A 57108-nucleotide genomic window follows, 5' to 3' on the forward strand; every position below is an offset into this window, starting at 1 on the left:
ATCAGCGCGCCGAGGTCGGTCCCGAGGAAGGTGACCACCGGGATCAGCGAATTGCGCAGCAGGTGACGGGTGATGACGGTCCGCCGGGGCAGGCCCTTGGCGACCGCGGTGCGCATGTAGTCCGCCCGCAGGTTCTCCCCGATCGACGTCCGGGTGAGCCGGGCGACGTACGCGAGGGAGAGTGAACCCAGCACGATCGCGGGCAGGATCAGCTGGGAGAGGTCCGTGGAGTCCTGCACGGTCGGGGTGACCCAGCCCAGGTTGGTCGCGAAGATCGTCTGGGCGATGTACGCGAGCACGAACACCGGGATCGAGATCACCACCAGGGTCAGGACCAGCACGAGCGTGTCCTGGACGCTGCCGCGCTTGAGGCCGGAGACCAGACCGAGCGTCAGCCCGACGACCAGCTCGAAGGCGAAGGCCATCAGCGCCAGCCGGATGGTGACCGGGAAGGCGTCCGCCATGATGTCGGTGACCGAGCGGCCGGTGAAACTCGTCCCGAAGTCACCCTGGAAGAGGTTCCCCATGTAGTGCAGGTACTGCTTCCAGAGCGGCTGGTCGAGGTAGTACTTGTGCTTCAGGTTGGCCACCACCGCCGGGTCGGCGGCCTTGTCCCCGAACAGCGCCGCGACCGGGTCGCCCGGCAGCGTGTAGACCATCAGGAAGATCAGGAATGTGGAGCCGAAGAACACCGGGATCATCTGCAGCACCCGCCGCAGCACATAACTTCCCATCCGAGCCTCCTTCCTAGGTGACTGGTCGGCCCGTGACCGGGGTGCGGAGGGCCGGTTGGGGGCGAGTGCCCGGGCCCCGCCCTCCGTGCGGGGAGGGCGGGGCCGGCGCGAGGGGCCGGCTCAGCCCTTGACCTCGACCTGGGTCCAGGCCGGGTTGCCGAAGGAGTCGAACGCGACGTTCTGGACGTTGCTGGAGTAGCCCGAGTTGGTGCGGTAGTACCAGAGCGGGATGGCCGGCATGTCGGTCGCCAGCACCGTCTCCGCCTGCTGGTAGCCGGTCACCGTGTCGCTCACGCTGGCGGCCCGGTCGGCCTGGTCGGCCAGCTGGTCGAACTGCGGGCTGCTGTAGCCGAAGTCGTTGGACGCCGCCCCGGTGCGGTAGACGTCGGCCATGAAGTTGGCGTTCAGCGGGTAGTCCTGCACCCAGCCGGTCCGGAAGGCGCCGTTGATCTGGTGCCCGGTGATCGCCGCGCGGGCGGTCTTGAAGTCGGGCTTCGGGTCACCCACGCAGTCCACGCCGGTGCTCTGCCGGATCGAGTTGCAGACCGCGTCGACCCACTCCTTGTGGCCGCCGTCCGCGTTGTAGGTGATCGTCAGCTTGTTGCCGGGGACGCCGCCGCCCTCGGTGATCAGCTGCTTGGCCTGGGTCGGGTTGAAGTTGCAGAAGTCCCCGCACTGGCCGGCCTTGTAGCCCTCGACGCCGTCGGCGACCCAGGCGGAGGCGGGCGCGCGCGAGCCCTGGAGGACCGTCTTGGTGATGGTCGGGCGGTCGATCGCCATCGACAGGCCCTGCCGGACCTTGGCCTTCTCCGGGCCGGCCCACTCCGGTTGGTAGAGCGTGAAGCCGATGTTCTGGATCGCGCCCTGCGGCGAGTCGATCGCCCGGTCCCCGAGGTCGGCCTTGTACGTGGCCAGCGCGGACGGCGGCACCTGGTCCATCACGTCGAGGTTGTTGGACTGCAGGTCCGCGTAGGCGGCCTCGGCCGTGTTGTACATCTTGAAGACGATGCCGCCGTTCTTCGGCTTGTCCACGCCCTGGTAGTTCGGGTAGGCCTTGGTCACCACCTGCTGGTTGTGGTCCCAGCTGACGAACTGGTAGGCGCCGTTGCCGACCGGCTTCTGCCCGTACCCGGCCGGGTCGTTGAAGAAGGCGGTGGGCAGCGGGGAGAAGGCGATGTAGCCCAGCTTGTACTCGAAGTACGAGACCTTGTTCCGCAGCTTGATGGTGAAGTGCGTGTCGTCCGTGACGGTCAGGCCGGACATCTTGGTCGTGGTCGGCTGGCCGCTGACCGGGTGGACGTCCTGGTAGCCCTCGATGTCGGAGAACCAGGAGCTGTTGATCTGGTTGTTGCTGGTGGTCGCGCCCCAGTTCCAGGCGTCGACGAAGTTCTGCGAGGTGACCGGGGTGCCGTCGTGGAACGTCCAGCCGCTCTTCAGGGTGACGTTGAAGGTCTGCGAGTCGCTGGTGTCGATCGAGTCCGCGACCTGCATCCGGATCTTGGCGTTGCTGGGGTCGTAGTCGACCAGCCCCTTGAAGAGGTTCTGCAGGATGCGACCGCCACCGGTCTCGTTCGCGTTCGCCGGTTGGAGCGGGTTCTGCGGCTCACTGCTCTGGTAGCTGAAGGTCTTGCTGCTGTCCGACGAACTGCTGCCTCCGCCGCTACTGCTGCACCCGCTGGCCACCAGGGCCACAGATGTCGCAGCGGCGAGGACCCATCGAGCACGGGCGGCTGCGGGCATGGAGGTCCCTCCTCAAGGTGTGTGTCGCATCACACCCCATGAGAAGCGCGACCGCTCGGCGGCGCGAGTCGGGTACCCCCGGATGGGTGCAGCGGGCCCCGACGGAAGTTGACGGAACGCCGGAAGGGCCCGCGGCTTCGAGCCGCGGGCCCTTCCGGGAAACGCCTCGGGATCAGACGGCGGCGGCCGTCTCCCGGACCTCGGCGAAGTGGCAGGCCGACTCGTGGGCGGCCGCGCCGCTCAGCGTGGTGGGCACCGCCAGCAGCGGGACCTCGGTGGAGCAGCGCTCCTCCGCCTTCCAGCAGCGGGTGCGGAACCGGCAGCCGGACGGCGGGTTGGCCGGCGAGGGGATGTCGCCGGTCAGGATGATCCGGTCGCGGGACTCGCGCGCGGTCGGGTCCGGCACCGGCACCGCGGAGAGCAGCGCCTGGGTGTACGGGTGCGTGGCGTTCTCGTAGATCGACTCGTCCGAGCCGATCTCGACCATCTTGCCCAGGTACATCACGCCGACGCGGTCGGAGATGTGCCGGACGATCGAGAGGTCGTGCGCGATGAACATGTACGACAGCTCGAAGTCGCTCTGCAGCTGCTCCAGCAGGTTGATCACCTGCGCCTGGACGGAGACGTCCAGGGCCGAGACCGGCTCGTCGCAGATGATGATCTCGGGCTTGAGCGCGAGGCCGCGGGCGATGCCGATGCGCTGGCGCTGGCCGCCGGAGAACTGGTGCGGGTACCGGTTGATGTACTCCGGGTTCAGGCCGACGACGTCCAGGAGGTCCTGGACGGCCTTGCGGCGGTCGCCCTTGGGAGCCACCTCGGGGTGGATCTCGAAGGGCTCGCCGATGATGTCGCCGACCGTCATGCGCGGGTTGAGCGAGGTGTACGGGTCCTGGAACACCATCTGGATGTTGCGGCGGACCGCCTTGAGGGCGGCGCCGGACAGCTTGGAGATGTCCTCGCCCTTGAACAGCACCTGGCCGGAGGTGGCCCGCTCCAGGTTCATCAGCACCTTGGCCAGCGTGGACTTGCCACAGCCGGACTCGCCGACGATGCCGAGCGTCTCGCCCTTCATCAGGTCGAAGGAGATGCCGTCGACCGCCTTGACCGCGCCGACCTGCTTCTTGAAGAGGATGCCCTGGGTCAGCGGGTAGTGCTTGACCAGGTCCTTGACCTCCAGGATGGGCTCAGCCATGGAGGGTCTCCTTCCAGAGGTGGCACGCGCTGCGGCGGCCGGTGAGCTCCGTGCCGTCCTTGTCGGTCACCTGGTGCAGCTTCGGGGTCTCCGAGCGGCACAGGTCGGTGGCGACGTCACAGCGGGGGTTGAACGCGCAGCCGGCCGGGACCTTCAGCAGGTTCGGGGGCAGGCCCTTGATCGCGTACAGCTCCTGGCCCTTCTGGTCCAGGCGCGGGATGGAGCGGAGCAGGCCCTTGGTGTACGGGTGCGCGGGGTTGGCGTACAGGTCGTGCACCGGGGCGGTCTCGACGATCCGGCCCGCGTACATCACGGCGATCTTGTCCGCGACGTCGGCGACCACGCCGAGGTCGTGGGTGATCAGGATCAGGCCCATGTTGTACTCGGCCTGCAGCTCCGCCAGCAGGTCCATCACCTGGGCCTGGACGGTGACGTCCAGGGCGGTGGTGGGCTCGTCGGCGATGATCAGGTCGGGCTCCATGGAGAGCGCCATGGCGATCATGATGCGCTGGCGCATGCCGCCGGAGAACTGGTGCGGGTAGTCGCCCACGCGCTGCTTGGCGGCGGGGATGCGCACGCGGTCCATCAGCTCGATGGCCTTGGCCCGGGCGTCCTTCTTGGACAGGCCCCGGTGCACCCGGAACATCTCGCCGAGCTGGGCACCGACGGTCATCACCGGGTTCAGCGAGGAGAGCGCGTCCTGGAAGATCATCGCGATCTTCTGGCCGCGGATCAGCCGGCGCTGCTCCTCCTTCATGGCGAGCATGTCCTCGCCGCGGAAGAGGATCTGCCCCTGGCTGATCTTGCCGGGCGGCATGTCCAGGATGCCCATGATGGTCTGGGCGGTCACCGACTTGCCGGAGCCGGACTCGCCGAGCACCGCCAGGGTCTCACCGGCGGCGACGGAGTAGTTGACGCCGTTCACGGCCTTGGCCACGCCGTCCCGGGTGTGGAACTCCACGTGGAGGTCGCGGACCTCCAGCAGCGGGGTGCCAACCTCAAGGCGGCCGCTCTTGCTGTTCTTCTCGATCACGGTGGTCATCGGGTCGTCACCTCTTCTCTCAGCGGAGCTTCGGGTCGAGGGCGTCGCGCACCGCGTCGCCGAGCATGATGAACGCGAGCACCGTGACGCTCAGCACCGCGGACGGGAAGAGCAGCACGTGCGGGGCGTTCAGGAAGCGGGGCTGGGCGTCGCTGATCATCAGGCCCCAGGAGATCTCCGGGGACTGGACACCGATGCCCAGGTAGGACAGGGCCGCCTCGGCGCCGATGTACACGCCCAGGCTGATCGCGGAGATCACGATCACCGGTGCGATGGCGTTCGGCAGGATGTGGCGGAAGGTGATCCGGAAGCTGCCGGCGCCGAGCGCCTTGGCCGCCATCACGTAGTCGTTGTGCTTGTTGGAGATCACCGACGCGCGCATGATGCGGAAGATCTGCGGCCAGCCGAGGACCGCCATGACCAGCGAGACGGTGTAGGCGTTGCCCTTGCCGAGCATCGACATGATCAGCATGCCGCCGAGCAGCAGCGGGATCGAGAAGAAGATCTCGGTGAAGCGCGACAGGATCGAGTCGGTGATCCCGCCCTTCCAGCCGGCCAGCAGGCCGAGGAGCGAGCCGACCACGGTGACGATCAGCGTGGTCAGCACACCGACGATGATCGAGTTGCGGGCGCCCCACACCGTACGGGTGTAGACGTCGCAGCCCTGCACGTCGAAGCCGAACCAGTGCTCGGCGCTCGGGCGCTTCAGGGAGTCGGCCAGGTCGCAGGCGCCGTTCGCGGTCGGACTGCCGTCCGTGAACAGCTGCGGCACGGCCGCGATGACCAGCAGGAACAGCACCAGAGCGGCACCGATGATGAAGACCGGGTTGCGGCGCAGGTCGCGCAGCGCGTCCGTCCAGAGGCTGGCCACCCGCTCCGGCTTCTGCTTCTTCTCCGGGGCGGTCTTCGGGCTGTTGTCCTCGGACGGGGCCTCGCTGCCCACGGTGATGGTGTCACTCATAGCGGATCCTCGGGTCGAGCACGGCGTAGAGCAGGTCCACGAGCAGGGTGGTGATGAGGTAGATCATCACCAGCAGGGTGACCATGCCGACGATCACCGTGCCCTGCTTCTGGTACACGGACTGGGCGAGCAGGCCGCCGATGCCGTGCATGTTGAAGATCTTCTCGGTGATGACCGCGCCGCCCATCAGGCCGCCCAGGTCGGCACCGAGGAAGGTGACGATCGGGATCAGCGCGTTGCGCAGGGCGTGACGGCCGATCACCCGACGGCGCTTCAGACCCTTGGCGACCGCGGTGCGGACGTAGTCCGCGCGCATGGTCTCCATCAGGCTGGTGCGGGTCAGTCGGGCGACGTACGCGAGCGAGGTGGACGCCAGCACGAAGGCCGGCAGCAGGTACGCCCGCAGTCCGTCCTCCTCGTTGAAGGAGACCGGGAAGAAGTCGAAGCCGTAGTCGTTCTTGAGCTTCACACCGAGCACCAGCTGGAGCACGAAGCCGGTGACGAAGACCGGGATCGAGATCACGAACAGCGTGCTGATGAGGACGAGCTGGTCGATGAACTTGCCCTTGCGAAGGGCCGCCAGGACACCCGCCAGCACACCCATGACCGCTTCGATGATGAAGGCGACCAGGGCGAGGTTCAGGGTGTACGGGAACGCCTCACTGATCATTTCGGTCACGGAGCGACCGGTCAGGCTTTCACCGAGGTTCCCCTGGAAGACCCCCGAGATGTAGTTCCAGTACTGGAGCAGGAAGGGGTCGTTCAGGTGGTACTTCTGGCGGATCATGTCCGCCACGATCGGGTCGGCTCGCTTTTCGCCGGCCAGTGCCTGCACCGGGTCACCGGGCAGGTAGTGAACCAGCCCGTAGATCAGCAGCGTCGCACCGAGCAGGACAGGGATCGCCTGTATCAGTCGGCGGATGACATAGCGGCCCATCAGACCTCCATACTTTCGGACAAGGAAGGGAGGCGGGAGGAACCGGACTGTAGTCCGGTCCACCCGCCCCCGTTCGTCTGATTACCGGATCAGCCGGCGAGCTCGACCTGGGCCAGGTTCATGCGACCCTGGGCGTCGGTGTCGAAGTTCTTGATCTTCTTGGTGTAGGCCGCGGAGGACATGTAGGTGTACACCGGGATGTACGGCAGGTCCTGGACGAGGATGTCGTCGGCCTGCTGGTACAGCTTGATGGCCTCGTCGTCCGTCTTGGCCTGGTCGGCCTGGTCCAGCAGGGTCTCGAACTTGTCGTTGACGTAACCGCCGTAGTTCGAGCCGTTCTCGATCGCGACCTTGGAGAAGATCGGGCGCAGGTAGTCCTCGATCGACGGGTAGTCCATCGACCAGGCCATCCGGAAGGCGCCGGAGTACTGCTTGGCCTGCAGGTCGTCCAGGATCTTGCCGAACTTCTCGAACGGCTTGAAGGTGACCTCGACGCCCAGGTTCTTCTTCAGCTGGTTGCCGACGGCCTCGATCCACTCCTTGTGACCACCATCGGCGTTGTAGCCGAGCTCGATGGTGTTGCCGGGGATGCCACCGGCCTGGTCGTAGAGCGCCTTGGCCTTGGTCGGGTCGTACTTGGCCGCGTCGCCCATGGCGCCCTTGCGGTAACCCGGGATGAGCGGGTTGACGAAGTCGTCGGCCGGGACGCGGGTGCCCGAGAAGATGGTCTTGGTGATCGCCTCGCGGTCGATCGCCATCGAGATCGCCTTGCGGATCTCCGGCTTGCCGTACGCGGCCGGGTTGGTGGCGATCGGGAGGCCGATGTAACCGACGCCCGACTCCGGCTTGTAGATGTAGCGGTCGCCGAACTCGCTCTTGACGGTCGACATGGCCGAGATCGGCAGCTTGTCGGTGGCCTGGATGTTGTCGGCGCGCAGGTCGTTGTACGCGGTGTCCAGGTTGTCGTAGATCTTGAAGGTGACGCCCTGGAGCTTCGCCTTGCCGTCCGAGGCCGGGAAGTTCTCGTAGCGCTTGACCTTGATCTGCTTGTTGTGCTCCCAGCTGCCGTCCATCTCGAACGGGCCGTTGCCGATCGGCTTGTCGCCGAAGGCCTTCGGGTCGGCGTAGAACGCCTCCGGCAGCGGGTAGAACGGGTTGTACCCGAGCATCGTCTTGAACTGCGAGAACGGCGCCGACAGGGTGACGGTGAAGGTCTTGTCGTCGACGACCTTCAGGCCCTTGAGCTCCGTGGCGGTGGGCTTCTTGTCCTTGCCCGGAGCCAGCTCCTCGGAGCCCTCGATCTTCGCGTAGAAGGGCAGGCCCTCGGCGGCGTTGTCCTGGTTGGCGCCCCAGTTCCACGCCTTGACGAAGGACTTGGCGGTGACCTTCTCGCCGTTGTGGAAGGTGTAGCCGTCCTTCAGCTTGATCGTCCAGACCTTGCTGTCGGGGGACTCGATCGACTCGGCCACGCGCAGGTTCGGGGCGTTGGTCTTGAAGTCGTAGTCGACCAGGCCGGCGAAGAGGGCGTTCTCGACCTCGGTGCCCTCGGACTCCGCGGTGTTCTGCGGAACCAGACCGTGCTGCGGCTCACCGAGCTGGACGGCGATGCTGCCGCCACCGGAAGAGGCCTTGTCACTGCTCTTCGAGCTGGTGCTGCAAGCGGTCGCCGCGAGGGCGATAGCGGTCGCCGCGACGATCCACTTGGTCTGGGTTGCACCGCGCATGGGGGATGCCTCCTGAAATCGACTTTCCAACGAGGAGAGCACCACGGGCGACTGACGCCGCTTCCGTTGTGCCGTCCGCGCTCGTGGTTTCGGCGCGCACCCCTGCGCGTTAACCCTTGACCCGAGCCTGACTGCACCCACTATGTGTCACGTACGGACACGAATGTGACCACTGGCGATCTCAATTAGGTCACATGAACGGTCGGTAAGTTTCGAAAATCGGACATATAAGACATACTCAGACAGGCATTAAACGGACAGTCGTCATGAATGACGGACTGTCACGTTCGCTCAGCGGACACCTGACCGTGGTAAGCGCTATTCCGTTTATACGCGCGTCGACAACTTGGAGTAGTTGAAAACGATCGCCCCCCTCTCCAGTGGAAAGGGGGGCGAGCGATTCAGGCCAAAGGCCGTTTAAACCCGGGCGTCAGGCCTTCTTGGCGCGCGAAGCCGAACGGCCGCGCTCCTTCTGGTCCAGGACGACCTTGCGGATCCGCACGGTCTCCGGGGTCACCTCGATGCACTCGTCCTCGCGGCAGAACTCCAGCGACTGCTCCAGCGAGAGCTTGCGCGGCGGCACCAGGTTCTCGGTGGTGTCGGAGGAAGCGGCACGCATGTTGGTGAGCTTCTTCTCCTTGGTGATGTTGATGTCCATGTCGTCCTGGCGCGAGTTCTCGCCGACGATCATGCCCTCGTACACCTCGGTGGTGGGCTCGACGAAGAGCGTGCCGCGCTCCTGGATGCCCATCATCGCGAACGGCGTCACGACGCCCGCGCGGTCCGCCACGAGCGAACCGTTGTTGCGCATCCGCAGCTCGCCGAACCACGGCTCGTGGCCCTCGAAGATGCTGTGCGCGATGCCGGTGCCGCGGGTGTCGGTCAGGAACTGGGTCCGGAAGCCGATCAGGCCGCGCGACGGGACGATGAACTCCATGCGGACCCAGCCGGAGCCGTGGTTCGTCATGGTCTCCATGCGGCCCTTGCGGGTCGCCATCAGCTGGGTGATCGCGCCGAGGTACTCCTCGGGGCTGTCGATGGTCATCCGCTCGACCGGCTCGTGGGTCTTGCCGTTGATGACCTTGGTGACGACCTGCGGCTTGCCGACGGTCAGCTCGAAGAGCTCCCGGCGCATGGTCTCGACCAGGATGGCCAGCGCCAGCTCGCCACGGCCCTGGACCTCCCAGGCGTCCGGACGCTCGGTCGGCAGCACGCGGAGCGAGACGTTACCGATCAGCTCGCGGTCCAGGCGGTCCTTCACCATGCGGGCGGTGACCTTGTGGCCCTTGCCGCCCTTGCCGACCAGCGGCGAGGTGTTGGTGCCGATGACCATCGAGATGGCCGGCTCGTCCACCGTGATGAGCGGCAGCGCGACCGGGTTCTCCAGGTCGGCCAGGGTCTCGCCGATCATGATCTCGGGGATGCCCGCGACGGCGCAGATGTCGCCGGGGCCGGCCACCTCGGCCGGCTTGCGGGTGAGCGCCTCGGTCATCAGCAGCTCGGTGATCTTGACCTGCTGGACCGAGCCGTCCCGCTTCATCCACGCGACCTGCTGGCCCTTGCGCAGCTCGCCCTGCTCGACGCGGCAGAGCGCGATGCGGCCGAGGAAGTTGTCGGCGTCCAGGTTGGTGACGTGCGCCTGCAGCGGGGCGTCCTCGTCGTAGATCGGGGCCGGGACGTGCTGCAGGATGGTGGAGAAGAACGGCTCCAGCGAGTCGCTGTCGGCCGGCACGGTGCCGTTCTCCGGCTTGGTCATCGAGGCGACGCCGTCACGCGCACAGGCGTAGACGATCGGGAACTCGATCTGGTCCTCGGTGGCGTCGAGGTCCAGGAAGAGGTCGTAGGTCTCGTTGATGACCTCGTCGATCCGGGAGTCCGGGCGGTCGGTCTTGTTGATACAGAGGATGACCGGCAGCTTGGCCGTCAGCGCCTTGCGGAGCACGAAGCGGGTCTGCGGCAGCGGGCCCTCGGAGGCGTCGACCAGCAGCACGACCGCGTCGACCATCGACAGACCGCGCTCGACCTCGCCACCGAAGTCGGCGTGGCCGGGGGTGTCGATGATGTTGATCGTGATCGGCGCGCCACCCTCCTTGGGGTGGTACTTGACGGCGGTGTTCTTCGCGAGAATGGTGATGCCCTTCTCGCGCTCCAGGTCGTTGGAGTCCATCATGCGGTCGTCGAGGTGCTGGTGGGCGGCGAAGGCGCCGGCCTGCTTCAGCATGGCGTCGACCAGCGTGGTCTTGCCGTGGTCGACGTGGGCGACGATGGCAACGTTGCGGATGTCATTGCGCGTGGGCATGCGGAGCGGATTCTCCCGGAATCGTGGGTTACGGCGCCCGGCTGCGTGACGCCGACCGGCGATCCCTGTTGATCGCCGCCGCCCGTACCGCCTGCTACTACCGGTCCACCCGCCGGGCAGGACATGCCACGGCTTCCTCCTATCGTACGGGGAACCGTCCAGGTCGGCCGAAACGGGCAGGTCGGGCGGGATCAAGATCACAGGTTGATCACCCGCTCTTCGCCCGCCGGACACCGCGTCGCAAGCTGTCCCGCCGTGATCGAACACTTCCGGCGGCCGTCCGCGGCCACGGCGGTGCCCGGGCCGGGCCCGGGCGCCGACACCGGCCTCGTGGGGACCGCGGCCTCCGGCGCCGGAGGCCGCGCCGCCGAAGCCCGGGCCGGTCAGCTGCTGAGCAGCCCGACGTCCTGGAAGCGGGGCCAGGTGAAGCCCCAGGCACCGGCGGCGGCCACGTCGGAGCGCACGGCGACGAGGTCGGGGCGCTGGTAGAGCGGGACGGAGTGGCCCAGCTGCCAGATCCGGGTGTCGGCCTCCTGGAGCAGGGCGAGCCGGCCGGCCGGGTCGAGCTCGGCGGCCGCGCGGTCGAAGAGGCGGTCGATCTCCTCCGTCCCCGAGCGGCCGTAGTTGCTGCCGGCCTCCAGGGCGCCGTCGGCGCCGGGCCGGGGCTTGGCGTAGACGGCACGCTGTTCGACCGCCGGGTGGGGCCCGGCGGGCCAGGAGAACAGGGCGAGGTCGTAGTCGCCGGTGGCCAGGTGGGCCCGGACGAAGGCCCCGGCGGACACCGCCACCGCCCGGAGCGCGATGCCGGCCCCGGCGAGGTCGGCGGTCAGCGCGTCGGCGGTGCGCCGGGCGGTCGCGGAGTCGGCGGGGATCAGCAGCGTGAGCACCAGCGACCTGCCGTCCCGGGTGCGGGTGCCGCCGCCGGCCGGGCGCTTCCAGCCGGCCGCGTCCAGCAGCCGGCCCGGGTCCGCCGGGCCGAGCGCGGAACTGTTGTCCCGGTAGCCGTCCTGGTCGCCGGCGAGCAGGTGGCTGCCGAGCGGGGCGGCCGCGAGGCCGAGCGGGGTCAGGGCGGCGTCGGCGATCCGCCGCCGGTCGACGGCCCGGGCGAGCGCCTGCCGGACGACCGGGTCGGTGAGCGGGGCGCGGGCGGCGTTGAGGGTGAGCTGGGTGAGCGAGGCGGCGGACGCCCGGTGCACGGTGACGCCGGGCAGTGCCTCGGCCCGCCGCAGGGCCTGGAGGGCGGCCTCCGGAGCCCCGGCGGGCGGCGCGGCGGCCGGGGCCCCGGAGGCGGCCGCGGTGCCCGGGGCGGCCGGAGCGGCGGCCGCGCGGTCGATCGCCGCCGTGAGCGGTGCGATGTCCAGCCGGTCCTGGTCGAGCGCGTCCAGCCGGCGCTCGGCCGGCGTGGCCAGGAAGTCGATCCGGTCCGCCTTCGGCCGCTCGCCCCACCAGCTCGGGCTGCGCACCAGGCTCACCCGCCCGCCCGCCGCGTCGTACCCGGAGAGCAGGAACGGGCCCGCCGTCGGCTCCGGCCCACCGGTCAGCGGCCGGTTGAACGCCGCCGGGGAGCCGGTCACCGCCGCGGGGTAGAGCGGCCCGAACAGCGACCGCCACTCGGCGTACGGCTGCCGGAAGGTCACCCGCACCTCCTGCGGGCCGGCCCCGGGGGTGATCGAGTCGATCGCGTCGTAGCCGGCCGGACGGGTGCCGGTGTAGGCCGGGTCGAGGCCGGAGAGGGCGGCCCGCTGGGCGGTGAAGTCGGCGGCCGAGAGCGGGGTGCCGTCGCTCCAGGCGGCGTGCGGGTTGAGCCGGTAGGTGACCACCTGCGGCCGCTGACCGGGCGGGGTGCACTCGGCGGACTCCAGGTAGTCCGGGTCGGCGACCGGCCGACCGTGCTCGTCCGGCCGGAAGAGCGAGGGGTACAGGGCGTGGGCGAGCAGCGCGGTGTCCGCGGTCGCGGCCGGCTGGTAGGCGTTCAGCGTGGCCGGGGCGGCGTCCACCGCCCAGCGCAGCGTGCCGCCGTCCCGGACGGCGTCGCGGTCGGTCGGGCCGACGTCCCCGGTGACGGCGGTGGGGACGGCCGGCACGGGGGCGGGCACCGGGGTGCGGGCCGGGGCCGGGGCGCCGGAGCAGCCGGCCGGGCCCCCGGCGGCGAGCAGCAGCGCGGCGGCTGCGGCGGTGAGCTGGCGGACGCGCATGGCGGCCATCGAACGCCGCCCGGGCGCGGGCGGCCGTACCGACACGGCGGGCCGCCGGGGCACTGCACCCGGACAGCCGAACCGCGACTCGCCGCTCGCCCCCGGGACGCTCGGGCCGCGGGGCGGCCGCCTACAGCGACAGCTCGAACCAGACGATCTTGCCCTTGGGCGTCCGCCGACTGCCCCAGCGCTCGGCCAGCAGGCTGACCAGCTGGAGCCCGCGCCCGCCCTCGTCGGTCTCCTGCGCGCGCCGCTGGCGCGGCTGGGCGTAGCCGTCGTCCCAGACCTCGCAGACCATGCTGCGGTCGCGCAGCAGCCGCAGCCGGATCTCGCCCCGACCGTGCCGGAGCGCGTTGGTGACCAGCTCGCTGACCAGCAGCTCGGTGGTGTCGACCAGCTCGTCCAGACCGCGCGCCAGCAGCCAGCTGCAGGCCAGCTCGCGGGCCTTGGCGACGGAGGTCGGCTCGGGCGGCAGGAACCAGTTGCCGACCGCGTCGTCGGGGAAGGCGTGCACCTTGGCCATCAGCAGGGCGATGTCGTCCTCGCCGTGGTGCGGGTTGAGCTCACCCAGGACGTGGTCGCAGAGGTCCTCCAGGCCCTTGCCCTCGGCCGACAGCGCGGTCCGGAAGGCGCGCAGGCCCTCGTCCAGCTGGTGCTTGCGGCTCTCGACCAGCCCGTCGGTGTAGAGGCCGAGCACGGCGCCGTCCGGCAGGGTCAGCTCGACCTCCTCGAAGGGCTCGCCGCCGACGCCGAGCGGCAGGCCGGGCGGTACGTCGAGCATCCGGGCGGGCTCGTCCGGGCCGAGCAGGACGGGCGGCAGGTGGCCGGCGTTGGCGAAGACGCAGCGCCGGGTGACGGCGTCGTAGACCGCGTAGACGCAGGTGGCCAGGTAGACCTCGCGGGCCTCCTCGTCGGCGGTCGAGGTGAGCCGGCCGTACGGGGTGGGTGAGCCGGCGGGCGCGGAGTCGTCGCCCAGGCCGCGGGCGATCTCGTCGAGGGCGGTGAGCACCTCGGCGGGGTCGAGGTCGAGCATGGCCAGGGTGCGGACGGCGGTGCGCAGCTGGCCCATCGCGACGGCGGCGCGCAGGCCGCGGCCCATCACGTCGCCGATGACCAGGGCCGTGCGGTTGCCCGGCAGCGGGATGACGTCGAACCAGTCGCCGCCGACCTCGGTGTTGTTGTTGCTGGGCAGGTACCGGCAGGCGATCTCCAGGCCGCTGGCGGCCGGGTTGCCCGGGGGCAGCAGGCTGCGCTGCAGGATCAGGGCGCGCTCGTGCTCGCGGCGGTAGAGCCGGGCGTTGTCGATGCAGACGGCGGCGCGGGCCACCAGCTCCTCGGCGATGGCGACGTCACGGGCGTCGAACGGCTCGCTGCCGATCGCGCGGGAGAGCTGGACCAGGCCGAGCACCTGGTCGCGGGCGACCAGCGGCACGATCAGGGTGGAGCGCAGCAGGGGGTCCGGCCCCGGCTCGGGGACGACGCTGCGGCCGGTGCGCAGCGCCCGGGCGTGCGGCGAGCGGCGCGGGTAGCAGAGCGTGCCGCCGGCCTCGGCGATCGGCAGACCGGTGACCGAGCCGAGCACCGAGGAGGCGCCGCCGACCACGCTGGAGACGGCGACCCGGCGCAGCTCGCCGCTGCCGTCGGTGAGCACGCCGTCCCCGTACCGGCCGGCACTGGGGACGGTCTCGCCGGAGAGCAGGGCGGTGTAGAGGTCGACGGTGGCGAGGTCGCAGAACGGCGGGACGACGACGTCCAGCAGCTCCTTGGCGGTGGTCTCCAGGTCGAGGGTGGAGCCGATGTGTGCGCTGGCCTCGTTGAGCAGGGCCAGGTTGCGGCGGACGCCGTCGGCCTCGCGCTCGGCGACGTGCCGGCTGGTGACGTCGGAGACCTGGCCGGCGACGCCCGTCGGCTGGCCGGCCGAGCCGTTGAGGCGGTAGAGCGAGACGGCCCAGAGCCGGTTGCCCTCGCGGGTCGGCACGGCGGAGTGGAAGCGCAGGTCGAAGACGGGCTCGCCGGTGGCGAGGACCTTGCGCAGCGCGGCGGTCAGCCGGTCGGCCTCGGAGGCCGGGAAGAGGTCGTGCGCGGTCAGGCCTTCGAGGTCGGTGGGGGCGAGGCCCATCCCGGAGGCGAAGGCGTCGTTGACCCGCTGGAGCCGGAGCCGGTCGTCGAAGAGGACGAAGCCGGTCGGGGTCTGGCCGAAGACGGCCTCGGAGGCGGCGAGGTCGGTCTCGATCCGGCGCAGCCGGCCGAGGTCGACCGCGAGACAGGTGGAACCGGCGGTGGGCAGCGCGCTGTCGGGCATCAGGTAGAGCTCGGCGAGGCCCTCGCCACCGGTGGCGTCACGGTAGGGCGTGGTGCCGACCCACTCCTCGCCGGCCAGCGTGCGCTCCAGCCGGGCACGGCCGCGCTGCCAGAGTTCACGGGGGACGAAGGTGCTGATCGGGTCGGCGCCGACCGCCTCGGCGGCGGGCAGGCCGAAGAACTCGGCGGCGCGCTCGCTCCACTGGCTGATCCGGCCGTCGGGGCCGATCGCGAAGGTGGCGACCCGGATGTAGTCGTAGATCGACCCCGGGTCCCCCGCGCCCCACTGGTGGGCGCCGACCACCGGGCGGGAGGCCCGCTGGTGCCCCGGGGACGGGGCGGGCAGGTGTGGCGAACCGGCCTGCCCGGGCACAGCGGCATGACCGCTGCTGCTCGGCGCATTACGCGCCGGGGTGCTGTTCAACGGACCGACCCCTCCAAACCCGCGACCGTCCGGATGCCGAGAAGACCGAGTATTCATCATCGAGGGGTACGTTCACACGCCCTCAACATCACAACATCAGATCGGGCGAAGGTTTTTGTCCTACCGCCCGCGCAACCACAATGCCACGCTCGCGCCCCCTGCCGGAGTGCGCGCTCCCCCCGGCTGACCGATGGCATATGCAGTCCCGTTCTACTCGCGTCCTACTCGACTCCCGGCTCGTCGGGCTCATTACCCGGCAGCGCCTGCTCGAACCAGACGACCTTGCCCATGCCCTCGGCCCGGGCGCCCCAGCGCAGCGCGAGCCGACGGACGAGCTCCAGGCCCCGGCCGCCCTCGTCGGCCTCGGCCGCGTGGCGCTCACGGGGCGGGTCGGGCAGCGGGTCGGAGATCTCGACGAGCAGCGTCTCGCCCAGCGTCAACCGTACTCCGATGGGAGCGCTCGCATAGCGGACCGAGTTGGTCACCAGCTCGCTGACCAGCAGCTCGGTGGTGTCGGTGAGCTCCTCGACGCTCCATTCGACCAGGGCCGCGCGGACCAGCCGGCGGGCCCGGGAGACGGCGGTGGGCTCGGCCGGCAGCGTCCAGCCGGCCGTCGGGGTCCCGGCCTGGCCGTGGCCGAGCCGGGCCAGCAGCAACGCCACGTCGTCCGGCTCCCGGCCCTGCTCCATGGTGTCCAGCACGGCCTCGCAGGCCGCCTGGATGGAGGCGTGCGGCTGCTGGAGCACGGTGACCAGCCGGCCGAGGCCGACGTCGAGGTCCTTGTCCCGGGACTCCACCAGGCCGTCGGTGCACAGGGCGAGCAGGCTGCCCTCGGGGATCTTCAGTTCGACCGACTCGAACGGGACGCCGCCGACGCCGAGCGGCGCACCGGAGGGCAGGTCGAGGATCCGGCCGACACCGCCGAGCAGCGGGCCGCCGGACCGGGTCGGCTCGTCGGAGTCCCCGCCCGGCACGATCAGCACCGGCGGGATGTGGCCGGCCTTGGAGACCGTCAGCCGGGCCGTGGCCGGGTCGAACACCGCGTAGATGCAGGTGGCCAGCAGGGCCTCGTCCGGCCCCTGGGCGAGGTCGTCGGCCAGCTCGTGGACGTGCCGCAGCAGCACCTCCGGCGGCAGGTCGAGGGCGGCCAGGACGCGGACGGCGGTACGCAGCCGGCCCATCGTGGCGGCGGCCCGCAGCCCGTGGCCCATCACGTCGCCGACCACCAGCGCGGTGCGGTCGCCGGGCAGCGGGATGACGTCGAACCAGTCGCCGCCGACCTCGGTACCGCTGCTGCCGGGCACGTAGCGGTAGGCGACCTCGACGCCGGTGGGCTGCGGGACCTGCTGCGGGAGCAGGGTGCGCTGGAGGGTGAGCGCGGCGGTGCGCTCACGTGCGTAGAGCCGGGCGTTGTCGAGGGAGCTGCCGGCCCGGTCGGCCAGCTCGACCGTGAACGCGAGGTCGTCGCGGTCGAACCCCTCGCGGTAGCCGGCCCGGCTGACCAGCAGCAGGCCGATCACGATGCCCCGGGCGCGCAGCGGCACCACCAGCATCGAGTGCACGCCCAGGTCGTGGGCGGCCTGCATCTTCGGGTCGCCGGGGTAGGTGACGTCGCTCAGCTGGTCGGCGCCGGAGAGCAGCTCGGGGACGCCGGTGCGCAGCACCCGCCCGCAGGCGGAGTCCTCGGCGAAGGTGATCCGGGCACCGCGCCGGAGCATCACCTCCACCTCGGGGCCGTCCTGGACGGAGGCGGTGCCCAGCTGCAGCAGCGAGGTGCGGCGGTCGTGGCCGTGCCGGGGCAGGTCGTCTCCGTGCGCGACGGCCTGGAGCAGGATCACCGCGGAGTGGTCGGTGAGCCGGGGCACCACGGCGCTGGCCAGCTCCTGGGCGATCCGCGAGGCGTCCAGCAGGTCGCCGACCCGGGAGCCGAACTCGTTGAGCAGCGAGAGCCGGCGCCGGGCGTGCTCGACCTTGGCGACCGCCCGGTAGCGCTCGGTCACGTCCATCACGGTGCCGGAGATGCCGAGCACCCGGCCGGCCCGGTCGGTCATCCGGCTGTAGGAGATCGAGCGGTACCCGGAGCGGGCGGTGACGGGCGAGGCGAGGGTGACGTCGATGACCGGCTCGCCGGTGGCCAGCACCTGGCGCTGGATGGCGGTGATCTCGTCGGCGGCCCGCTCGGGCAGGGTCTCGCCGGTGGTCCGCCCGACGTGGTCCTCGGTGACCATGCCGTTCATCTCGGCCAGGGTCTGGTTGACGGCGGTGTAGCGCAGGTCGGTGTCGAGGATCGCGATGCCCAGCGGGGACTGCTCGAACAGCGCGTCGCGCACGGCGAGGTCCCGCTCGACGGCCCGCACGGCCGCCGCCTCGGCCAGGTTGACCTGGAGGAACGGGGTGCCGTCGCCGTCCACCAGCAGCGAGATCCGGGCGTCGACGGCAACCGCCTCGCCGTCCCGGTCGCGCAGCTCGGCGAGGCCGGCCCAGCGGCCGTGGCGCAGGGTGTCCTGGATCGCGGCGCGGATCCGGACGACCTGGTCCGCGTCCGGGATCAACTCGTCGATCCGGCGGCCGACCAGCAGCTCGTTCGGCCAGCCGAGCAGTTCCTCGGCGGCCGGGCTCCAGAGCACCACCCGGCCGGCGGTGTCCAGGATCGCGATGGCCACCTTCACCACGTCGAGGAGGTTGCCCTCGCGGGGGGCGCCCGGACCGCCCGGCTCGGCCCCGGGGCCGCCCGGGAAGGGCCGGGCGGGGCGGCTGCGGGGGCCCGCCGACGCGGTCGCGTCGGGCACCACCAGGGACGGCGCGGGCCGGTCCGACGGCTGGGCCTCGGGGGCGCCGCCGTCACCCCGGCGGCGGCCGGCCGGCGGCGGCTGCGGCGACTGCTGGCGCGCACCACGGCGCAGGCGGGCGCGGGCGGAGGCACTCCCCCCGGTGCCCGTGCGTCGCGCTCCCCCGCCACCGTGACCGGTACTCGACACCGACGGGGCCTCCGGCTCTGGTCGGGATCGGCGTCGCCGGCTGGGGACGGCTCACCGATGGTGACGAATAGTGCCGAAAAGTGACATACCCAGCAGAACCCAGGCTATCCCGGCTTAAGGGTCGTCTTTTCCGATTGACCTACCTGGCGTATTGCGCGTGGCGAGGGCAGCTGCTCCCGCGCACGGGGTGCGTCCGGGGCGTGCGCGGCGCACGGGAGGGGCGCGCGAGGCGTGCCGGACCGCCCGGGGCCGGCGCACGGGAGGGGGTCAGTGCGCGGGGGCTCAACCCTCCGCGCCGGCCCCGGTCAGCAGGCGGGTGAGGTGCGGGAGGACCTCGCGGTCGTGGTCGAGCCAGTCCAACCCGTCGAGCTCGGCGGGGCCCAGCCAGCGGAGCTCGTCGTGGTCCTGCAGCGGCTGCGGATCGCCGGACAGCAGTTCGGCCACCCAGAGCCGCAGTTCCAGACCGGGGCGGACCAGCCACGCGCCGGGCAGCCGCTCCAGCGCCTTCGCCCGGACACCGAGCTCCTCCAGCAGCTCCCGCTCCAGCGCCTGGGGCTGCGTCTCGCCGGGCTCGACCTTGCCGCCCGGGAACTCCCAGCGGCCGGCCACCTCGGCCGGAGCACTGCGGCGGGCGGCCAGCACCCGGCCCCGGTGGACGAGCGCGCCCCCGACGACGATCCGGTTCTCCATGGCCCCGACCCTATGCGGCCTCGGCCTCGACCCAGTACAGCTGCTTGTGGCCGCGGGCCTCGAACTCGGCCGCCAGCCGCTCGGCCTCGGCCCGGTCCAGGCCCTTGGCGACCACGAAGCGGTTGCCGTTGTCGTCCTGGCGCATCACCCGACAGGTGTCCATGCCGGTGAGCTTAGGCGCCCTCCCCCGGGCCGGAACGGCGGCCGCCGCTCGGCCCGCGGCCCTCCCCCTGGGCGTACGGTCCCGGCCCGCGTGGGGGTCGGGCCGGGACCGTGCCCACGGGGACGCTACGCCCGGCGCGCTACCGGCAGGTACGGGCCCGGTTAACGCCCGGTAAGACGCGCCCCGGCCGCTCCCCCGTCGTCGGTCCCCGATCCCGCCGTCCGGGCCGGCCCCGCCGTCAGACCCGGATCTCGCCGACCTGCTCACCGGTCGAGAGGCCGAGTTCACGGCGGATCTCCACGGTCACCTTGGCCGACTTGGAGACCAGCGCCTTCGCCCGCCGGATCTCCCGTTCGAGCGAGGTCGCGTCGACGGTCCTGGCCGCGGTGTCCCAGGCCGTGGCGGCGTCGCGCTGGGCGGCCGCCAGCTCGGTCACCTTCGGCCTGGCGCCCTCGGGCCAGACCACCGCGCCCTTGGACAGCTGCTCGGCCTCCTTGCGGGAGGCGTCGGCCATCCGGCCCGCCCAGGACACGTACTCGGACCGGGCGTCGGCGATCTCGGCGTCCGGCTCGCTCCAGGAGACGGTGTTGTAGGCCCGGGCGGCCTCCAGGTAGGTCAGCTGGGCCGAGGACAGCTTGCCCCGGTCGGTGCGGACACTGCCCAGGTGCTCGGCGTCGCGGTCCTCGTAGGCGCAGGTCGCGTAGCGCTCGCCGGACTTCCAGTTGGCGCGGCTCGGGTAGAGGTAGACCTCGTCCATGCCGTCCGGCACGGCCCAGTAGTCGAGCGCGTAGTCGGTGAGCACCGGGCCGCAGAGGGTCGCGGCGCCCTCCCGGACCCGGCTCTCGCCCGGGTAGGAGAGCCCGTCGCCCTCCGGGATCCGGGCGGTGCCGGCCACCTCGCCGTGGTGCGGCAGCGAGCAGGACGCCTTGAGCACCCAGAGGACCGTCACGTCGCCGTCCTCGGAGGCAGCGGCGCCGCCGGGCGGGTTGTAGCAGTCGCCGGACTTGAGCGAGGACCAGAGCACCGAGCCCGGGGGCGCCTTCGGCGCACGGGCGGGGCGGTCGGCGTCGACGCTCGCGTCCACTCCGGCGGCGAGGACGCCGAGGAAGCCCACCAGGGTGACCAGCACCCCGAGAACGCCCAGCACCACACCGGTCACCGCCATGCCGCGGCCGCGCTCGTTGCGCTTGGGGATCTGGACCAGCGCGACGATGCCGAAGGCGAGCGAGAGCGGCCACATGCAGAGCAGGCCGGTGACCAGCGCGGCGACGGAGAAGCCGTTGGTGACCTCGGGGGCCGGGTAGGCGTAGCCGGGCTGGAAGCCGGAGAGCGCGCCGGGCGGGACGGCGGCCCAGCCGGAGGCGGGCGGCGGTCCGGGCGGCACCGGGCCGCCGGCGGTGGCCCACGGGTCGGCGGCGGGCGCGGCGGGGGCGGTCGTGCCGGGGGCGCCGGGCGCGGTGGGCGCGGAGCCGGGGGCGGTCGTGCCGGGCGCGGCCCACGGGTCTGCGGGCGCTGCGGGCGCCGCGGCGGTGGACGCCGCGGACTCGGCCGGCCCGGCGTCGACCTCGGCCGGCTTGGTCAGCTCCACCCGGTCCGCGGGCTCCGGAGCACCCGCCACCACGGCGTCGGCCGACGAGGTGCCCACGGCCGGAGCATCCGGACCTGCCGGCGCGGCGGCCGGCGGCGCGACGGCGTCCGGGGGCTCGCCGGTCGACCCGGCGGCGTCCGACGCGGCGGCATCCGACGCGGGAACGGGCGCGTCGGACTCGGGCTTGGACACGTGGACTCCCCCGGCCCGCTCACGGGCATCAGCTCGGCAGTGACGACTCGAACGTTCCGTGGACGGACCGACCGGCTGACCGGCGGGCGGACCATGGGAACGGACGCGCGACTTTACCCGATCTTGGAGAACACCCACTCGCCCTTTTCCGGCCGCCGGACGCTCACGACCGGCGTGCCAGCACCTCGCCGTGCAGCATCGCGAACCACCCGTCCTCGGCGGCCACCCAGTCCCGCCACCCGGCCGCGATCCGCTCCAGCTCCACCCGGTCCGCGTACCCCTCGGTCACCGCCACCTCGGCGATGTCGGTCGCCAGGATCCGGTCGGCCCACAGCCCGCCCCACCACTCCCGCTGCTCGGGCGTCGCGTACGTCCAGGTGCTGGAGGTCGCGGTGACGTCGGTGAAGCCGGCCTCCCGGGCCCAGGACAGCAGCCGTCGGCCGGCGTCCGGCTCGCCGCCGTTGGCGCGGGCGACCCGCCGGTACAGCGCCAGCCAGCGGTCCAGCTCGGACACCTGCGGGTACCAGGTCATGGTCGCGTAGTCGACGTCCCGGGCCGCGACGACTCCACCCGGCGCCGTCACCCGGCGCATCTCCCGCAGCGCCCCCACCGGATCACTCAGGTGCTGCAGCACCTGATGGGCGTGCACCACGTCGAACTCCCCGTCCGCGTACGGCAGTCCGTGCACGTCGGCGACCTCGAAGACCATGTTGGCCACGCCGCGGTCCGCCGCGTACCGGGCGGCCGACTCCAGCACCTCGGCCGAGGTGTCCACGGCCACCACCCGCCCGGTCGGGCCGACCAGCTCGGCCAGTTCGGCGGTGATCGTGCCGGGGCCGCAGCCGACGTCCAGCACGGCCTGCCCGGGCCTCAGTTCGGGCCGCAGGTAGGCCGCCGAGTTGGCCACCGTGCGGGAGCGGTGCGAGCGCAGCACGGGCTCCTGGTGGCCGTGCGTGTAGACGGTGGGCTGCTGTCCGGTCATGGCGGTCCCCCTGGGGTTCGGCGGTTCCCTGCGGTCGGTTCTCCCGACGTCCGCGACGCTACTCCTCGTCCCGCATGACGAGAAGATTCGTCTCACATTTCGATCATCATGCCCCACGCGAAGGCCCTCGCCCGGAGTCCGGGCGAGGGCCTTTGCCGTGCGGGTGACGCTAGTTGATGGTGAACCAGGTGGTGCGGGACTTCTTCCACTCCGGGTGGGTGAGGTCCTTGGCCTCGGTGCCGTCGCCGTACAGGTCGGCGGAGCCGTCGTCGGTGATCAGCTGCACCCGGGCCCCCGGGGCGGTGAGGTCCGGGACGTCCGGCACGGCCTCCCAGCCGCCCGCGTCACTGGTCGGCAGGTCCAGCACCTTGACCGGCTGCGAACCGGGCTGACCGTCCCAGCGGTAGAGCGCGTACGGGTCGGAGTTGTCGTCCGCCGCCCAGGAGCCGGCCACGATCAGGTACTGGCCGAGCGCGTTGCGCCGCAGGTCGCGGACGGAGAGCCCGCCGAGGTCCAGCTCGATCGGGGCACCGAACGTCGCGTGCGCCGAACCGCCGGGCAGCGAGGAGAAGTTGGTGACCGGCACGATCAGCGCCCTGCCACCGGTGACCGCCGGGGCGAGCGGCGCACGGAAGCCCACGTACGCGGTCGTGGAGCTGCCCGGCGCGAACTCCAGGCCCTCCACGTTGAAGCCGTCGATCTGCTTGGGCGCCTCGCCGGAGGCCGCACCGGCCGCGAAGCCGTACCGGTTGCCGTTCGCCTCGTCCCAGGCGATCAGGTCGTCGCGCAGGCCGGTGTACTCGCCCGCCAGGGCCAGCTGCGTCGCGGCGCCCGAGCCGGTCACGGTGGTGGTGAACACCGTGTGCCGCGGGGTCTTGATCTCGCCGTCCTTGTTGTTGCCCAGCGAGCCGGTCCAGTAGACGGTGTTGCCGATCCGGGTGGCGCCCTCGATGTCGATCTCCTTGGAGACGCCGAGCGCGCTGCTGAAGTCCCAGGTCCGCACCGGCGCTCCCGAGGCGTTGCGGTCGTACAGCCGCAGCACGTTGGACTCGTCGTCCGCCACCACGACGTACCCGCCGCCCGCGTCGACGGCCGCCGAGGCGTCGCTGGAGCCGGTCAGGTACCGGCTGTCGGCCGAGCGCTGGACGGCCGGCGAGGCCGCGTAGTGCAGCGTCTTGGTGGCGCTCTTGCCGCCGAGGCCGGTGACCTTGACGGTCAGGTCGGTGTAACCGACGCCCTGGGCGGCGACCGCGAGGGTGCGGCTGCCGGTGGTGCCCGTGACGGTGACGTCACCGGTCCGGGCCACCGAGCTGCGCGTGGTGGCCGAGGCGGCGACCGTCAGCGCGGAGGTGGCCGCGCCGCTCTGCGCGACGGTGACGGTGACCGTCGGGTCACCGGTGGCGCCGACCGCGCCGGAGAGGTAGCCGGCCGAGAGCGTGATCGTGGGGGTTCCGTACGTCACGGCGGCGGCGGACCCGGCGGGCAGTGCGAGCACCGGCAGTGCGGCGACGGCGACGGCCAGCGGCAGCAGGCCGCGGGAGAGACGGGACACGGTGACAGCCCTTCGAGGTGGGGGGCGGTGCGAGGTCCGGACCAGGGTGGGGCCCCTCGGCGAACGCCGCCCCTCCGGCAGCGGGCCACCGGACGAACACCTGCCCCCGTGCGGCGCGCCCCGCACGGCCCGGCCCGTACCGTGGACGGGCTCCCGACAGAACGGTTCCACCATGCCCGGCCGCCGCCCCTTCGTCCTGCTGAGCGCCGCGATGTCCCTCGACGGACACCTCGACGACGCCTCCCCCGACCGCCTGCTGCTCTCCAGTCCGGCGGACTTCGAACGGGTGGACGAGGAGCGCGCCGCCAGCGACGCGATCCTGGTCGGCGGCAACACCCTGCGCACGGACAACCCCCGGCTGCTGGTCAACGACCCCGGCCGACGGGCCGCCCGGCTCGCGGCCGGCCGGCCCGAGTACCCGCTGAAGGTCACCCTGACCGCGGGCGGGGCGCTCGACCGGGCGCTCAGGTTCTGGCACACCGGCGGCGACAAGGTCGTCTACACCTCGGACGCCGGCGCCGCGGTGCTCCGCCCGACACTGGACGGGCTGGCCGATGTGGTGGCGCTCGGCGGGGCCGTCGAGCTGGGCGCCGTCCTGGACGACCTCGGGGCCCGCGGAGTGCGGCGGCTGATGGTCGAGGGCGGTGGCAGCGTGCACACCCAGTTCCTGGCCCAGGGCCTGGCCGACGAGCTCCAGCTGGCCGTCGCCCCGCTGCTGGTCGGGCAGGCGGACGCGCCGCGCTTCGTCCACCCGGCGGCCTTCCCGGGTGGTCCGGCCCGCCGGATGCGCCTGCTGGAGGCACGTACCGTGGGCGATGTCGTCCTGCTCAGGTACGCCCCGAAGGAGCCCGCCCCGTGACCAGCGCACCGTCCGACCTCGCACACCTGCGGCGGGCCGTCGAGCTCTCGCGCCGCTGCCCGCCGTCCACGACGGCCTTCTCGGTCGGCGCGGTGATCGTCGGCGCGGACGGCGAGGTGCTCGCCGAAGGCTGGAGCCGGGAGACGGACCCGCACGTCCACGCCGAGGAGTCGGCCCTGGCCAAGCTCCCGGCGGGCGATCCGCGACTGCGCGGCGCGACCGTCTACAGCTCGCTGGAACCCTGCGGCCGACGGGCCTCCCGGCCGCTGCCGTGCGCCCGGCTGCTGATCGCGGCGGGCGTCCCCCGGGTGGTGGTCGCCTGGCGCGAGCCGGACCTCTTCGTCACCGACTGCCAGGGGACGGCGCTGCTGGAGGCGGCCGGGATCGAGGTCGTGGAGCTGCCGGAGCTGGCCGAGGAGGCCCGCGCGGTCAATGGTCACCTGATGGGCTGATCTTTTGTATCCTTATTAAACAATCGACTCGCACGCCCGCACTCCGCCCCGCGAGGAGCCACCCCATGCCCGCCACCCCCATCACCCTGACCGCCCGCGCCCTCCTGCTGGACATGGACGGCACCCTGGTCAACTCCGACGCCGTGGTCGAGCGCTGCTGGCACCGCTGGGCCGGGGCGCACGACCTCGACCCCGCCGAGGTGCTCCGACTCGCACACGGCCGCCAGGGCCACGCCACCATGGCCGCCCTGCTGCCCGGGCGCCCGACCGAGCTCAACCGCGCCGACAACGAGCGGATGCTCGCCGAGGAGAAGGCCGACGTCGAGGGCATCGTGCCGATTCCCGGCGCCGCCGCCTTCCTCGCCTCCCTGACCGGCCTGCCGCACGCCCTGGTCACCTCCGCCGACGAACCGCTCGCCCGGATCCGGATGGCCGCCGCGGGCCTCCCGCTGCCGCCCGTCCTCGTCACCGCCGAGTCCGTCGGCGCCAGCAAGCCCGACCCCGAGGGCTTCCTCAAGGGCGCCGCCGCGCTCGGCTTCGCGCCCGCCGACTGCCTCGCGTTCGAGGACTCCTCGGCCGGAATCGCCGCCGCCGTGGCCGCCGGCATACCCGTCCTCGGCATCGGCCCCCGCGCCAGCGCCCACCGCACCACCGCCGCCCACGCCCTCACCCTGGAGCAGGTCACCGTCACCGCCGCCCACGACGGCACCCTGACCATCCGCATCGCCTGACGGCGCCCTGTCGGGGAGCTCGCCCTCGGTCGATCGGAAACACGACAAAGGGGCCGACTCCCCGGGGAGTCGGCCCCCGCCGTAATGTCTTGTGTACACATAGGACACCAGGTACCTTTGGGCGCATGACACAGCCGCTGCCCATAGAGTCCATCCGCGACGTGCGCGCTCACCTGGCGGAGGTAGTGGAGCGTGCGGACCGCGACGACGTGCCCACGGTCATCACGCGCCGGGGCAAAGAGGTCGCCGCCGTGGTCTCCATCGAGGTCCTCCGCAAGTACCAGCAATGGGAAGAGCGCGAGATCAACCGGATCATCGACGAGCGCATGGCGAACCCCTCGGCCGGCAGTCCGATCGAGGACGTCATGAGGGAGACGCTGGCGCGCAGTGAGTGAGTACCGCACCGTCTTCCGGCCGGAGGCTCAGGCCGAGCTGCGGAAGATCCCCCGTGACATGGCGCTGCGCATCCTGGCCAAGCTGACCGAGCTGGAGCGCGACCCCTTCGGCTTCAACACCACAGCGCTCGTCTCCCAGCCCGAACGCCGTCGCCTGCGCGTGGGTGATTACCGCGTCGTCTACACGATCGAGAACGGAGAGCTGGTGGTGTGGGTCGTGCACGTCGGCCATCGCTCCACCGTCTACGACACCTGATCCCACACCGAAGAATCCGACACGCACAACCGAAAGGGGCCGACTCCCGGAGGAGTCGGCCCCTTTACGGCGGGCCGGCGTCGGTCCGTCCGCTCAGACGTTGAAGCGGAACTTCCACCACAACGCTGTGACCTGCGAAAACGTTGATCCTGGCGGCCCGAGTCAGCACGGAATCAGCACGGTGAATCGAACTCGCAGCCAGCCATCAGTAGTGGTAACGGGCGGCCAGAACGATGATCTCCCGGTCCGTCACCAGGTAGACGAGGCGGTGCTCATCGTCGATCCGCCGCGACCAGGCCCCCGGCAGGTGGTACTTCAGCGGCTCGGGCTTGCCGATCCCGGCGAACGGGTCGCGCAGGACGTCCTCGATGAGCTTGTTGATCCGGGCGAGCATCTTGCGGTCGTTCTTGAGCCAGGACGTGTAGTCCTCCCAGCCGCCCTCTTCGAAGACGAGCCTCACGCGGCACCCTTCTCGACATCCGCCGCATCAGGGTCGATGAGCTCCCGCTCGGAAAGCCCTATGCCGCCAAGGGCGTTCTCGTACGCCTTGAGCAAGCGGCGGGCGTTCACCGGCGAGCGCAACAGGTAGGAGCCTTCACGCAGGGCGGCATAGTCCTCGGCCGAGACGAGTACGGCATTTCCGTGCTTGGAGACGATCTCGATGGCCTCGTGATCATCGTTGACCTTCTTGATCAACGGGAAGAGAGCCTTGCGCGCCTCGCTGGCAGTGATCGACATCGACTGAACTCCCTCCATAACTGGTACCACATAACGTACCACTCAAGCAGGCGCGACGAGTCGAAGAAGTCAGCACCAAGTCAGCACGGAAAAGAGATCGGGGCCCGCCTCAAGGGAGGCGGGCCCCGCCTGACCTGCACATTTGACAGATCAAGCTAGCTCAAAGTAATCATGCGATCACACGTTGAAGCGGAACTCCACGACGTCGCCGTCCTGCATGACGTATTCCTTGCCCTCGATGCGGGCCTTGCCCTTGCTGCGGGCCTCGGCGATGGAGCCGCAGGCGACCAGGTCGTCGAAGGAGATGACCTCCGCCTTGATGAAGCCCTTCTGGAAGTCGGTGTGGATCACACCGGCGGCCTCGGGGGCGGTGGCGCCCTTCTTGATGGTCCAGGCCCTGGTCTCCTTGGGGCCCGCGGTGAGGTAGCTCTGCAGGCCGAGGGTCTCGTAGCCGACCCGGCCGAGGGTGGCCATGCCGGTCTCCTCCTGGCCCATGGACTGCAGGAGCTCCAGCGCCTCGTCCTCGTCCATGCCGATCAGCTCGGACTCGATCTTGGCGTTCAGGAAGATCGCCTCGGCGGGGGCGACCAGGGCGCGCTGGGCCTCCTTGAACTCCTCGTCGACCAGCTCGTCCTCGTCGACGTTGAAGACGTAGAGGAAGGGCTTGGTGGTGAGCAGGTGCAGCTCGCGCACCGAGGAGGCGTCGAAGCCCGCCTCGAAGAGGGTCTTGCCGGTCTCCAGGATCTTCTGGGCGGCCTCGGCGGCGGCCAGCGTGGCGGCCGACTCCTTCTTCAGGCGGGCCTCCTTCTGGAGCCGGGGCAGCACCTTCTCGATCGACTGGAGGTCCGCGAGGATCAGCTCGGTGTTGATGGTCTCGATGTCGTCCTTCGGCGAGACCTTGCCGTCGACGTGCACCACGTCCGGGTCGACGAAGGCCCGGATGACCTGGCAGATCGCGTCCGACTCACGGATGTTCGCCAGGAACTTGTTGCCCAGGCCCTCACCGACCGAGGCCCCGCGCACGATGCCCGCGATGTCGACGAAGTCGACGGTGGCCGGGAGGATGCGCTGCGAGCCGAAGATCTCGGCGAGCTTCGCCAGCCGCGCGTCCGGGACGCCGACGACGCCGACGTTCGGCTCGATGGTGGCGAACGGGTAGTTGGCCGCCAGCACGTCGTTCTTGGTCAGGGCGTTGAACAGGGTCGACTTGCCGACGTTCGGCAGGCCGACGATTCCGATCGTGAGCGACATGAAGCGCAGTCCCGTGGGCTTGGAGGAGTTGGGTCGGCACCGTGCGGGCCGATCCCCCAGTCTACGGGCAGCGGGTCAGGCCCCCGCTGCGGGCAGCGGCTCCAGGAACTCCAGGCGGTTGCCGAGGCGGTCGCTGGAGTGGAAGCGGCGATGACCGGGCAGATCGTCATCCCAGACGACCTCATGACCATGTGCGGAGAGCCGCTCGGCGAGCGCGTCCAGCGCCCGCACCTGGATGCCGGGGTGCCCCTTGCGGGCCGGCCGGAACTCCGGCACGACGCCCAGGTGCACCTCGACCCCGCCGCCACGGAACCAGCAGCCGCCGCGCGCCGCCAGCACCGGGGGCTTGGTCAGCTCCGCCATGCCGAGCACGTCGCGCCAGAAGGCGCGGCACTCGTCCTCCGCCCCCGCCGGGATGTCGAGCTGGACGTGGTGCAGGCGTTCGAAGGCGAATCCGCTGGTCATGCGTCCCCCTGGAGGAGTTGAGCGACGATCACACCAGTACTCCGTCCGGAGACACGGAGCAAGGTCCCGAGGCCCATTACACAGTGTGGCGATGATCGGACCGTACGTTGGGTGGGTGGAGCAGCGCATCCGAACCCAGCCGCCAGGGCCCAGACGCCGACCGCCGAACGGCGCGGCCGGGGCCGCCGTCCCCGGGCCCGGGCGGGCCCCCGAGACCGCCGAGGCCTCCGCCGCACCCGCCTCCCGACTACGCCCCGTGGCCGGCCTGCCCGAGCGCGGCCGGCCCGGCGGTGCCCGGCCCCGGCTGCGTCTGCCGTTCGGACCGCGCCCCGGCGAGCGTGACGACGCCCACGAGAACGCCCGCGAGGACGCCCAGGGCGGTGAGCGCGGTGGCGAACGCACCGGCGAACGCGGTGGTGGCCGCCCGAACGGCCGCCTCTACGGGCGCCGGCGCACCGGGCGGCCCACCCGGCTGACCGCGATCGGCACCGGGGTGGCCGCGACGCTCGCGACCGTCGCGCTGGCGGGCGTGGACCGGATGCTGTTCGGCGGTCTCGGGGTGCTGTTCGGCATCGGCTACCTGGTCATCTGCTTCCAGCTGGCCGTCCGGGTCCGGTTCGCCGACCTGCTGGCAGCCCCGATCAGCGGACCGATCGCCTTCGCCGTCGCCCTGCTGCTGCTCGGCCCGGTCACCTCCTCGGGCGTGACGGCCCAGGTGGTGGCGCTGGCGACGGGCCTGGCGATGCGGGCCGGCTGGCTCTTCACCGGCACCGGCCTGGCCGCGGTCATCGTGATCGCCCGGTTCGTGGCCCAGCGGCGGATCCACCGCGCCCGCTGAGGAGTGGGACGTCGGACCGGCCGACTTCCCACTCCCCACCGCCGTACGCCCCGCTCCCCACCGCCGTACGCCCCCCGGCCCGGCACCGATCGGAGCGAGGGCCCGCCGACGGCTCAGGCGGAAGAGGCCCGGGCCGCCGCCATGCCCGCCCCGACGATCCCGGCGTCGTTGCGCAGCTCGGCCGGGACGATCCGCGCCTCGCGGCCGCGCAGCAGCGGCAGGAACTTCTCGTGCTTGCGGCTCACTCCGCCGCCGATCACGATCAGCTGCGGCGAGAACAGCATCTCCACCAGGTCGAGGTACTCGTCGACCCGCACCGCCCACTGCTCCCAGCTCAGCCCGTGCCGCTCCTTGGCCGCCGAGGAGGCCCGCCGCTCGGCGTCCTTGCCGCGCAGCTCCAGGTGGCCCAGCTCGGTGTTGGGCACCAGCGTGCCGTCCACGAAGAGCGCGCTGCCGATGCCGGTGCCGAAGGTCAGGACGAGGACGACGCCCTGCTGGTCGCGGCCGGCCCCGTGGACGGTCTCGGCGAGCCCGGCCGCGTCGGCGTCGTTGAGCACGACGGCCGGCAGGTCGAGCGCCTCGCGGAACAGGCCCGCGGCGTCCAGGCCGATCCAGCCCTTGTCGACGTTGGCGGCCGTTCTGGTCTGTCCGTTCACCACCACACCGGGGAAGGTCAGCCCGACCGGTCCCCGGTGGTCGAAGTGCCGGACCACCTCGCGGACGGCGGCGACCACGGCCTCCGGTGCCGAGGGCTGCGGGGTGAGGGCCTTGTGCCGCTCCTGGGCGAGCACGCCCCGGGCCAGGTCGACGGGGGCGCCCTTGATGCCCGAACCGCCGATGTCCACACCGAATACCGCCGTCATGACGACCGCCCTCCGCCGAAACCGTTGTCCACAGCCTGTGCACACCTGTGCACAAAACTACGAGAGCCCACCCGGCCGCGCACAGCGGAAAACCCGGCACCCCCGAGGGGCACCGGGTTCTCCGGGGTCCGCTACAGCTTGCCGGCGGCCTCGGCGCGCAGGTCGCGGCGGAGTTCCTTGGGCAGCGAGAAGGTCAGGTGCTCCTCGGCGGTCTTGACGGTCGACACGTCGCCGTAGCCGCGCGCGGCCAGCCAGTCCAGCACGCCCTCGACCAGGATCTCCGGCACCGAGGCGCCGCTGGTGAGGCCGACCGTGGTGACGCCGTCCAGCCAGGACTCCTGGATCTCGTCGGCGAAGTCCACCAGGTGGGCGGCCTTGGCGCCGTACTCCAGGCCGACCTCGACCAGGCGGACGGAGTTGGAGGAGTTCTTGGAGCCGACCACGATCAGCAGGTCCGTCTCGGGCGCCATCTGCTTGACGGCGACCTGGCGGTTCTGGGTGGCGTAGCAGATGTCGTCGCTGGGCGGGCTGACCAGCAGCGGGAAGCGCTTCTTCAGCTCACCCACGGTGGCCATGGTCTCGTCCACCGAGAGCGTGGTCTGGGAGAGCCAGACGACCTTGGACTCGTCGCGGACCTCGACGCCCGCGACGTCCTCGGCACCGTCCACCAGGTGGATCCGGTCCGGGGCCTCACCCATGGTGCCGACGACCTCCTCGTGGCCCTCGTGGCCCACCAGCAGGATGTCGAAGCCCTCGTCGGCGAACCGGACGGCCTCCTTGTGCACCTTGGTGACCAGCGGGCAGGTGGCGTCGATGGTGGCGAGCCGGCCGGCCTCGGCCTCGTCGTGGACGGACGGCGCGACGCCGTGCGCGGAGAACACCACGATCGAACCCTCGGGCACCTCCTCCGTCTCGTCGACGAAGATCGCGCCCTGCTTCTCCAGGGTCTGCACCACGTACTTGTTGTGGACGATCTGCTTGCGGACGTAGATCGGCGCCCCGTACTGCTCCAGGGCCTTCTCCACGGCGATCACTGCGCGGTCGACGCCCGCGCAGTAGCCCCGGGGGGCGGCGAGCAGGACACGGCGCTGCGCGGTGTTGGACATGGCTCCATCGTACGGGCGGCGGCGGGCCGCGCCGACGGAAGGCGCTTTCGTGCCGTATCCGGTCACCGGTGCTCAAATGTGGAAGTTATGAGCGAGCGAGTCGACGCCGGAGGCCTGCGGCGCAGCCTGAGTGTCCGCGATCTGATGGTGTACGGGCTCCTGTTCATCGCCCCGATGGCACCGGTCGGCGTGTTCGGCGTGCTGGACGCCAAGAGCCACGGGGCGGTGGCGTCGGTCTACCTGGCGGCGACGGTCGCGATGGGTTTCACCGCCTTCTCGTACGCCCAGATGGTGCGGGCGGTGCCGCAGACCGGCTCGGTGTTCGCCTACGCGCGGGCCGGCCTGGGCGAGGGGCCGGGGTTCATCGCCGGCTGGATGGCGATGCTGGACTACCTGCTGATCCCGGCCGTGGCGTACCTCTTCTCGGGCATCGCCCTGAACTCGCTGGTGCCGGACGTGTCGCGCTGGGTGTGGACGGCGCTGGCGGTGCTGGTCACCACCGCGCTCAACCTGGCCGGGGTGCGGACGGCGGCGGCGGTGGGCCTCGGGGTGCTGGCGCTGGAGATCGCGGTGCTGGCGGTGTTCGTGGTGGCGGCCGTGGTGGTGCTGGTGCGCGACGGGGCGCAGCGCGGCTGGGACACGCCGTTCACGGCGGTCGGCGGCTTCTCGCTGACCGCCGTGATCTCGGCGGTCTCGGTCGCGGTCCTGTCGTACCTGGGCTTCGACGCGATCGCCACCTTCGTGGAGGAGGCGGTCGGCGCCTCGGCGGCGGTGGCCCGGGCGGTGCTGTGGTGCCTGGTGCTGGCCGGGGTGCTCTTCGTGGTGCAGACGTACCTGGCGGCGCTGCTGGAGCCGCTGACCCCGCAGCAGCTGGCGGCGGACCCGGCCGCGCAGGGCTCGGCCTTCTACGACACGGTGGAGAGCGGGATCGGGCACTGGCTGCACCTGCTGGTGGCGGCGAGCAAGGCGATCGGGGCGGCCTTCGCGGCGCTGGCCGGGCAGGCGGCGGCCGGCCGGCTGGTCTTCGCGATGGGCCGGGAGGGGCGGCTGCCGCGCTTCCTGGCCGCGGTGGACGCGGACTCGGCGGTGCCGCGCCGGGCGCTGCTGGTCGCGGCGGTGATCACGATGGGCGCGGCCGTCTGGGCGGCGAACCGGGACGACGGGCTGGACCAGCTGACCTCGGTGGTGAACGTCGGCGCGCTGACGGCCTTCGCGCTGCTGCACGCCTCGGTGATCGGCTGGTACGTGGTGAAGCACGGCTCGCGGGACTGGCTGCGGCACCTGGTGGTACCGCTGCTGGGCATCGCGGTGATCGGCGCGGTGGTCTACGAGGCCTCGCCCACCGCGCAGCTCACCGGGGCGGTCTGGCTGGGGGTCGGGCTCGTCGTGCTGCTCGTCCAGGGGGCCTCCGCCGTGGGCATCCGCCGTTAGGTCCGGTCCCTGTCGGCATCCGCCGCTAGCCTCGTACGCATGGCCAACACCAGCTCCCCCGAAGCGCCGCTCCCGGTCGGCAAGGTCTCCGCGCTGATCGGCGGCTGGATCGACCGGCTCGGCGCGGTCTGGGTGGAGGGCCAGATCACCCAGCTCAGCCGGCGGCCGGGCGCGGGCGTGGTGTTCCTGACCCTGCGTGACCCGCAGGCGGACGTGTCGCTGACGGTGACGTGCTTCCGCTCGGTCTTCGACGAGGTCGCCGACGCGGTGCAGGAGGGCTCGCGGGTCGTCGTGCACGCCAAGCCGGAGTGGTACGCGGCCCGCGGCCAGCTCTCGCTGCGGGCGGCCGAGATCCGGCTGGTGGGGCTCGGCGAGTTGCTGGCCCGGCTGGAGCAGCTCAAGCGGCGCCTCGCCGGCGAGGGCCTGTTCGCGGCCGAGCGGAAGCGGCCGCTGCCGTTCCTGCCGCAGTGCGTCGGCCTGGTCACCGGGCGCGGTTCGGCGGCCGAGCGGGACGTCCTGGAGAACGCCCGGCGGCGCTGGCCGGCCGTCCGCTTCGAGGTGCGCAACGTGCCGGTGCAGGGCGTCAGCGCGGTGGAGCGGGTCGGCGCGGCGGTGCGCGAGCTGGACGAGCACCCCGAGGTGGACGTGATCATCGTGGCCCGGGGCGGCGGCAGCGTGGAGGACCTGCTGCCGTTCTCGGACGAGGCGCTGGTGCGGCTGGTCGCGGCCGCCCGGACGCCGGTGGTCAGCGCGATCGGGCACGAGCCGGACCAGCCGTTGCTGGACTTCGTCGCCGACCTGCGCGCCTCCACTCCGACCGATGCCGCCAAACGGGTGGTGCCGGACGTCGGCGAGGAGCTGACGAAGGTCCTGACCCTGCGCGACCGGGCCCGGCGACAGGTGCTCGGCCGGGTCGACCGGGAGCAGCACGGGCTGGACGGGGTGCGCAGCCGCCCGGCGCTGGCCGCGCCGCACCGGATGCTGGACGGCCGCGGCCAGGAGGTGGGGGCCCTGCTGGAGCGGGCCCGGCGCACCCTCGGGCACCGGTTGGACCACGCGCAGAGCGACCTCGGGCACACCCTGGCCCGGGTGGTCGCCCTCTCCCCCGCCGCCACCCTGGAGCGCGGCTACGCGGTGCTGCAGCGCGCGGACGGCACGGTGGTGACCGATCCGGCGCAGGTGGCGGCGGGCGACGGGCTGCACGCCCGGGTGGCGGGCGGCGGCTTCGACGTGACGGCCGGCCCCCGGTCGTAGGAGCGCCGGCACGCGGCGCAGGCCGGTCGGGTGCATCCGGTCGCGCACGGCTGCGGCCGTTCTGTCGGCGCCAGCCCCTACGCTGGCTCCCATGGCTGAGCAGGAGCAGGTGGAGGCGGCGCCCCGGACGCCGGACGACGCGCTGGGGTACGAGCACGCCCGGGACGCGCTGCTGGAGGTCGTCCGGCAGTTGGAGAACGGCGGCACGTCGCTGGAGGAGTCGCTGGCGCTCTGGGAGCGCGGCGAGCAGCTGGCGAAGGTCTGCCAGCGGTGGCTGGACGGCGCCCGGGCCCGGCTGGACGCCGCGCTGGCCGCCGAGGAGGGCGGCTCCACCCAGGAGTGATGCGCGTCACACCACCCCGGGGAACAGTTGAAAGTTCACTTATGTTGGGATCAAGTGATCGGCGCCGCCGGTCGACCAGACGACCCCGTCCCGCATGAGGTGCAGACAAGCATGACCACCGACGCCCTGGTACTCGACGCCGCCGCTCAGGACCTGCTGTTCCGCGACGCCCGCACCGCGAACACCTTCACCGACGAGCCGGTCTCCGAGGAGCAGATCCAGGCCATCTACGAGCTGGTCAAGTTCGGCCCGACCGCCTTCAACCAGCAGCCGCTGCGCGTGGTCCTGGTCCGCTCCGCCGAGGGTCGCGAGCGCCTGGTCCAGCACCTGGCGGACGGCAACAAGGCGAAGACCGCCGCCGCCCCGCTGGTCGCCATCCTGGCCGTGGACAACGAGTTCCACGAGGAGCTGCCGACCCAGCTGCCGAGCTTCCCGCAGGCCAAGGACCTCTTCTTCACCGAGCGTCCGGTCCGCGAGTCCTCCGCGCTGCTGAACGGCGCCCTGCAGGCCGGCTACTTCATCGTCGGCGTGCGCGCCGCCGGCCTGGCCGCCGGCCCGATGACCGGCTTCAACGCCGAGGGCATCAACAAGGAGTTCTTCGCCGACGGCGAGCACTCGGTGCTGGCCGTGGTGAACATCGGCAAGCCGGGCGAGGACGCCTGGTACCCGCGTTCGCCGCGCCTGGCCTACGACGAGGTCGTCACCACCGTCTGACCGCCGGCACGCAGGAAGGGCCCGCACCGTTCGACCGGTGCGGGCCCTTCCGCGTGTTCCGCCGCCGCGGGGCGCGCGCTACTTGAGCGCCTGCGCCAGCTCGGCCAGCTCCTCGTACGAGGCGGTGCCGGTGAGCACCGTGGTGCCGCCGCCGTTCTGGAGGACGAGCGCGCGGGACTTGTCGCCCCGGACCCGCTCCCAGGCCTGCCCGGCCACGTCGGAGCTGCCGTCCGGCTCGCCGCCGGCCACCAGCGCGCCGACCAGCTTGTCGCGGGCGATGTCGCTCTGCTCGACCGCCGCGTACTGGCCCGCGGGGGTGACGAAGCCCAGGTGCCAGGCGTTGCCCCGGCCGCCGCCCAGCGCCGCCGGGTCGTACTTGACCGAGGTGGCCCGCCACTTGTCGGAGAGGCCCTCCGGGGAGAGCAGCGAGTAGGGCGCGGCGCGCTTCGCCGAGGCCGCGGCCACCTTGTACTCGACCGTGCGCACGCCGTCGCCGCCGGCGTCGTGCGGCAGGAACAGGTACCCGACCCAGACCACCAAACCGACGGCCAGCATCGACAGGACCATGTCCCGTACCGACTGCCGGCTCCTCATGCCCTTGCTCTCTCCAGCCACCCCCACATGGTGACTCATCCACCACGGGGCACCGCCACCCGGGGTGCCCACGTCCGGGTGATCCGGGGCGAACAGGCCGATTCCGGCCGGGGGTGGCGACCCGCGCCACAGACAGTCATCTCGTGGGCAGATACGATCGCAGGACCCTCACCACGGCGTTCGACCTGGCAGTAGTCGGGCGCTTACTGGCCGTCGCGTACAGAGAGGTAACGACGATGACCACGCAGTACCCGCACAATCTCCCCAGCGCCCTTGAGGTCGCGCCCGAGGCTCCGGACCGGAACCTCGCGCTCGAACTCGTCCGGGTCACCGAGGCGGCCGCGATGGCGGCCGGCCGCTGGGTCGGCCGTGGCGACAAGAACGGCGCCGACGGCGCCGCGGTCAAGGCCATGCGCACCCTCGTCTCCACCGTCTCCATGAACGGTGTCGTCGTCATCGGCGAGGGCGAGAAGGACGAAGCGCCGATGCTCTACAACGGCGAGCGGGTCGGCGACGGCACCGGCGCCGAGTGCGACGTCGCGGTGGACCCGGTCGACGGGACCACCCTCACCGCCAAGGGCATGAACAACGCCGTGGCCGTGCTGGCGGTGGCCGACCGGGGCACCATGTTCGACCCGAGCGCCGTGTTCTACATGGACAAGCTCGTGGCCGGCCCGGAGGCCGCCGAGTTCGTCGACATCACCGCCCCGGCGGCCGTCAACATCCGCCGGGTCGCCAAGGCCAAGGGCAGCGCCGTCGAGGACGTCACCGTGGTCATCCTCGACCGGCCGCGGCACGAGGGTCTGGTCCAGGAGATCCGCGAGGCGGGCGCCCGGATCAAGTTCATCTCCGACGGCGACGTGGCCGGCGCCATCATGGCGGCCCGCGAGGGCACCGGCGTCGACCTGCTGATGGGCGTCGGCGGCACCCCCGAGGGCATCATCGCGGCCTGTGCCATGAAGTGCATGGGCGGCGTGATCCAGGGCCGGCTGTGGCCCAAGGACGAGGCCGAGCGCCAGAAGGCCCTCGACGCGGGCCACGACCTGGACCGGGTGCTCACCACCGACGACCTGGTCAGCGGCGAGAACGTGTTCTTCGTCGCCACCGGGATCACCGACGGCGAGCTGCTGCGCGGCGTGCACTACCGCCAGGAGACCGCCACCACCAGCTCGCTGGTGATGCGCTCCAAGAGCGGCACCATCCGGGAGATCCACTCCACCCACAAGCTGTCCAAGCTGCGGGCGTACAGCGCGATCGACTTCGACCGGGCCAACTGAGCCGGCCCGGCCGCCGCGTTCCACCGCCCCGCGGCTTCGGCGAAATCCCCCTTCGCCGAAGCCGCGGGGCGTTCGCGTACCGCGGGGCGTTCGCCCGCCGTGCGTCACCGGGCCGGGGTACGTGAACGCCCCGCCCAGCCCGCGCTCAGGCCCTCCTCAGCCGGCGATCCGGCTGCGGGCCGCCGGGATCCGGGCGGCCTCGTGCAGATCCGTCTCCCGCCGCCGCCGGCGGGCCAGCACCACCCGGCGCTCGGCGGCCGTCAGCCCGCCCCACACCCCGTACGGCTCCGGCTGCGCCAGCGCGTGCTCCCGGCACTCCAGCAGCACCGGGCAGCGCGCACAGACCTGCTTCGCCTGTTCCTCGCGCGAGAGCCGGGCCGCCGTCGGCTCCTTGGAAGGGGCGAAGAACAGCCCCACCTCGTCCCGCCGGCAGGCCGCGCCGGTGTGCCAGGGATTGTCGTCGCCCTGCGACTGGGCGGCCGGCGGGCGCTCCAGCACCTGGGCGGCGGCGACGGGCGAAGTGGTGCGGGACTCGATCGGATGCAGCACGGCCGTACTCCTGACGAGGCTCTCGGACACGGGGAAGCTCGCTCCCCTGCCCGGCTGCGAGCCCCCGCTCTTCACCCCCCGGGCCGGCCTCAGGCCGCCTCCGGTGCGCAGCCGTACAAGAAGCGATGTGCGAGAGGAACTACCCCGCCGCACCGCGATTCATGCACACTGCACGCAATCGACTACAGCCTGCACTCGCCGCAACGCCGAGTGCCCGGGCGGGAGTTGCTCCCGCCCGGGCACTCGTCCCCGGCGGCCCTAGTCGGCGCCGAGCTGCTTGCGCACCCATTCCTTGAGCTTCTTGCCCTTGCGCGGCTTGGCCTCGCAGCCCCCGAACACCGCGACTCCCTTGACCCGGACGACCGGCGCGTACGGGTCGGCGGCGGTCTGCTCCTTGACGTCGAAGCCGCCGAAGATGCCGACCCCGCTGCCGTGCAGACTGACGTTCTCCGGCACCTTGATCTCGACGCCGCCGAACATGGCGATCACCTCGATCTCCACCTCGGGCGACTCGAAGACGGCGTCGGTCAGGTCGATCTCGACCCCGCCGAACGCCGCGACCGCCCGCAGGTGCGAGCCGACCCGCCAGCGGCCCCGGCGGGACGCCCCACCGAAGATCGCCACCATGGTCGGCGCCTCCTGACGGGCCGGCAGCCGCACCGGGCCGGACGGCCGGTGGTGGTCAGAAGCGCCCAGCGGGGCCTTCTCGAAGGAGATCGACCGGTGCGCGGGGAGGTCGCGGGTGAGCGGCACGAGGTCGCCCAGCGTCTTGGCCCCGTACGCGGCCTCGATCCGCTCGGCGTGCTCGTCCACGTTCAGCCGGCCCTCGGCGTAGGCGTCGCGCAGCAGCTCCGCGACCCGCTCGCGGTCGGCGTCCGAGGCCCGCATCTCGGCCTCCGCGACCGGGGCCCGGTCGGTGCGGACGGGAGCCTCGGCCCCCGGCTTGGTCATGGGTACGGGCGACTGCCCCTGGTCGTCCTGCGACGGCGAGTTGTCCACGGGCCAAGCCTAGTCAACCGGGCAAGTCCCGTACGCGTGTCCGAGTGACCCCGGTCACGCAGGCTGACCTGTCCGCGTGCGACGTTTCCGCGGGACCTACCCTTGAGGGTGCTTCGCCGACGCAGCCGGATCACTGGAACACTAAGGACCGCCCCCATGGCTCCCACGCCGGATTTCGAGTACAGCGACCTCCTCCCCCTGGGCGCTGACCCGACCCCGTACCGCAAGCTGACCTCCGAGGGTGTCTCCACCTTCGAGGCCGGCGGTCGCACCTTCCTCCAGGTCGAGCCCGAGGCCCTGCGGCTGCTCACCGCCGAGGCGATGCACGACATCTCGCACTACCTGCGCCCCGCCCACCTCGCCCAGCTGCGACGCATCCTGGACGACCCGGAGGCCAGCCCCAACGACCGCTTCGTCGCGCTGGACCTGCTGAAGAACGTCAACATCTCGGCCGGCGGCATCCTGCCGATGTGCCAGGACACCGGTACCGCGATCGTCATGGGCAAGCGCGGCCAGAACGTGCTGACCACCGGCGGCGACGAGAGCGCGATCGCGCGCGGCGTCTACGACGCGTACACCAAGCTCAACCTGCGCTACTCCCAGATGGCCCCGGTGACCATGTGGGACGAGAAGAACACCGGCAACAACCTGCCGGCCCAGATCGAGCTGTACGCGACCGACGGCGACGCCTACAAGTTCCTGTTCATGGCCAAGGGCGGCGGCTCGGCCAACAAGTCGTACCTGTACCAGGAGACCAAGGCGATCCTGAACGAGGCCAGCATGCTCTCGTTCCTGGAGCAGAAGATCCGCTCGCTCGGCACCGCCGCCTGCCCGCCGTACCACCTGGCCATCGTGATCGGCGGCACCAGCGCCGAGTTCGCGCTGAAGACCGCCAAGTACGCCTCCGCGCACTACCTGGACAACCTGCCGACCGAGGGCAACGCCCGCACCGGCCACGGGTTCCGCGACCTGGAGCTGGAGGCCAAGGTCACCGAGCTCACCCAGAAGATCGGCATCGGCGCGCAGTTCGGCGGCAAGTACTTCTGCCACGACGTGCGCGTCGTCCGCCTGCCGCGCCACGGCGCCTCGCTGCCGGTCGCGATGGCCGTCTCCTGCTCGGCCGACCGCCAGGCGCTGGGCAAGATCACCGCCGAGGGCGTCTTCCTGGAGCAGTTGGAGACCGACCCGGCGAAGTACCTGCCGGACACCACCGACGCACACCTCGACGACGACGTGGTGCGCATCGACCTCGACCAGCCGATGTCCGCGATCCGCAGCGAGCTGTCCAAGTACCCGGTCAAGACCCGGCTCTCGCTCACCGGCACGCTGGTGGTCGCGCGCGACATCGCGCACGCCAAGATCAAGGAGCGCCTGGACGCCGGCGAGGGCATGCCCAAGTACCTCCAGGACCACCCGGTCTACTACGCCGGCCCGGCCAAGACCCCCGAGGGCTTCGCCTCCGGCTCCTTCGGCCCCACCACGGCCGGCCGGATGGACTCCTACGTCGACCAGTTCCAGGCGGCCGGCGGCTCGATGGTCATGCTCGCCAAGGGCAACCGCAGCAAGCAGGTCACCGACGCGTGCGCCGCGCACGGCGGCTTCTACCTCGGCTCCATCGGCGGGCCGGCCGCCCGCCTGGCCCAGGACTGCATCAAGAAGGTCGAGGTGCTGGAGTACGCCGAGCTGGGCATGGAGGCCGTCTGGCGCATCGAGGTCGAGGACTTCCCGGCCTTCGTCGTGGTGGACGACAAGGGCAACGACTTCTTCCGCGAGACCACCGAGGGCCCGCTGATCACCAGCCTGCGGGTGCGCTCCAAGGAGTAGCCCGCGCCGGCTCCCGCCCGCACCGCACTCGGCACGCACCGCCTTCAGCACGCACCGCCCCGGCCGCGAACTCCGCGACCGGGGCGGTCCTGCGTCCGGGGCACCCCGGGCGCCCCGACCGGCGCTCAGGCGTCGAAGTCGTACTCCAGCACGTAGGACGCCGCGTCGAGCGTCATCTCGTTGAGCTCGACGACCTGCCCCTCGTCGGCGAAGGCGGTGCGGCAGATCAGGATGACCGGGGTGCCCGCCGAAAGCTCCAGCCGGGCGCCCTCCTCCGCGCTGGGCATCCGCGACCGGACCTCCTCCCGGAAGTGCACCGGCTTGGCGCCGATCTCGGCGAGGCGGGCGTAGGTGCCGCCCGGCCCGGTGTCCTCACGGGTGATCGCCGTCCCGGCGACCAGGCCGGCCGGCAGGTAGGACGTGGACAGCAGCACCGGCTTGCCGTCCAGCACGAACCGTCTGTGCCGCACGCACATCGGTGCCCCCGGGTCGACCCCGAGCACCCGTGCCACGTGCTCGGGCGCCCCCTGCTCGGTGACCGACACCTGGTCCACGACCAGCGTCCGGTTGTCGATGTCCGCCGACCATATCGACCGCCCCGACCCCCACTGCCCCTGGGCGAGCCGCTGGATCCCGCGCCGCCGCAGCGGCCGGAAGTCCCGGACGAAGACCCCCGCGCCCTTGCGCGCCTCGGCGATGCCCTCGCTCTGCAGGACGCCGAGCGCCTGGCGGGCGGTCATCCGGGCCACGCCGTAGGTGTCCATGAGGTCGTTCTCGCCGGGCAGCCGGTCGCCCGCGCGGTACTCGCCGGTGTCGATGGCCGCCTTGAGCGTGTCGGCGATCCGCTGGTACTTGGGCTGTTTCCCGCCGCTGCTGCCGACCATCGCCTGCTCCCTCGTCCTCGCCAGAATCGTAGGCGCCCGCGGCCGCCGGTAAGCCGGTATGACCGGTCAGGCCGTTGACATCTCTAGAGATATTAGCTTCTCTAGAGATGCTGGGTAGTCGCCGAGCAGAACACAGGCACCGACAGCGACCAGGACCGGCGCCTCCACCGCCGCGTCCGCACCAGAGCAAGGAGCACTGCGGTGAGCACCCGTAAGCGCAACGCCGCGGCCTACCGACCGCGTGTGGGTGAACTCGTCCTCGACACCAGGACCGGACGCACCGGCATCTACATGGACACCCTCGGCGGAGAGCACTACCTGCGGCCCCCGGGCGGCGGCTGCGAGTGGACCGCCCCGCCCGACCGCGTCGGCCCGGCACCGGACCCGTCCCCCGACGACCCCGGACCCGGCCCCGAACCCGCACCCGACCGCCCCGCGCTGGAGAACCGGGCCCGGCTGAGCGCCCGGCTCGCGGCCCGCAACCGGGACTCCCGCCTCAACGAGAGCCGGGTCGCGTGACGGGCCGCCGCGGGCGGGCGCCCCGGGCGGCGATCGGATCCGGCCACCGGCGACGGCCCGGAGAACGCGGACGGGCCGCCCACCACGGAGGTGGGCGGCCCGGATCCGGGGCTGCGGCCGCTACGGGCGGCTGTTGATCACACCGAACGGCTCGTAGGGCTTGTCCGACTTCTCGTCGGTGTGCTCCGGCTCGGCGACCTCGCCGCCCATGAGCTCCTGCGGGTCGACGTGCGCCTCGTCGGCCGGGACGATGTGGCCGGCGACGTTGGCCGCCGCCTCGTCCACCACCTGGGCGTCCGCGGTGCGGTCCGCGGCGGCGGGCGAGGTGGTCTCCGGCTCGGCCGACGGTGTCACAGTGCTGGTGGGCTCGTTCTCGGCCATGGAGTGGTTGCCTTTCAAGTCATCGGGATTCGCTCGCGCCCGACCGAACTCGACCCAGGCGCCCGGACAGTATCGTTGGAGCCGCTAAATGTCCTATAAACATCGCGCCGCTTGTGCTGTTCTCCAGTGTTTGCAGCCGTCCGCCTAAGCTGATGCACCGCAGCGGGACCGCCGAACGCCCCGCGCGTCGCGCCTGCCGTCACAGGTCATCGGGGGAAATTCATGGAGCCTCAGGAAACGCCGCACGGCAACACGCTGCGCTTCCAGGTGCTCGGTCCGGTGCAGGCGCGGCGCGGCCAGGAGGCCTTGGCACTCGGGTCCCCGCAACAGCAGGCGGTACTGACCTGTCTGCTGCTGCAACAAGGCCGGCTGGTCACCACGCAGGACCTTGTCGACGGGATCTGGGGAGAAAGGCCCCCACCGCAGGCAATCGCCGCATTGCGGACTTATGTTTCCCGTCTGCGTACCGTCATCGAGCCCCATCGGGAGGTCCGCGCACCCGCCGCGGTCCTCGTGTCCCTGCCCGACGGATACGCCTTGCGGATCTCCTCCGACGCTTTGGATCTGGCGGTCTTCGAGAGCACCGTTTCCGAAGCCGCCACCGCCCGGGCCGACGGCGATCTGGTCGAGGCGCACCGGTTGCTGGTCTCGGCCCTCTCGCTCTGGAGCGGGCGCGCGCTGGCCGGCGTGCCCGGACCGTACGCCGAGACCCAGCGCCTGCGCCTGGCGGAGCGCCACGTCTCGGTCTGGGAGGAGCGGTGCGCGGCCGCGCTGGAGATCGGCCTGCACACCGAGGTGGTCGCCGAGCTGAGCTCGCTCACCGCCGAACACCCGCTGCGGGAACGGCTGCGCGAACTCCTGATGCTCGCGCTCTACCGCTGCGGCCGCCAGGCGGAGGCGCTCGGCGTCTACACGGACACCCGGAAGCTGCTGATCGAGGAGCTCGGCGTCGAACCGGGTGCGGGCCTGTCCTCCATGCACGCCCGGATCCTGGCCGGCGACCCCACGCTCACCGCGCCCGGCCCGCCCCGGCCCACGACCTCCGGCAGCCGCGAGGAGTCACCCGCCCACGCCCCGGCCCCGGCCCAGTTGCCCGCCGACGTCTCGGACTTCAGCGGCCGCGCCGGCCTGGTCGCCGAACTCCGGGCGGTCCTGCAGGGCGCGACCGGCCAGGCCGTGGTGGTGACCTCCCTCGCGGGCATCGGCGGTGTCGGGAAGACGACCCTCGCCGTCCACGTGGCGCACAGCGTCCGGGGCGACTTCCCGGACGGCCAGCTCTACGTCGACCTGCGCGGCGCGGGCGCGTCGCCCGCCGACCCGGCCGTCGTGCTGGGCGACTTCCTGCACTCGCTGGGCGCCACCGAAGTCCCGGACTCGCTGGAGCAACGGGCCGCGCTGTACCGGTCCCTGCTGGCCAACCGCCGCATGCTCATCCTGCTCGACAACGCCCGGGACGCCGACCAGCTGCAGCCGCTGATCCCCGGCGTCTCGGGCAGCGCCGTCCTCGCCACCAGCCGCTCCCGGCTGGCCGGGATCCCCGGCGCCCACCTGGTCGACGTCGAGGAGCTGACCCCGGCCGAGGCCCTGGCGCTCTTCTCCGCCATCGTGGGCGAACAGCGGGTGGCCGCCGAGCCGGAGGCGGCCCTGGCCGTCGTCACCTCGTGCGGTTTCCTGCCGCTCGCCGTCCGGATCGCGGCGGCCCGGCTCGCCAGCCGGCCGCGATGGAGCGTCTCCGACCTCGCCCGCCGCTTAGCGGACCAACGGCGGAGGCTCGACGAGCTTCAGCTGGGCAACCTCGCGGTGGAGACGACCATCGGCCTCGGCTACGGACAGCTGCGGCCGGACGAGGCCCGGGCGTTCCGGCTGCTCTCGCTGGTGGACTCGCCCGACCTGCCGCTCGACGCGGCGGCCGCCCTGCTCGGCGAGGACGAGCCGCGCGCCGAGCAGCTGACCGAGGCGCTGGTCGAGGCGAACATGCTGGAGTGCTTCACCCCGGGGCGCTACCGCTACCACGACCTGCTGCGGCTCTACGCCCAGCGGCAGAACGAGAAGTCCGCCGACACCGAGGAGCAGCAGCAGGCGGTGCTCCGTCTGCTGCATCACCTGCTGCCGACCATGCGCAACGCCGCGCGCCTCATCGAACCCGACGACCAGCTGTTCGAGCCGCTGGACGAACTCACCGCCGCCGGTCTCGACCTGCCGGACGACGCCCGGGCCCAGCAGTGGCTCCGGGCCGAGGTCGGCATGCTGCTGAGCACCGTGGAGGCGGCGCTGGGCGGCCCGTCGGCGCTGCTGCGGCCCGCGCTGGACCTGTTGATCACGCTCAACAGCATCGTCGAGGACCCGACGCACGCCGCCCGGGCCCGCCGGCTGCTGGAGATCGCCGACGCCAACGCCCAGTCGCACGGCGATGCCCAGGCGCTCGCCCGGGTCCACTTCGCGCTGGGCACCCTGGAGTACTTCGCCAACAACTTCCAGGGCGCCGAGCGCTCCCTGCGGGCGAGCCTCTCGCTCCAGGACCCCGACGACGTGACGGTGATGCGGTCCATGGTGGCCAACACCCTGGGCATCATCCTGAGTCTCGCCAACCGCGGGGACGAGGCGCTGCCGTTCTTCGAGCAGGCGCTCGGCATCAGCCGGGTCGTCGGCGCCCCGATCGGCGAGGCGCGCCTGCTCGGCAACATCGCCCGGGCCCAGCTGGACGTCGGCAAGAGCACGGAGGCCGTGCGGTCGGTGGAGGAGGCCGTCGCCACGGCGCGGCGCTCGGCCAACGGCCCCTGTCTGGCGGACACCCTGTACCAACTCGGGGTGGTGCTGTCGTCCACCGGGTCACCCGGCGAGGCGGTCGCCCACCTCCGGGAGGCGCACGCGCTCTACCAGTCCCAGCAGAACCGGCTCCGCGAGGGCTACGCGCTCGCCCGGCTCTCGGTGAGCCTGCTGGCGAGCCACCGGACGGCCGAGGCCGCGGAGGCGGCGGGCGAGTCGCTGGTGATCGCCCAGGAGATCGACGGCGCCTACTGCCAGGGCCTGGCCAACGCCGCGCTGGGCGAGGCGCTGCTCGGCCTCGCGCAGCCCGCGCGCGGGCTGGCCTGTCTGCGCGAGGCCCACGCGGTCTTCACGCGGCTCGGTGTGCCGGAGGCCTCCCCCGTGGCGGACCTCATCTCCCAGCAGCACACCGAGCCCTTCCCTCCCCCCGCGCCGTAGGCCCCGCACTCCCCCGTGCTTCCCCCGTGGAGGCCTTCCCCCGTGCGTTCGGTGCTCCCGCAGCCCCCCGGCTGCGGGAGCACCCTCAACGCTTCCCCGGCGCTGGACTCCACTGTGCACCGGGCCGATTGACGTTCGATAAACGTCGGCTTGTCAGCCGGGGATCGGGCATCACCGCAGGTCAGAGGGGTGACCCGGCGGTGGCGTGCGGCGTGCGGCCGCCCGCCGCACCACCCCCTCCGCACCCTCGTGCTTCCGCAAGCCGGGCCACAGCACCCCAACCGTCACGAGTTGGCCGGAAAGGGACCCCACGGCGCAGTGATCACGCATATTCTCAGATTCCAGTACACACACGAGTGCACTTGTCCGGCGGAGCATCCGGAAACCGGAAACGGCAGCGCGGCGGCGCTCCCGCAGTGCAGAGTGTCTCTGTGCAAAGTGTCAGCGTGCAGTCAGTGTGACGCGGGGAGCGTGACGTACCGCCACCGGCAGCGGGCCGGCGGGGCAACGCGGGCGCCGGGAGGACGGCGGGCCGGCCTCGTCCGGCCGACCGGAGGCCCGGGTGGAAAGGTGCCTCTCAATCGTGACGACCGGACAGATATCCGACCCGTTCCCCCTCGACGAGGACGCGGACGGCGACGACGGGCCCGACGTCCTGCGTCGTCGTGCCGAGCGGGCCCTGCAGGCCGTCGCCTTCGACACCATCGGCGCCGGTTACGCCGAGGCCTTCCCCGCCAAGGGCGGCCAACTCGCCTGCGGCCGCCGACTGCTCGCCCGGCTCGAACCGGGCGCCGCCGTCCTGGACGTCGGCTGCGGCACCGGCGATCCGACCGTCCGGCAGCTGACCGCCGCCGGCATGCGCGTCACCGGCACGGACCTTTCGGACGTCATGCTCACCCTGGCCCGCGAGGCGGCGCCCGGCGGGCCGTTCGCCCCCGCCTTCCACCGCATCGACATGTACGACCTGGCCACCGAGCGCGCCGACCGGGCCTGGAACGTCCCCGCCCTGGGCCCACGGGGCCACGGCGGGTTCGCCGCCGTCACCGCCTTCTTCTCCCTCATCCTCCTCCCCCAGGACGAGATCCCCACCGTGCTGACCCGGCTGCGCGCACTCCTGCGGCCCGGCGGGCTGCTGGCGCTCGGTATGGTCGAGGCGGACCTGGACCACGTCCCGCTGCCGTTCCTCGGGCGGGAGCTGCGGATCAGCGGGTATCTACGGGAGGATCTGGAACGGGTCCTGGTGGAGTCCGGGTTCGCCGTCGAGGAGCAGTCGGGGCATCCGTACGCGCCGGCCAGCACCTCGCTGCCGCCGGAGGAGCAGCTGTTCCTGTGCTGCCGACGCGTCGGCTGACCGTTCGCCACACCCTCCGACAGACCGTCCACCAGACCAGAAGAGCCACCACTCCCCACCAATCCCAGGACAGGCAGCCGTGCGCGACCAGCTCAAACCCGAGGCCGGACAGCCGCCTGCCCTCCCGGGCCAGCGCCGCCCGTCGCCGGCCCCGGAGGCCGGCGACGGACAGGCCGGCGACGAGCAGGCCGGACCCGGGCCGAGCCCGGTCGAGCGGCTCGCCACCGCGCAGCCCACCACCGCACAGGTGACCGCCGGGCCGCGCGCGAACGAGCCGGGCTGCGACAAGCAGTCCGCCGCCGGGCGGACCGCCACCGGACAGGTCGCCGAGCGGCTCGCCTACCTCGACTCCGCCACCCGGCGGATCAACAGCGCCCTCGACCTGGCCGCGACGCTGCGCAACATCTGCCGGGTCCTCGTGCCGACCCTCGCCGACGCCGCCGTCGTGCACCTGCGCGACCCGCTGCCCAACGTCGAGCGCGAGCCCGGCTTCCCCGACGAACTGCGGATCCACCACAGCCTCGGCACCCGGCTCGGCCGCCGCGGCCGGCCGACCACCGGCTCCGACCACCGCGGCTCCCGCTACGGCACCCGGTACGGCTCGCGCTCGACCGCCGACACCGGGCCCGCCACCCCGGTCACCCGGGGCGGGGCGCTCGCGCACACCCTGCTCAGCCGCCGCCCCGCCGAGGCCGCCGTCCTCGGCGCCGCCACGCCCGCTACCGGCACCGGCACCGGCACCGGCACCGACCGGACCACCGAGCTGCTGCGCGAGCTGTACGGCGCGCGCGGGCTGGCCCGGCTCGCCCCGGGCTCCTCGGTGCTCGCCCTGCCACTGCGCGGGCGCAAGGCCGTCCTGGGCCTGCTGGTGCTGATCCGCCGACCGCCCGAGAAGACCGGCCGCCCCAGCTTCGACGCCACCGACACCGCCACCGCCGCCCACCTCGCCACCCAGGCCGGGCTCGCCGTCGACACCGCCCTGCGGTACGCCCGCGAGTGGGAGATAGCCAACGAGCTGCAGCGCAGCATGCTGCCGCTGCGCCTGCCCCAGCCGCACGGTGTCCGGCTCGCCCAGCGCTACCTGCCCGGCGAGCGCGGCGCGCAGGTCGGCGGGGACTGGTACGACGCCGTGCCGCTGCCCGGCAACCGGGTGGCGCTGATCGTCGGCGACGTGATGGGCCACTCGCTGACCTCGGCCGCCATCATGGGCCAACTGCGCACCAGCGCCCAGACCCTGGCCGCCCTCGACCTGCCCCCGCACGAGGTGCTCTACCACCTGGACGAACAGGCCCAGCGGCTCGGCCGCGAACAGCACCTGGCCACCTGCGTGTACGCGGTCTACGACCCGATCGCCAACCGGGTGGTGATCGCCAACGCGGGACACGTCCCGCCGGTGCTCGTCCGGCCGGACGGCACGGCCGAGTTGCTGGAGCTGGATTCGGGCGCGCCGATCGGCGTCGGCGGGGTCGACTTCAACTCCGTGGAGCTGCCCGCCCCGCCCGGCTCCGCCCTGCTGCTCTTCACCGACGGCCTGGTGGAGACCCGCAACCGCCCGCTGAGCGACGGGTTGGAGCTGCTCCGCGCCCGGCTGGCCGCCACCCAGCGGCACACCCCCGAGCAGCTCTGCCAGGAGGCGCTGCGGATCCTGCCGCCGGGCGACCGCGGCGACGACATCGCCCTGCTGGCCGCCTGCTTCGACGGCATCCCGGCCGGGGACGTCGCGCACTGGTACCTCCAGCCGCGCAACGAGACGCCCGGCCGGGCCCGCCGGCTGGCCGCCCACACGCTGCGCCGCTGGGGGCTCGAAGAGCTCAGCGAGGCAACCGAGTTGATGGTCAGCGAGCTGGTCACCAACGCCGTCCAGCACGCCACCCGGCCGGTCACCCTGAGCCTGGTCCGCACTTCGCGGCTGCGCTGCGAGGTCGGCGACGACAGCCCGCTGCTGCCCCGCCCGCGGCGCACCGGGCCGGAGGACGAACGCGGGCGCGGGCTGCAGATAGTGGCCAGGTGCGCCGAGCGCTGGGGTGCCACCCGGCTCGGCACCGGCAAGGTGGTCTGGTTCGAGCAGCGGCTGCCGTAGGGCGCCCCGGTACCCCGGCCCGAGGGCGCCCGGCCGAGGGCCGGGCGCCCGCTCGGCAGGCCGGGTCAGACCCGCTCCGGCTCCTTCGCCGGCGCGGCCCCGCCCGCCGTCCCGGTCCCCGCCCGGCCCGTGCCCGCGCCCTCGCGCTCGGACCGCTCCGCGTCCAACCGGGCCATCAGCTGCTCGCCCTCCATGTCGACCCGCGGCACCACCTTCTCCAGGCGCTTCGGGAACCACCAGGCCGCCCCGCCGAACAGCGCCATCGCGGCCGGCACCAGCGCCATCCGCACCACGAAGGCGTCCACCAGCACGCCCACCGCCAGCGCGAAGCCGATCGGCTGGACGATCGGGTCGTGGCCGAAGACGAAGCTGCCGAAGACCGCGACCATGATCAGTGCGGCCGCCGTGACCACCCGCGCACCGTTCTTCACCCCGGCGACCACCGCGTCCCGCGGCGCCATGCCGTGCACGTGGTGCTCCTTCATCCCGGAGACCAGGAACAGCTCGTAGTCCATCGCCAGCCCGAACAGCACCGCGATCAGCAGGATCGGCACGAAGCTCACCACCGGTCCCACCTTCGGCACGTCGATCAGCCCGTCCAGCCAGCCCCACTGGTAGACGGCGACCACCGCGCCGAGCGAGGCCGTGATGCTGAGCAGGAAGCCGGCCACCGCCTTGAGCGGCACCAGGATCGAGCGGAAGGCCAGCCCCAGCAGCACCAGCGCGATGCCGCCGATCACCGCCACGAAGGGCGGCAGCGCGTCGCCGAGCTTGGCGGAGACGTCGATGTTGGCGGCCGTGGTGCCGGTGACGTCGATCCGCGCGCCGGTCGAGGCCTGCAGTCCCGCGCGCTGGTCGCGGATCTCCTCGACCAGCTTCCTGGTGTCGGCGTGGTCCGGACCGGTGGTCGGGATGACGGTCAGCAGGGCCGTGCCGCTCGGCCCGTCGACGGTCGGCGGGAGCAGCGTCCGCACCCCGTCGAGGGTGCCGAGCCGCTCGGCCACGCCCTGCACGGCCCGCTCCGGCTGCGGCGCGCCCGCGGCGTCGACGACGACCACCAGCGGTGCGTTGAAGCCGGGGCCGAAGCTCTCGCCGATCCGGTCGTACGCGGTGCGGGCGTCGGTCCCGGCGGCCTGTGAGCCGCCGCCCGGCAGGCCGAGGCTGAGGCTCGCGGCCGGCACCGCGAGCGCGGCCAGCGCGGCGAGCCCGGCGAGCAGCACGGCCAGCGGGCGGCGCACCACGAACGTCGCCCAGCGCTCGCCCAGGGTCGTCCGGCCGGGGGCCTCCAGCGCCCGCCGCCAGACCGGCAGCCGGTCGATGGCGCGGCCGGCGAAGCCGAGCAGCGCGGGCAGCAGGGTGATCGCGACGAGCACCGCCACCACCACGGCGCCGGAGGCGGACAGGCCCATCACGGTCAGGAACGGCACGCCCGCGACGGCGAGCCCGGCGAGCGCGACCACCACGGTCAGACCGGCGAAGACCACCGCGCTGCCGGCCGTGGCGTTGGCCCGGGCGGCCGCCTCCGCCGGCTCCAGGCCCTCGGCGAGGTGCCGGCGGTGCCGGGAGAGGACGAACAGGGCGTAGTCGATGCCGACCGCGAGGCCGACCATCAGGGCCAGCACCGGCGCGGTGGTGATGATCTCGAACGAGCCGGAGAGGGCCAGCAGCGCGGCCATCGCCACGCCGACGCCGAGCAGGGCGGTCAGCAGCGGCAGCCCGGCGGCGACCAGCGAGCCCAGGGTGATCACCAGGACCACCCCGGCCACCATCAGGCCGACCGCCTCACCGCCGTCGACCTGCGCCATCTTGTTGTACGCGTCGCCGCCGAAGGCGACCGTCAATCCGGCGGCGCCGGCCGGACCGGCGGCCTCCCGCACCGCGTCGCGCTGCTGATCGGTGACGTCCGCGAGCGGGCGGTCGAAAGAGACCAGGGCCAGCGCGACCCGGCCGTCCGGGGAGATCGCACCGGTGGCGTACGGGTCGGGCACGGCCGCGACACCGGGGACGGCGGCGATCCGGCCGACCGCCCCGGTGACGGCCCCGGCCGCCTCCGCGGCGGCGATGCCGCCGGGCTCCGGGGCGGTGAAGACCACCTGCGCCGAGCCGTGGCCCTGCTCCGGGAAGGTGCCCTTGATCCGGTCGAGGGTGGTCTGCGCCTCGGTGCCGGGCACCTTGAACTCGTCGCTGGTCTTGCCCGCGAAGGCCCCGGCGGCGCCGCCGACCGCGATCAGCACGGCGATCCAGACGGCGAGCACGGCGCGCCTTCGACGGAAGCAGAAGCGGCCCAGGCGGTACAGGTACGTGGCCATGAGTGAACCCTCGATCACGTCGGTCGGCGGGCAGGTGCCCGAACAGGTCGGACTCCACCGTACGACCAACTTTGTCACCTGACAAAGTTGGTCGACATAATCGATCGACAGATTCGTCCGACCGGGTTACTTGACCGTGGCGCTACCCTGGCCCAATGGCACACGTCCCCGCCTCCGAAAGACGCCCGCAACTGGTCCGGGCCGCCATCGACCTGATGACCCGCGAGGGCGTCGCCGCCGGCAGCACCCGGGCGATCGCGGCCGAGCTCGGCGTGGCACAGGCGACGGTGCACTACACCTTCGGCACCAAGAAGGACCTCTACCGCGCCGTGGTCGAGCAGCTGACGGCCGACTTCGTCGGTCAGGTGCGCGACGCCGCACCGGGCGACGGGCCCTTCGGCGAGCAGATCCGGGCCATGGTGCACGCGCTCTGGGCCGGTGCCACCGGCGAGGAGGGGCGCTGCGTCCTGCTCGACGAGTTCGCGGCGCTGGCGCTGCGCGACCCCGATCTGCAGGACATCATGCGCGCGCTGCAGCACGAGATCGAGAGCACCGCCTCGCAGATGCTCGAAGCGCTCGCCGACGCCCACGGGCTGGAGCTGGCACTGCCCGCGCGCGACATCGCCACGCACTTCCTGACCGGCTTCGACGGGCTGACCGACCGCTACCTGGTGCTGCGCCGCGGCGGCGAGCAGCCGGACACCGAGGCGCTGCGGGCGCTGGACCTGCTGGTCGCCACCACGATCGGGCTCTGCCTGGGCTCGGCGGCGCGGGTCGGCTGACCCGGGGCCGCGAGCGCCGCCCGACCGGGCACGGGAGCATCCCGGCGCCCGGCCCTCGTGCGCACGGCAGGATCGGCCGGACCGGACCTACTCGACGATCCGGACCGGCAGCTCCGCCAGCACCTCGCGCAGCGAGGCCGCGAAGCGGTCGTACTCCGCGCTGCGGGCCGAGCCCGGCCGGGTGGCGAGCCCGATCCGGCGCCCGGGCGGCGGGGCGGCGAAGCGGACGGCGGCCAACCGGTCGGTGCGGCCCGCCTCGACGTCCAGCGCGGTGGCGGGCAGCAGGGTGACGCCGAGCCCGCCGGCCACCAGCTGGACCAGGGTGGAGAGCCCGGCCGCCCGGGTGGTGGAGCCGCCGAGGTCGGCGCCGACCTCGCGGCAGATGTCCAGGGCCTGGTCGCGCAGGCAGTGGCCCTCCTCCAGCAGCAGCACCTCCAGGTCGAGCAGCACGTCGCGCGAGACGTCGATCCGCCCGGCGAGCGCGTGCCCGGGCGGGGTGACCAGCACGAAGTCCTCGTCGAAAAGCGGGATGTCCCGGGTGGGCGAGACCCCGCCGGCCGGGAGCGCGAGCAGCAGGACGTCCAGCCGGCCGGCGGCCAGCCCCTCCAGCAGCGAGGGCGTGCGCTCCTCGTGGACGTGCAGCTCCAGCTCCGGGTAGCGGTCGCGGACCAGTCGCAGCACGGTGGGCAGCAGGTACGGGGCGACGGTCGGGATGACGCCGAGGTGCAGCGGGCCGGTGAACGGGCGGCGGGCGGCCTCGACCTCCTCGGTCAGCGACTGCAGCGAGGCGAGCACCCGGCGCGAGTGTTCGAGCACGCGCTCCCCCAGCGGAGTGATGATCACCTTGCGTGTCGTACGCTCGACCAGCTGCGCGCCCAGCGACTCCTCCAGCGCCGCGACCGCCCCGGACAGGGCCGGCTGACTGGTCCCGGTGGCGGCCGCCGCCTCCCGGAAGTGCCGGTGCTCGGCCACCGCGACGAAGGCCTTGAGCTGCGCGACCGTCGGTGTACGGAGACTCCGGGGTGTGGCGCTTCCCACAGCGGCTTCGGGTTTGCGCGAAGCGCCCTTGCGGGGCTTGGGCCGGGAGGGTGGCGTAGGGGTATTGATAACTCTCTCCGATCAGACACATCGAGTGTAGCTATTTCCCTGATCAGTCCACGATGTGGAATCGTGGAAGCCGTTCCGCAATCCGGACAAACCCCTCTCACTTCAGGAGAAGCGAACGTGCTCACGATCGGTGACAAGTTCCCCGAGTTCGAACTCAACGCCTGCGTCGACCTGGACGCCGCGAACGCCTTCGCCGAGATCAACCACAAGTCCTACGAGGGCAAGTGGAAGATCGTCTTCTTCTGGCCGATGGACTTCACCTTCGTCTGCCCGACCGAGATCGCCGCGTTCGGCAAGCTGAACGAGGAGTTCGCGGACCGCGACGCCCAGATCCTCGGCGTCTCCGGCGACTCCGAGTTCGTGCACCACGCCTGGCGCAAGGACCACAAGGACCTGCGCGACCTGCCCTTCCCGATGCTGGCCGACGTCAAGCACGACCTGATGCGCGCCTGTGGCGTCGAGGGCGCGGACGGCACCGCCCAGCGCGCGGTCTTCATCGTCGACCCGAACAACGAGATCCAGTTCGTCATGGTGACCGCCGGCTCCGTCGGCCGTAACCCCAAGGAGGTCCTGCGGGTGCTGGACGCCCTGCAGACCGACGAGCTGTGCCCGTGCAACTGGACCAAGGGCGAGGACACCCTCGACGCCCAGGCCCTGCTGGCCGGCTGACCGACATGGCTCTCGACGACCTGAAGTCCGCCCTCCCGGACTACGCCAAGGACCTCAAGCTCAACCTGAGCGCGGTCATCGGCAACTCCGACCTCCCCGCCCAGCAGCTCTGGGGCACCGTGCTGTCCTGCGCGATGGCCACCCGCAGCCCCGCCGTGCTGCGCGAGCTGGAGCCCGAGGCCAAGGCCAACCTCTCCCCGGAGGCGTACAACGCCGCCAAGGGCGCGGCCGCGATCATGGGGATGAACAACGTCTACTACCGGACCACGCACCTGCTCTCCGACAAGGAGTACAGCAGCATGCGGGCCGGTCTGCGGATGAACATCATCGGCACTCCGGGCGTCGAGAAGATCGACTTCGAGCTCTGGTGCTTCGCGGTCTCCGCCATCAACGGCTGCGGCCAGTGCCTCGACTCCCACGAGGGCGTGCTGAGCAAGGCCGGTGTCGCGCGCGAGGTCATCCAGGCCTCCGTGAAGATCGCCGCCGTGCTGCAGGCCGTGGCCGGCGTCCTCGACTCCGAGGCCGCCCTGGCCACCGTGAACGTCTGACCCCACGCCACACCACGCGGGCCCCCGCCGGACTTCCGTCCGGCGGGGGCCCGCGTGCGTTCCGGCGACCCCGCCCCGCGCACGGCGCGGCGGTACGGGCCCGCCGCCCTACTCGGCCGCGGCCGGCGCGCCCGCGGTACCCCGCGCCGCGGCGCCGGCGGCCGCGGCGGACGCCGCCGTCCGGGCGACGGCCGCCTCGCGGGCGGCCTCCAGCGCGGTGAAGACGGCCTGCCCGGCCTCGTTGCGGCGGCGCAGGTGGGCGACCACGGTGTTGGTGACCGCGATCAGCGGGACGGCGACGATGGCACCGCCGATGCCGCCGATGATGGAGCCGGCGGCCACGCCGAGCACCACACCCAGCGGGTGCACCCGGACGGCCCGGCCGAGGATCAGCGGCTGGAGGATGTGACCTTCGAGCTGCTGGACGGCGATCAGCACCACCAGCACCATCAGCGCGGTCCACGGGGAGGTGGTGACGAGCGCGATCAGCACCGCGACCGTCCCGGTGACCAGCGCGCCGACCAGCGGGACGAAGGCACCCAGGAAGATGATCACCGCCAGTGGCAGCGCCATCGGCACACCGAGCAGCTGGATGCCGATGCCGATGCAGACCGCGTCGATGAACGCCACGCAGACGGTGCCGCGGACGTACGCGGTGAGGGTGGCCCAGGCCTTCGGGCCGGCGCCGGCCATCGCGTAGCGGGAGTGCCGGGGCAGACCGCGCAGCGCCCAGCTCCAGATCCGCTCACCGTCGTAGAGGAGGAAGAAGGTGGTGAAGAACGCGAGCAGGACGGCGGTCAGCACCTCGACGGCGATCTGGGCGCCGGTGAGGCCGACCGAGGTGAGCTGATCGGTGTTGGTGCTGATCGCCTTGGTGATCTGGTCGGCGAAGTCCTTGATCTGCTGCTCGGTCAGGTGCAGCGGGCCGGTGATCAGCCAGTCCCGAAGGGTCGCGACACCGTCCTGGACCTTGCTGGTCACGTCGGACAGGTTGGTGGTGACCTGCCAGACCACGAACCAGCCGACCAGTCCGATCCCGGCCAGACCGCTCATGAACACCCCGCCGGCGGCCAGCGAGCGCGGTACGCCGTGCCGGCGCAGCCAGGAGACCGTGGGCTCCAGCAGCGCGGAGATCAGCAGCGAGGCCAGCACCGCGAAGGCCACCAGCCGCAGCATGTCGACGACCATGAAGACGACGTAGAGCGCGGCACCGAGCAGTAGCAGCCGCCAGGTCGACTCGGCGGCCACCCGCAGACCCCAGGGCACCGCCTCGGCCGGGGTGGCGGGCCGTCCGGGGTGGAGTTCACGCCCGAAGGCGCCGTGCGTGGGCACCGGCGGCGGGGCCGGGGTGTGCGCCACGGCGGCGACCTCCTCGCGCGGCGCCGGCACCGGGGCCGCCGCGACCGCGGCCGGGGGCAGCGCCCGGTCCGGTGGCGGCGCCACCTCGACCGGGGGTTCGTGGTACTCGGCCGCGATCGCGGCCCGCCGGCGCCGCTCGATCACGGCGGCCGCGCTCGCCACCACGGCCATGCCCTTGGCCACGGCCTTGAAGGCCTTCCCGCCCCGCGCCATCCTCGCTACCGCCGCTCCCCCGCTGGGCCGCCGTGCCGGCGGTACGCCGTGGGTCCCGCCACGGCCGTCAGGGATGAAACTACCCGGCCGGGCCGGCGCGAGTCCGGCGGGCGGGTCGGTTGGCGGGGATCGACGGCGGCGCGCGGCGCGACGACCGCCCCGCCCGGTCGATCCGTATCCGGACAAACCATCCTGGAGCGGGTGGTTTCAGGCATCGGGCAGCGGGGAGGAGTCCGAACGAGAACCGGAGCCATCTGTCGGCGGACCGGCCGGTGCGGGGAGCAACCAGGACCCCTCCCCGCGCCCCGCGTCCGCACCCGGGCCCGCACCGCCCGCGAGCGCACTGGTCAGCGCAGCCCGGGCGGGGCGGCCCGCCTTCTGTACGGCCACGGCGGCGGGGCGGACCGCCGCACACCACGGCCCCCGACCGCAGGGGAGCGGTCGGGGGCCGTGGGCGCGGTGCAACGCGGTTCGCGGTACCCGTGGTTCCTAGTACCAGTGGTGCGACTGCCAGAACGACCAGGCGCCACAGGGGCTGCCGTAGCGGCTGTTCATGTAGTTCAGGCCCCACTTGATCTGGGTGGCCGGGTTGGTGCGCCAGTCGGCGCCGGCGGAGGCCATCTTGGTACCGGGCAGCGCCTGGACCAGGCCGTACGCGCCGGAGCTCTTGTTGGTCGCGGTGTAGTCCCAGCCGCTCTCGCGCTTCACGATCTGGCTGAAGCACTGGAACTGCGCGTCACTGCCGACGATCGACTGGGCGAGTTCCTGGACCGAGCCGGGGCTGACCGAGACCGGCGGGGCCGACGTGTCGGTGGCGGCCATCGCCGAACGCGCCTTGGAGCGGTTGGCGGCGGCCTCGTCGGCCTTCCGCTTCTCCTCGGCCGCCTTGGCGGCCTTCTCCGCGTCGGCCTTGGCCTGCGCGTCCGCCTTGGCCTGCGCGTCGGCGGCGGCCTGCTGGCGCGCTGCCTCCTCGGCGGCCTTCTGCTCCGCGGCAGCCTTGGCGGCTGCATCGGCGGCGGCCTGCTGGGCGGAGGCCTGCGTGCCGATGTTGTCACTGATGGTCTGCGCC

At 72.3% G+C, this 57108-nt stretch carries 48 protein-coding genes and 1 pseudogene (2 of these 49 only partly in view); 18 read left to right on the forward strand and 31 right to left on the reverse strand.

The genetic code is table 11. From position 1 onward, the window contains the following. The 16 genes from ACFVYI_RS15050 to ACFVYI_RS15125 all read right to left on the reverse strand — a co-directional run. Window positions 1-734, reverse strand: partial view of an ABC transporter permease gene (locus ACFVYI_RS15050; protein ID WP_387885190.1) — the 5' portion only. 193 nt of this gene lie to the left of the window's left edge; only the first 734 of its 927 coding nucleotides appear in the window; the start codon lies at window positions 732-734; its stop codon lies beyond the left edge, outside the window. 120 nt (window positions 735-854) lie between these two features. Then, window positions 855-2474: an ABC transporter substrate-binding protein gene (locus ACFVYI_RS15055; RefSeq protein WP_387885193.1), complete on the reverse strand. Its 1620-nt coding sequence runs from the start codon at window positions 2472-2474 to the stop codon at window positions 855-857. A 172-nt stretch (window positions 2475-2646) separates the two neighbouring features. Then, entirely contained in the window at window positions 2647-3666 is a 1020-nt protein-coding gene (locus ACFVYI_RS15060; protein ID WP_360633006.1) for a dipeptide ABC transporter ATP-binding protein, read from the reverse strand. Next, complete coding sequence (locus ACFVYI_RS15065) at window positions 3659-4708, reverse strand: ABC transporter ATP-binding protein (protein WP_387885196.1); 1050 nt, start codon at window positions 4706-4708, stop codon at window positions 3659-3661. The genes ACFVYI_RS15060 and ACFVYI_RS15065 overlap by 8 nt, the downstream gene beginning before the upstream one ends. 19 nt (window positions 4709-4727) lie before the next feature. Continuing rightward, complete coding sequence (locus tag ACFVYI_RS15070; protein WP_387885197.1) at window positions 4728-5669, reverse strand: ABC transporter permease; 942 nt, start codon at window positions 5667-5669, stop codon at window positions 4728-4730. Then, a complete protein-coding gene (locus tag ACFVYI_RS15075; protein ID WP_360633015.1) occupies window positions 5662-6606 on the reverse strand; it encodes an ABC transporter permease in 945 nt (314 codons plus the stop codon). The genes ACFVYI_RS15070 and ACFVYI_RS15075 overlap by 8 nt, the downstream gene beginning before the upstream one ends. 89 nt (window positions 6607-6695) lie before the next feature. Further along, window positions 6696-8330 (reverse strand): ABC transporter substrate-binding protein, encoded by a 1635-nt coding sequence (locus ACFVYI_RS15080; protein WP_387885200.1) that lies wholly within the window; start codon window positions 8328-8330, stop codon window positions 6696-6698. A gap of 430 nt (window positions 8331-8760) precedes the next feature. Further along, window positions 8761-10629 carry a translational GTPase TypA gene (gene typA, locus ACFVYI_RS15085; protein WP_387885202.1) on the reverse strand — a complete coding sequence of 623 codons (1869 nt, stop codon included), beginning with the start codon at window positions 10627-10629 and terminating at the stop codon, window positions 8761-8763. A 383-nt stretch (window positions 10630-11012) separates the two neighbouring features. Further along, window positions 11013-12824 (reverse strand): ABC transporter family substrate-binding protein, encoded by a 1812-nt coding sequence (locus ACFVYI_RS15090; protein ID WP_387885204.1) that lies wholly within the window; start codon window positions 12822-12824, stop codon window positions 11013-11015. Window positions 12825-12954: 130 nt separating this feature from the next. Beyond that, the gene (locus tag ACFVYI_RS15095) at window positions 12955-15498 is read right to left on the reverse strand and encodes a SpoIIE family protein phosphatase (protein ID WP_387885205.1); all 2544 of its coding nucleotides are present in this window, start codon (window positions 15496-15498) and stop codon (window positions 12955-12957) included. A gap of 272 nt (window positions 15499-15770) precedes the next feature. Further along, complete coding sequence (locus ACFVYI_RS15100; protein WP_387885207.1) at window positions 15771-18527, reverse strand: SpoIIE family protein phosphatase; 2757 nt, start codon at window positions 18525-18527, stop codon at window positions 15771-15773. A 282-nt stretch (window positions 18528-18809) separates the two neighbouring features. Then, window positions 18810-19217, reverse strand: a complete 408-nt coding sequence (locus ACFVYI_RS15105) for an NUDIX domain-containing protein (protein ID WP_387885208.1) — start codon at window positions 19215-19217, stop codon at window positions 18810-18812. Window positions 19218-19227: 10 nt separating this feature from the next. After that, window positions 19228-19380, reverse strand: coding sequence for an SPOR domain-containing protein (locus ACFVYI_RS15110; protein ID WP_387885210.1), 153 nt, complete (start codon window positions 19378-19380; stop codon window positions 19228-19230). A 238-nt stretch (window positions 19381-19618) separates the two neighbouring features. Continuing rightward, the gene (locus ACFVYI_RS15115; RefSeq protein WP_387885212.1) at window positions 19619-21160 is read right to left on the reverse strand and encodes a DUF4190 domain-containing protein; all 1542 of its coding nucleotides are present in this window, start codon (window positions 21158-21160) and stop codon (window positions 19619-19621) included. A gap of 163 nt (window positions 21161-21323) precedes the next feature. Continuing rightward, complete coding sequence (locus ACFVYI_RS15120; RefSeq protein WP_387885214.1) at window positions 21324-22142, reverse strand: methyltransferase domain-containing protein; 819 nt, start codon at window positions 22140-22142, stop codon at window positions 21324-21326. Between the two features lie 169 nt (window positions 22143-22311). Further along, on the reverse strand, window positions 22312-23694 hold the full coding sequence (locus tag ACFVYI_RS15125) for a hypothetical protein (protein ID WP_387885217.1): 1383 nt from the start codon (window positions 23692-23694) through the stop codon (window positions 22312-22314). 172 nt (window positions 23695-23866) lie between these two features. Here ACFVYI_RS15125 and ACFVYI_RS15130 point away from each other — a divergent pair. From ACFVYI_RS15130 to ACFVYI_RS15145, 4 genes and pseudogenes are all read left to right on the forward strand, one after another. After that, window positions 23867-25005, forward strand: a pseudogene (locus tag ACFVYI_RS15130) (dihydrofolate reductase family protein). A 65-nt stretch (window positions 25006-25070) separates the two neighbouring features. After that, a complete protein-coding gene (locus ACFVYI_RS15135; protein ID WP_387885220.1) occupies window positions 25071-25736 on the forward strand; it encodes an HAD-IA family hydrolase in 666 nt (221 codons plus the stop codon). 125 nt (window positions 25737-25861) lie between these two features. After that, window positions 25862-26131 (forward strand): type II toxin-antitoxin system Phd/YefM family antitoxin, encoded by a 270-nt coding sequence (locus ACFVYI_RS15140; RefSeq protein WP_387885221.1) that lies wholly within the window; start codon window positions 25862-25864, stop codon window positions 26129-26131. Further along, window positions 26124-26387 (forward strand): type II toxin-antitoxin system RelE/ParE family toxin, encoded by a 264-nt coding sequence (locus tag ACFVYI_RS15145; RefSeq protein ID WP_387885224.1) that lies wholly within the window; start codon window positions 26124-26126, stop codon window positions 26385-26387. Before ACFVYI_RS15140 ends, ACFVYI_RS15145 begins: the two co-directional genes overlap by 8 nt. A 205-nt stretch (window positions 26388-26592) precedes the next feature. On the opposite strand, the gene ACFVYI_RS15150 is transcribed toward ACFVYI_RS15145, so the two are convergent. From ACFVYI_RS15150 to ACFVYI_RS15165, 4 genes are all read right to left on the reverse strand, one after another. Beyond that, a complete protein-coding gene (locus ACFVYI_RS15150) occupies window positions 26593-26847 on the reverse strand; it encodes a Txe/YoeB family addiction module toxin (protein ID WP_355403450.1) in 255 nt (84 codons plus the stop codon). Beyond that, a complete protein-coding gene (locus tag ACFVYI_RS15155; RefSeq protein WP_375983048.1) occupies window positions 26844-27125 on the reverse strand; it encodes a type II toxin-antitoxin system Phd/YefM family antitoxin in 282 nt (93 codons plus the stop codon). Before ACFVYI_RS15155 ends, ACFVYI_RS15150 begins: the two co-directional genes overlap by 4 nt. 177 nt (window positions 27126-27302) lie before the next feature. Next, on the reverse strand, window positions 27303-28376 hold the full coding sequence (gene ychF / locus ACFVYI_RS15160; RefSeq protein ID WP_387885226.1) for a redox-regulated ATPase YchF: 1074 nt from the start codon (window positions 28374-28376) through the stop codon (window positions 27303-27305). Window positions 28377-28451: 75 nt separating this feature from the next. After that, on the reverse strand, window positions 28452-28841 hold the full coding sequence (locus tag ACFVYI_RS15165) for a VOC family protein (RefSeq protein WP_387885227.1): 390 nt from the start codon (window positions 28839-28841) through the stop codon (window positions 28452-28454). Between the two features lie 115 nt (window positions 28842-28956). Here ACFVYI_RS15165 and ACFVYI_RS15170 point away from each other — a divergent pair, with 115 nt between their 5' ends. Continuing rightward, entirely contained in the window at window positions 28957-29679 is a 723-nt protein-coding gene (locus ACFVYI_RS15170; protein ID WP_387885229.1) for a DUF6542 domain-containing protein, read from the forward strand. A gap of 113 nt (window positions 29680-29792) precedes the next feature. Here the strand turns inward: ACFVYI_RS15170 and ppgK are convergent, their stop codons facing one another. Together ppgK and ACFVYI_RS15180 are read right to left on the reverse strand one after the other, a co-directional pair. Beyond that, a complete protein-coding gene (gene ppgK / locus ACFVYI_RS15175; protein WP_387885231.1) occupies window positions 29793-30542 on the reverse strand; it encodes a polyphosphate--glucose phosphotransferase in 750 nt (249 codons plus the stop codon). A 131-nt stretch (window positions 30543-30673) separates the two neighbouring features. Next, entirely contained in the window at window positions 30674-31648 is a 975-nt protein-coding gene (locus ACFVYI_RS15180; protein ID WP_387885233.1) for a 4-hydroxy-3-methylbut-2-enyl diphosphate reductase, read from the reverse strand. Window positions 31649-31735: 87 nt separating this feature from the next. Between ACFVYI_RS15180 and ACFVYI_RS15185 the strand changes: the two genes are divergently transcribed. The 4 genes from ACFVYI_RS15185 (at window position 31736) to ACFVYI_RS15200 (ending at window position 35390) form a co-directional block, all read left to right on the forward strand. Next, the gene (locus ACFVYI_RS15185; RefSeq protein ID WP_387885234.1) at window positions 31736-33079 is read left to right on the forward strand and encodes an APC family permease; all 1344 of its coding nucleotides are present in this window, start codon (window positions 31736-31738) and stop codon (window positions 33077-33079) included. Window positions 33080-33118: 39 nt separating this feature from the next. Then, complete coding sequence (gene xseA / locus ACFVYI_RS15190; protein WP_387885236.1) at window positions 33119-34333, forward strand: exodeoxyribonuclease VII large subunit; 1215 nt, start codon at window positions 33119-33121, stop codon at window positions 34331-34333. Between the two features lie 91 nt (window positions 34334-34424). Continuing rightward, complete coding sequence (locus ACFVYI_RS15195) at window positions 34425-34676, forward strand: exodeoxyribonuclease VII small subunit (RefSeq protein ID WP_387885238.1); 252 nt, start codon at window positions 34425-34427, stop codon at window positions 34674-34676. A gap of 111 nt (window positions 34677-34787) precedes the next feature. Continuing rightward, window positions 34788-35390, forward strand: coding sequence for a malonic semialdehyde reductase (locus ACFVYI_RS15200; RefSeq protein WP_387885241.1), 603 nt, complete (start codon window positions 34788-34790; stop codon window positions 35388-35390). 78 nt (window positions 35391-35468) lie between these two features. On the opposite strand, the gene ACFVYI_RS15205 is transcribed toward ACFVYI_RS15200, so the two are convergent. After that, window positions 35469-36005: a DUF4245 domain-containing protein gene (locus ACFVYI_RS15205; protein WP_387885244.1), complete on the reverse strand. Its 537-nt coding sequence runs from the start codon at window positions 36003-36005 to the stop codon at window positions 35469-35471. 215 nt (window positions 36006-36220) lie between these two features. On the opposite strand from ACFVYI_RS15205, the gene glpX reads away from it, so the two are divergent. After that, the gene (gene glpX, locus ACFVYI_RS15210; protein WP_387885247.1) at window positions 36221-37261 is read left to right on the forward strand and encodes a class II fructose-bisphosphatase; all 1041 of its coding nucleotides are present in this window, start codon (window positions 36221-36223) and stop codon (window positions 37259-37261) included. A 156-nt stretch (window positions 37262-37417) separates the two neighbouring features. On the opposite strand, the gene ACFVYI_RS15215 is transcribed toward glpX, so the two are convergent. Then, window positions 37418-37759, reverse strand: a complete 342-nt coding sequence (locus ACFVYI_RS15215) for a WhiB family transcriptional regulator (RefSeq protein WP_360640247.1) — start codon at window positions 37757-37759, stop codon at window positions 37418-37420. A gap of 309 nt (window positions 37760-38068) precedes the next feature. After that, on the reverse strand, window positions 38069-38761 hold the full coding sequence (locus ACFVYI_RS15220; RefSeq protein ID WP_387885316.1) for a DUF1707 domain-containing protein: 693 nt from the start codon (window positions 38759-38761) through the stop codon (window positions 38069-38071). Between the two features lie 204 nt (window positions 38762-38965). Between ACFVYI_RS15220 and ACFVYI_RS15225 the strand changes: the two genes are divergently transcribed. Further along, entirely contained in the window at window positions 38966-40633 is a 1668-nt protein-coding gene (locus tag ACFVYI_RS15225) for a fumarate hydratase (protein ID WP_387885249.1), read from the forward strand. Window positions 40634-40758: 125 nt separating this feature from the next. Here the strand turns inward: ACFVYI_RS15225 and ACFVYI_RS15230 are convergent, their stop codons facing one another. Further along, a complete protein-coding gene (locus ACFVYI_RS15230) occupies window positions 40759-41517 on the reverse strand; it encodes a GntR family transcriptional regulator (protein WP_387885252.1) in 759 nt (252 codons plus the stop codon). A gap of 201 nt (window positions 41518-41718) precedes the next feature. On the opposite strand from ACFVYI_RS15230, the gene ACFVYI_RS15235 reads away from it, so the two are divergent. Further along, window positions 41719-42036 (forward strand): hypothetical protein, encoded by a 318-nt coding sequence (locus ACFVYI_RS15235; protein ID WP_387885255.1) that lies wholly within the window; start codon window positions 41719-41721, stop codon window positions 42034-42036. Window positions 42037-42156: 120 nt separating this feature from the next. Here the strand turns inward: ACFVYI_RS15235 and ACFVYI_RS15240 are convergent, their stop codons facing one another. After that, complete coding sequence (locus tag ACFVYI_RS15240) at window positions 42157-42417, reverse strand: hypothetical protein (RefSeq protein WP_387885257.1); 261 nt, start codon at window positions 42415-42417, stop codon at window positions 42157-42159. A 222-nt stretch (window positions 42418-42639) separates the two neighbouring features. On the opposite strand from ACFVYI_RS15240, the gene ACFVYI_RS15245 reads away from it, so the two are divergent. The 3 genes from ACFVYI_RS15245 (at window position 42640) to ACFVYI_RS15255 (ending at window position 49052) form a co-directional block, all read left to right on the forward strand. Next, window positions 42640-45621 carry a BTAD domain-containing putative transcriptional regulator gene (locus ACFVYI_RS15245; RefSeq protein WP_387885259.1) on the forward strand — a complete coding sequence of 994 codons (2982 nt, stop codon included), beginning with the start codon at window positions 42640-42642 and terminating at the stop codon, window positions 45619-45621. 655 nt (window positions 45622-46276) lie between these two features. Next, a complete protein-coding gene (locus tag ACFVYI_RS15250; RefSeq protein ID WP_387885318.1) occupies window positions 46277-46972 on the forward strand; it encodes a class I SAM-dependent methyltransferase in 696 nt (231 codons plus the stop codon). A gap of 79 nt (window positions 46973-47051) precedes the next feature. Further along, complete coding sequence (locus ACFVYI_RS15255) at window positions 47052-49052, forward strand: SpoIIE family protein phosphatase (RefSeq protein ID WP_387885262.1); 2001 nt, start codon at window positions 47052-47054, stop codon at window positions 49050-49052. A gap of 65 nt (window positions 49053-49117) precedes the next feature. On the opposite strand, the gene ACFVYI_RS15260 is transcribed toward ACFVYI_RS15255, so the two are convergent. Beyond that, window positions 49118-51361, reverse strand: coding sequence for an MMPL family transporter (locus ACFVYI_RS15260; protein ID WP_387885264.1), 2244 nt, complete (start codon window positions 51359-51361; stop codon window positions 49118-49120). Window positions 51362-51516: 155 nt separating this feature from the next. Between ACFVYI_RS15260 and ACFVYI_RS15265 the strand changes: the two genes are divergently transcribed. Next, window positions 51517-52143, forward strand: a complete 627-nt coding sequence (locus ACFVYI_RS15265; RefSeq protein WP_387885267.1) for a TetR/AcrR family transcriptional regulator — start codon at window positions 51517-51519, stop codon at window positions 52141-52143. A gap of 87 nt (window positions 52144-52230) precedes the next feature. Here ACFVYI_RS15265 and ACFVYI_RS15270 read toward each other — a convergent pair whose 3' ends face one another. Continuing rightward, window positions 52231-53181: a LysR substrate-binding domain-containing protein gene (locus tag ACFVYI_RS15270; protein WP_387885269.1), complete on the reverse strand. Its 951-nt coding sequence runs from the start codon at window positions 53179-53181 to the stop codon at window positions 52231-52233. Window positions 53182-53367: 186 nt separating this feature from the next. Between ACFVYI_RS15270 and ACFVYI_RS15275 the strand changes: the two genes are divergently transcribed. Together ACFVYI_RS15275 and ACFVYI_RS15280 are read left to right on the forward strand one after the other, a co-directional pair. Then, window positions 53368-53919: a peroxiredoxin gene (locus ACFVYI_RS15275; protein WP_360640214.1), complete on the forward strand. Its 552-nt coding sequence runs from the start codon at window positions 53368-53370 to the stop codon at window positions 53917-53919. Window positions 53920-53924: 5 nt separating this feature from the next. Further along, a complete protein-coding gene (locus ACFVYI_RS15280) occupies window positions 53925-54467 on the forward strand; it encodes an alkyl hydroperoxide reductase (protein WP_387885272.1) in 543 nt (180 codons plus the stop codon). A gap of 108 nt (window positions 54468-54575) precedes the next feature. On the opposite strand, the gene ACFVYI_RS15285 is transcribed toward ACFVYI_RS15280, so the two are convergent. Together ACFVYI_RS15285 and ACFVYI_RS15290 are read right to left on the reverse strand one after the other, a co-directional pair. After that, window positions 54576-56039, reverse strand: coding sequence for an AI-2E family transporter (locus ACFVYI_RS15285; RefSeq protein WP_387885275.1), 1464 nt, complete (start codon window positions 56037-56039; stop codon window positions 54576-54578). Window positions 56040-56528: 489 nt separating this feature from the next. Next, on the reverse strand, window positions 56529-57108 hold the 3' portion of the coding sequence (locus tag ACFVYI_RS15290) for a transglycosylase SLT domain-containing protein (protein WP_387885277.1). The gene runs 179 nt beyond the window's last position; only the last 580 of its 759 coding nucleotides appear in the window; its start codon lies off the right edge, out of view; the stop codon is at window positions 56529-56531.

Origin of the sequence: Kitasatospora sp. NPDC058218 (assembly GCF_042882445.1) — a bacterium.
Taxonomy (GTDB): domain Bacteria; phylum Actinomycetota; class Actinomycetes; order Streptomycetales; family Streptomycetaceae; genus Kitasatospora.

Bases quoted from the DNA above. Each gene is read 5' to 3' on its own strand.
- ACFVYI_RS15055 (WP_387885193.1), bottom strand. From the start codon at position 2,474: ATGCCCGCAGCCGCCCGTGCTCGATGGGTCCTCGCCGCTGCGACATCT.
- ACFVYI_RS15060 (WP_360633006.1), bottom strand. From the start codon at position 3,666: ATGGCTGAGCCCATCCTGGAGGTCAAGGACCTGGTCAAGCACTACCCG.
- ACFVYI_RS15065 (WP_387885196.1), bottom strand. From the start codon at position 4,708: ATGACCACCGTGATCGAGAAGAACAGCAAGAGCGGCCGCCTTGAGGTT.
- ACFVYI_RS15070 (WP_387885197.1), bottom strand. From the start codon at position 5,669: ATGAGTGACACCATCACCGTGGGCAGCGAGGCCCCGTCCGAGGACAAC.
- ACFVYI_RS15075 (WP_360633015.1), bottom strand. From the start codon at position 6,606: ATGGGCCGCTATGTCATCCGCCGACTGATACAGGCGATCCCTGTCCTG.
- ACFVYI_RS15080 (WP_387885200.1), bottom strand. From the start codon at position 8,330: ATGCGCGGTGCAACCCAGACCAAGTGGATCGTCGCGGCGACCGCTATC.
- typA (WP_387885202.1), bottom strand. From the start codon at position 10,629: ATGCCCACGCGCAATGACATCCGCAACGTTGCCATCGTCGCCCACGTC.
- ACFVYI_RS15090 (WP_387885204.1), bottom strand. From the start codon at position 12,824: ATGCGCGTCCGCCAGCTCACCGCCGCAGCCGCCGCGCTGCTGCTCGCC.
- ACFVYI_RS15105 (WP_387885208.1), bottom strand. From the start codon at position 19,217: ATGGAGAACCGGATCGTCGTCGGGGGCGCGCTCGTCCACCGGGGCCGG.
- ACFVYI_RS15110 (WP_387885210.1), bottom strand. From the start codon at position 19,380: ATGGACACCTGTCGGGTGATGCGCCAGGACGACAACGGCAACCGCTTC.
- ACFVYI_RS15120 (WP_387885214.1), bottom strand. From the start codon at position 22,142: ATGACCGGACAGCAGCCCACCGTCTACACGCACGGCCACCAGGAGCCC.
- ACFVYI_RS15135 (WP_387885220.1), top strand. From the start codon at position 25,071: ATGCCCGCCACCCCCATCACCCTGACCGCCCGCGCCCTCCTGCTGGAC.
- ACFVYI_RS15140 (WP_387885221.1), top strand. From the start codon at position 25,862: ATGACACAGCCGCTGCCCATAGAGTCCATCCGCGACGTGCGCGCTCAC.
- ACFVYI_RS15155 (WP_375983048.1), bottom strand. From the start codon at position 27,125: ATGTCGATCACTGCCAGCGAGGCGCGCAAGGCTCTCTTCCCGTTGATC.
- ychF (WP_387885226.1), bottom strand. From the start codon at position 28,376: ATGTCGCTCACGATCGGAATCGTCGGCCTGCCGAACGTCGGCAAGTCG.
- ACFVYI_RS15165 (WP_387885227.1), bottom strand. From the start codon at position 28,841: ATGACCAGCGGATTCGCCTTCGAACGCCTGCACCACGTCCAGCTCGAC.
- ppgK (WP_387885231.1), bottom strand. From the start codon at position 30,542: ATGACGGCGGTATTCGGTGTGGACATCGGCGGTTCGGGCATCAAGGGC.
- ACFVYI_RS15180 (WP_387885233.1), bottom strand. From the start codon at position 31,648: ATGTCCAACACCGCGCAGCGCCGTGTCCTGCTCGCCGCCCCCCGGGGC.
- ACFVYI_RS15185 (WP_387885234.1), top strand. From the start codon at position 31,736: ATGAGCGAGCGAGTCGACGCCGGAGGCCTGCGGCGCAGCCTGAGTGTC.
- xseA (WP_387885236.1), top strand. From the start codon at position 33,119: ATGGCCAACACCAGCTCCCCCGAAGCGCCGCTCCCGGTCGGCAAGGTC.
- ACFVYI_RS15195 (WP_387885238.1), top strand. From the start codon at position 34,425: ATGGCTGAGCAGGAGCAGGTGGAGGCGGCGCCCCGGACGCCGGACGAC.
- ACFVYI_RS15200 (WP_387885241.1), top strand. From the start codon at position 34,788: ATGACCACCGACGCCCTGGTACTCGACGCCGCCGCTCAGGACCTGCTG.
- glpX (WP_387885247.1), top strand. From the start codon at position 36,221: ATGACCACGCAGTACCCGCACAATCTCCCCAGCGCCCTTGAGGTCGCG.
- ACFVYI_RS15220 (WP_387885316.1), bottom strand. From the start codon at position 38,761: ATGACCAAGCCGGGGGCCGAGGCTCCCGTCCGCACCGACCGGGCCCCG.
- ACFVYI_RS15225 (WP_387885249.1), top strand. From the start codon at position 38,966: ATGGCTCCCACGCCGGATTTCGAGTACAGCGACCTCCTCCCCCTGGGC.
- ACFVYI_RS15230 (WP_387885252.1), bottom strand. From the start codon at position 41,517: ATGGTCGGCAGCAGCGGCGGGAAACAGCCCAAGTACCAGCGGATCGCC.
- ACFVYI_RS15240 (WP_387885257.1), bottom strand. From the start codon at position 42,417: ATGGCCGAGAACGAGCCCACCAGCACTGTGACACCGTCGGCCGAGCCG.
- ACFVYI_RS15245 (WP_387885259.1), top strand. From the start codon at position 42,640: ATGGAGCCTCAGGAAACGCCGCACGGCAACACGCTGCGCTTCCAGGTG.
- ACFVYI_RS15260 (WP_387885264.1), bottom strand. From the start codon at position 51,361: ATGGCCACGTACCTGTACCGCCTGGGCCGCTTCTGCTTCCGTCGAAGG.
- ACFVYI_RS15265 (WP_387885267.1), top strand. From the start codon at position 51,517: ATGGCACACGTCCCCGCCTCCGAAAGACGCCCGCAACTGGTCCGGGCC.
- ACFVYI_RS15280 (WP_387885272.1), top strand. From the start codon at position 53,925: ATGGCTCTCGACGACCTGAAGTCCGCCCTCCCGGACTACGCCAAGGAC.
- ACFVYI_RS15285 (WP_387885275.1), bottom strand. From the start codon at position 56,039: ATGGCGCGGGGCGGGAAGGCCTTCAAGGCCGTGGCCAAGGGCATGGCC.